This window comes from Bartonella capreoli, from assembly GCF_902813205.1.
GTDB classification, from domain to species: Bacteria; Pseudomonadota; Alphaproteobacteria; order Rhizobiales; family Rhizobiaceae; genus Bartonella; species Bartonella schoenbuchensis.
Genome location: NZ_CADDZX010000004.1, coordinates 1 through 57,671, shown reverse-complemented (window position 1 = coordinate 57,671; position 57,671 = coordinate 1). Strand labels below are relative to the sequence as shown.

The following is a 57,671-nucleotide window of genomic DNA, read 5'->3' as shown; positions in this document are numbered from 1 at the left end:
TTACGCCTTTTTGTTTCTGATCTTGAAGGCAAAAAACTCCAAGGAATAGCTTTTCATGCAGTGGGAACATCCCTTGGCAATTTTCTTTCTGAAAATGTTGGAGAAACAATTCATGTAGCAGGTAATCTTAGTTTAAATTATTGGAACGGAACTATCAAACCACAATTGCGTGTTATTGACGCAGCAGCAGTGGCTTGATAGATATTTTTTCGATTAGATATCGAGATTATGAGCAAAAGTTGAGTTTTCTTGTATAAATCGAAACCGTGCTTCTGGTTTTGACCCCATTAAACTTTCCACTGTATCTTTAGTTTTTTGCATTTCAAGTGCATCGACAGAAATGCGCAAAAGTGTGCGTTTTTGGGGATGCATAGTTGTTTCTTTAAGCTGCTCAGCGCGCATTTCTCCCAAGCCCTTGAAACGTCCAATTTCGATTTTAGCTTTTCCAGTAAATTCAGTTTTTAATAACTCATCCTTATGGGCATCATTGCGCGCGTAGGCAATTTTTCCCCCTTGTGATATTCTGTAGAGAGGAGGTACAGCAAGATATAAATGCCCCCCACGGATGAGGTCGGGCATTTCTTGAAAGAAAAAGGTTATTAAAAGTGAAGCAATGTGTGCACCGTCAACATCAGCGTCAGTCATAATAATAACACGCTCATATCTAAGATCATCTTCACGATATTTAGAACGTGTTCCACATCCAAGCACGAGGATAAGATCACTAATTGTCTGGCTTGTAATCATCTTCTCGCGTGCAGCACTGGCTACGTTTAAAATTTTCCCCCGAAGAGGTAAAATTGCTTGGTTTGCTCTATTGCGGGCTTGTTTAGCAGAACCACCAGCCGAATCTCCTTCAACAATGAATAATTCAGCACCAGCAGCAGAATTTTGGCTACAATCTGCTAATTTACCGGGTAGGCGTAATTTACGTACAGCTGTTTTTCGATTTATTTCTCTATCTTGGCGTCGTTTTACACGTTCTTCTGCTCGTTCAATAACCCAATCAAGAAGCTTTGTCGCTTCTTGTGGAGAATTAGCAAGCCAATGGTCAAAAGGATCACGTATTGCATTTTCAACGATACGTTGTGCTTCAATTGTAGCTAATCGATCTTTAGTTTGCCCAACAAATTCAGGCTCTCTAATAAAGACTGAAAGCACTGCAACGGCTGATGCCATAACATCATCAGAAGTAATAATAGCAGCGCGTTTGTTTCCTATTAATTCAGCGTAAGCTTTCAGTCCACGTAAAAGAGCTTGCCGTAGCCCTATTTCATGGCTTCCACCTTCTCGTGTAGGAATAGTATTGCAGTAGGATTGTACACCAGCATCACCACTATGCCAAGCTACTGCCCATTCAACTGAGCCATGATTGGCACGTTGTTTCGTTTTACCAGAAAAGATTTCAGTTGTTATACAATATTTACTATTCAATGATGATGATAAATAGTCTTTAAGCCCATCTGGAAAATGAAAAGTAGCTTTTTCAGGAACATTATTGATACCTTCAAGTACTATAGGGTCACAACTCCAGCGAATTTTAACTCCACTAAAAAGATAGGCTTTAGAACGCGCCATTTTATAAATTTTTTCTGGTTCAAAAGCTGTTTTTTCACCAAAAATTTTACTATCAGGGTGAAAACGAACTCGTGTACCGCGACGGTTGTAGACATCACCTAAATCTTCTAACCCAGATTGAGGAATGCCACGTGAGAAACGCTGACGGTAAAGTTTTCGTTCTCGTGCTACTTCGACTTCCATATCATCAGAAAGAGCGTTAACAACGGAAATACCAACTCCATGTAAACCACCAGAGGTTTGATAAGCTTTCCCATCAAATTTTCCTCCTGAGTGAAGCTGTGTCATAATGACTTCAAGAGTAGATTTGTCTGGCATTTGAGGATGATTTTCAATAGGAATTCCACGTCCATTATCTGTAACCGTTAGATAACCATCTTTATCTAGTAATACATCAATTAAATCAGCGTAACCAGCAACAGCTTCATCCATTGCATTATCAATGATTTCAGAAAATAAATGATGAAGCGCTTTGCTATCTGTTCCACCAATATACATTCCAGGTCGCAAACGCACAGGCTCCAACCCTTCAAGTACTCGGATAGATGATGCATTGTAGTCATTCGTTTCTGCATTATCTTTAGAGGCAGATACAGGCGCCTTTGAAGGTATTGCTTTTGAATTTACTGAAGTTTGCTGACTATTTGCTTTCGTTTCCATACGAAGCTGAGCTTTGTTTAAAATACTAAAAAGATCTTTATTATTATCGCTCATAGCATTCAATTATCTATCTAAATTTTAAGTTATTTAAAATAAACGTTTAATCGAAATAAGTTTTATGCCCGTTTTTCATTTAAAAATCAACGTACTTAAGAAACATCAATTGTTGGGCCAAAAATTTGTTCAAATGCCTGTTTTAGAGCAATGTCAACATCATGTATTGTTATAGGTAAACCTAAATCAATTAAACTTGTTACACCATAATCTGCAATTCCACATGGAACAATTCCTGAGTAGTGATCTAAGTTAGGATCAACATTGATAGCAATTCCATGAAAACTTACCCATTTACGTACACGAATACCAATAGCAGCGATTTTATCTTCACAAGAAGTGTCTTTTATTGTTTGCGGACGATCTGGTCGTGTAACCCAGACACCAATTCTATCTTCACGACGTTCACCTTTAATATTAAATTGTGCAAGCGTCTGAATAATCCACTGTTCTAATGCACCAATAAAAGCGCGTATGTCTTGCTTTCGGCGTTTCAGATCAAGCATAACATAAGCAATACGTTGTCCTGGGCCATGATATGTAAATTCACCACCACGACCAGCTTCATAAACAGGAAATAAATTAGGTGCTAGAAGATCCTTTTTGTTGGCACTTGTGCCAGCCGTATAAAGGGGAGGATGTTCAAGAAGCCAAACTTGTTCATGTGCGGTTTTTGCAGAAATATTTTCTACGCGCTTTTGCATATAACAGAGCGCTTCAGGATATTCGACTAAATCATCACTTATTTTCCATTCAATTGGTGAGGCGGGAGAATCTGTTTTAAAATCATACGATAAATAATCACGATCAGTGCGTTTCAATTTAGATGTCATCAGAAATATTTATATTAAGGGTTATATTTTTTTGCTATTAGTAACATTGCGTAGCAAGATATGGGGGTGTTCATTAAAATCAAAATAGAAAATGAAAAACATTGATATTTTTTCTATACTTTGTTTATCATCAAATGTGTTGGATACATAATCTTTAACGCTACTATTTGCAAACTCTCAATAGATAACAATGTATCTCATCAATTGTAAAAGAGCACAAAATTTTTAAAGTGTGAACATAATAGAATTTGATATAAAGCCAAGGAAATATCTCAATTAATTAAATGATGAGTGTATTATGTTGCTTAGTTTTAACAAATTCTTTCAACAAAAATCATATTATTAATTGCCGTTATTCTTCAAGAATGAATACATTTTAAAACAACGTAACATTGAAGTTATAGTTTGAAAAGATTTTATTCTGTCTGAGCAGATCGAGCATGAGTTGAAATATAAGGTATTTTGTGACAAAAGTTAATGAGCATCTTACCATTTCCATGACGCTCTACTATTTCCTGATGAACCTCTACAACCTTTAACCTCACTACTACCTGAATATTTTCCGAATCTCTCATTATAGTGTTTTCGTTTAGTATTTACGTTGGTAAACAAAAGTTTAAAACGATACTCATCCAACGATATCTTTGTGGGCCTCCTTTTTTAACAAAAATCATTGCAAGAATCGGTAAACCAATCATTATAAAAAGATTAGAAAGAAAATAGCGTTTGTTATCATTTCTTCTTTTTAGCTTGTTGTACGCTATGTTTCAATAATTTTAGTTTTTACTTTGATTCTAGATATAACATCAGAATTAATTTCTGTAATAATATCGATAATGGCATTAACTGCTTCAATGATCCCTTTTTGATATTTTTCTTCACGAAAATTAGGGAGAATAAAATTATTAATAATGATTGCAGAAATCGCATCTGTTAGTTTTTTAAATTATAACTCACTTCAAATATGCACTTGACGTTCGTTTAGTGCAACAACTGGTAATACACCATTATTGATTTCTTTTGCCCCTAAGTTCCATGTGCAAAACAGAGAATTGCTATAAGTCTCGATATCGATTTCCGAAAGGGTAGGAACAGTCACAATGACAATTTGATCTCCTGTTTTTTCTAGTGCAGACAGCTTTTCTGTCAAATTTTTTATCATTGTGTTGTGTCGAGCAAATGAGCTACATCATTAACATGATCTGTTAAAAGGGGAAATTAGGTTTGCGAATAAGCAATATTATTCAATGTAACTTCTAAAAATAGAAAGCTTATGAAAGACCATAAAGATAAAGAAGCATTATGTTGAATAAAACGTTGAAACGATAGCATTATTGAGATTAACCTTCGTTTTTGTTGAATATCAATAGTAAATGTTTGCATAGGTTTAGCATCATGAAACTATAATTTTTCCAAAATCATTGTTGGCATTGTTTTTAGTGCAGTATTGTATATACACGTACTGCTTCGATATAATCATTAGCGAACAACAGAAATACGATTTTTAGTTCCTTCTAATTGCGATTGAAGAGCAAGAAAATTTTGATTTGTTTTTTTAATCAAGATAGTTCTCAGCAACAACTATAAAACAATGAAAATATATTCGACAAATTAGCTTAGCTATTGAGGTATCGTTATATAATCTGTGGGTTATTCAATATATCAGCGTTAATGGTTATTTGCGTTGCTTTTGCACGTACTTGAATAACGCCAGTAAGAACAGTTTGCTCATGGGATGCATAAGCTTTGACAATTTTTACAAAATTAGGGATGAGATCCGCACAGTATGGCTTATGAAAAAAAATAAAACAATCTTTGTATATTGCTTTGGAATAACACATTGTTTGAAAAGCTTAGAAAGTTACTATCATATTTGAAATTTATTAATGTATAAAAAGGTTTGAGAAGAGGGAGTTAAAGTAGAAATACTAGGATGATATAGATTGCATAATTTTTGATCGAAAAATCTTGTTGATACTTTCCTAATAGAAAAAGCTATACTCGTAATATTAAGTTTAGGGTTGCTTTATTAATAGAGAGTTTAGTGTTGATTATAGGTTCTTTCTTGAGAATGAGTAAGTTGTTAGCAAGTAATGATCCAATTCAATAGATTACGGCAAAAATTATGGTTTAGTTTTTGGTATAAGCATCGTTTTGTTGTTAGCATTTTTGGAAACTGTGATAGAATTTCCCCTTACTCACAAGTTACTGACTTATAAGCAAACTCATTATTTAAAGTTCTGTAGAATTTATTTTTGATGATTGTGTCATTTTTATTATAGCTCTTTTTGAAAAGATTCTGTAATGGGGATAATGTATCATTATGTGGTTCTCAACATTATCTTCGGAGTAACTCATGAACACAAAATGTTTAATCAGTACATCCATTATCACTCTATTTACAGCTTCCGTAGCACAAGCAGCAGATATTATGGTACCTCGAGAATCAAGGCCCGTTGTTTCACCTCCTCAAGCATCAAAGCAAATTTCACCACCTGTTGAAATGAGTCCTAATTCTGATATTCCACCAGTTATTTCTGCACCTACTTTTTCTTGGAATGGTTTTTATCTTGGAGGGCAGATTGGTGGCTTTTCAGGTAAAACAGGGATCAGTTTATACGCTAAAAAAGGTCCCAGTACGAGAGAATGGACACCGGTTGAGAAAGATACAGTGCCTCAACTTTCCGGTTTCATGGGAGGTCTTTATGCAGGAGCCAATGTTGATTTAGGGAGTAGTCTTATTCTAGGCGTTGATACGGATATAGTTTGGTCTAATAAACAGGATACAAAAGTTGTTGCTAAAAGAAAATTTGAAGGACTAGAACTAGAAGAAATAGAAGAGGTAGAGGGGATAGAAGAAGAAAGTGAAAGCCGTTCATATGAATATGCATCTACGCCGCGGTTGGAAGCTGTAAATTACCCAGAAATTCTAAGACATCAAGTATCTAGTGCAAGGAGTACAGAGTCAGAGCGTGAAGCCTCATCTTCAAGAGAGAAGAGGAATATTAGAACAAAACGGACACACCAGACACAAAGTAGTAGTCAATCATCTCAACAGAATGGGCAGACTCAAGCTCAAAATTCTGAAACAACACAACAACGAGCAGCACAACAGCAAAGATTAGAAGCCAGACCTTCAGTTTCAGAATATTCATACGAGAGGTCAGCTTTGCCTGTAAGGCATATAAGAGAAACAGAGCAAGTAAATGAAACAGTGGGAGCTACTAAAGTTTATAGTAGTACTTTAAAACAAAAATGGTCTGGTGCTACACGAGTACGTATAGGTTTTGCATTTGATCGTATTGTGCCTTATATCGCTGGCGGTGTTGCTTATACGCAGCTTCAAAATACCTTTTCACGATCAATTGAAATGGAAAGTCACGAAATAACTTCTTCTAGCTTATCGGATACAAAAATGATGGTGGGTTATACTCTTGGTGGTGGTGTTGATTTTGCGATGGCTGACAATGTTATTTTACGTGCGGAATATCGCTATTCAGATTTTGGTAAACAGAAATTTGCTAAGGACAAATTAGAACTTGATTACCAGACCAATGATTTTCGGGTTGGTGTTGCTTATAAATTCTAATTTATTTAGGACTTTAATCACTTTAAAAGCTCTACCTACGGTAGAGCTTTTATTTTTTCCGCTGTTGTGTTTTCTCAGATTAGGGAATGAAGTATATTGTAGTCATATCTAATAACGAAAGGAAAGCTGGAAATTTAGGATCCTGACTTTATCACCTTGTTTCTAAACTTGTAGAATAAAAGAAACATAAGAAGGTAAAAATATATGGTGGGCAATGAGAGACTCGAACTCCCGACATCCTCGGTGTAAACGAGGCGCTCTACCAGCTGAGCTAATCGCCCAATCAATGATTTGTCATTGAATGAGAGCTTTTTAAGGAAAATTTTATTTAAACGCAAGAATAAAAGATATTTTTATTTGATATTTTTTAAAGGATGTTAAATTTTTATTTTTTTTGAAAAAAACACATTAAGAATGCTTGACAGAAACGAATGAACCTCTTACACCAGCTAAACAATTGGTTCGAAAGAAGTGCGCGGGTGTAGCTCAGTTGGTTAGAGTGCTGGCCTGTCACGCCGGAGGTCGCGGGTTCGAGCCCCGTCACTCGCGCCATTTTATAGTGTCTTTCCTAGTTTGCTTTTGTAGTGTACACATTTCGTTCGCAAAGTACTAAATTTAGTGTTGGCTATAAAACTCTTTTTAACATTTCAATTTTTTTCCTTTATTTGTATAGTTTCTGAGAATAGGGGCTTGCGTCTTTTTTCGCACTGCTGTACCTATATTGATAAGAAAAAATTGCACGGCATGCCTTTTGAAGCTGTACGAGCGGGAGTAGCGGGAAAATTGTGATAATTTATGTGTTTATCTAGACAACATCAAATAATTACGTTACCTCAGGCACTTTATTAAGCGGAAGAAGATGATGACTCATTTGTTGAGTTCTTACTTACCAGTGTTGATTTTTATTATTGTTTCAGCAGTTATTGCGGGGGCTCTTTTAATTACGCCTTATATTGTGGCTTATCGTGCCCCCGATCCGGAAAAATTATCAGCTTATGAATGCGGATTTAATTCTTTTGATGACGCTCGCATGAAATTTGATATTCGGTTTTATTTGGTTTCAATTTTGTTTATTATTTTTGATCTTGAAATTGCTTTTCTTTTTCCTTGGGCTGTTTCATTTGGCTCAATAGGTATGTTGGGTTTTTGGTCAATGATGATGTTTTTAGCAATTTTGACGATTGGATTTATATATGAGTGGAAAAAGGGGGCTCTTGAATGGGATTAATATTAAATAATCCAACAGTTATAACTCCGAAATCGAAAGAAGTGGCGGGGCTGAGTGCTGATGAGTTGATAGGTTCTCATGATAAATTTTTTCATGATATAAATGCTGAATTGTCTGATAAGGGTTTTTTAGTAACCTCAGCAGATGCTTTGATAACTTGGGCGCGTACTGGCTCATTGATGTGGATGAGTTTTGGTTTGGCTTGTTGTGCTGTTGAGATGATGCAGTGCTCAATGCCTCATTATGATAATGAGCGTTTTGGATATGCACCGCGCGCTTCACCTCGTCAATCAGATGTGATGGTGGTTGCTGGTACTTTAACCAATAAAATGGCGCCTGCTTTACGTAAAGTTTATGATCAAATGCCTGAGCCGCGTTATGTGATCTCTATGGGATCGTGTGCAAATGGTGGTGGCTATTATCACTATTCTTATTCAGTTGTGCGTGGATGTGATCGTATAGTACCGGTAGATATTTATGTTCCAGGGTGTCCTCCTACAGCAGAGGCGTTGCTTTACGGTATATTGTTGTTGCAGAAGAAAATCCGTCGTACTGGATCTATAGAGCGATAGAGGCTTTAGAGTGATGTTTGAATCATTAAATGAGCTTTCTGCCTATTTGAAGAATCAATTAGGGGATAAATTAGAAGAAAGTGTTCTTGCGTTTGGCGAATTGACGATTGTGTCACGTCTTGATGCAATTACTGATGTCTTAATGTTTGTGCGTGATGATTCTCGATGTCAGTTTGTTAATATTACAGATATTAGCGGCGTTGATTATCCTTCTCGAGACAAACGCTTTGATGTCTCTTATCAATTATTGTCTCCTCGTTATAATTTACGGTTACGTGTTAAGGTGCGAACTGATGAAAATGTGCCAATTCCCTCTGCGTGCTCAGTTTATCCCGGGGCAGAGTGGTATGAGCGTGAAACGTACGATATGTACGGTATTTTATTTTCTAGTCATCCAGATTTGAGGCGCATTCTGACTGATTACGGGTTTGAAGGGCATCCTTTACGTAAAGATTTTCCAGTAACGGGGTTCGTGGAATGTCGTTATGACAATGAAGTTAAGCGAGTAATCTATGAACCTGTTGTTTTGCGGCAGGAAATGCGTAATTTTGATTTTCTTTCGCCCTGGGAAGGTGTTGAATATATTTTGCCGGGTGATGAAAAGATAAACGGCGAAAAATGATATTAAAACTGACAAGAATAACACTGAAACAGGCAGATTTTTAGATGATTGAATACTTTTTAAGTAGGGAGGATGTAAATGTTTGCATGTAGTAGGTCGTTATCTTGTGTTTTGCGATATGGTAAGCAAAATTTTATTGACGTTCAATTAAGAACGTATTTTGAAAAAGCAAGGAGTTGATTGTGGCTGAAGTCAATGTCCGAAACTTTAATATTAATTTTGGTCCTCAACATCCTGCGGCGCATGGTGTTTTGCGTATGGTTCTTGAATTAGACGGTGAAGTTATTGAGCGTGTAGATCCGCATATTGGATTATTGCACCGTGGTACTGAGAAGTTGATGGAAACAAAAACGTACCTTCAGGCGTGTCCTTATTTGGATCGTTTGGATTATGTTGCTCCTATGAATCAAGAGCATGCTTTTGTGCTTGCTATTGAAAAATTGTTGGGTATTGAGGTTCCTAAACGAGGGCAGTTAATCCGTGTTCTGTTTTCTGAAATTGGACGTATTCTTAATCATTTACTTAATGTGACAACGCAAGCAATGGATGTTGGTGCTTTAACACCACCACTTTGGGGGTTTGAGCAGCGTGAACGTTTGATGATTTTTTATGAACGTGCATGTGGTGCGCGGCTTCATGCTAATTATTTTCGTCCTGGTGGTGTGCATAGAGATTTACCGGAATCTTTAATTGAAGATATTGGTAATTTTATTGATCTATTTCTTATTGCTCTTGGTAAGCTTGATGCGCTTATAACGCCAAATCGAATTTTTAAACAGCGAAATGTAGATATTGGAGTGGTAAGTAGTGATGAGGCTTGGGCTCGTGGTTTTTCTGGGGTAATGATTCGCGGTGCCGGTGTGCCGTGGGATTTACGTAAAAGCCAACCTTATGAATGTTATAATGAAATGGAATTTGATATTCCTGTCGGTAAAAATAGTGATTGTTATGATCGTTATCTCATTCGTATGGAAGAAATGCGTCAGTCAGCAAGAATTATGCGCCAATGTGTGAATCGCTTGCTTAGTACTGAAAGAAAAGGACCGGTTTCAAATTTAGATCATAAAATCGTTCCTCCAAAACGTAATGAAATGAAAAATTCAATGGAGGCACTTATTCACCATTTTAAACTTTACACGGAAGGGTTTCATACTCCTCCTGGTGAAGTTTATGTTGCTGTAGAAGCTCCAAAAGGTGAATTTGGTGTTTATCTTGTTTCTGATGGAACAAATAAGCCTTATCGGGTTAAATTGCGTGCTCCTGGTTTTGCTCATCTTCAAGCTATGGATTTTTTGACTCGAGGTCATATGCTTGCAGATGCAACAGCTATTTTAGGTTCAATTGATATTGTTTTTGGGGAGGTTGATCGCTAATGTCTGTACGTCGTCTTGCAGATGATGCTCACCAACCATTAGAATTTTCTTTTACAAAAGAAAATCAAGTGTGGGCGCAAAATACTATAGCAAAATATCCTATAGGGCGTGAGCAGTCAGCTGTAATTCCCCTCTTAATGCGTGCTCAAGAGCAAGAAGGTTGGGTGACACGTGCTGCAATCGAGTATGTTGCTCAAATGCTTTCAATGGCTTATATCCGCGTTTTAGAAATTGCTACTTTCTATACTCAGTTTCAACTTAAGCCGGTTGGAACAAAAGCGCATATTCAAGTTTGTGGTACTACTCCTTGTATGTTACGTGGTTCTGGTGAGTTAATTAAAGTTTGCCAAAAGAAAATTCATTCTGAACCTTTTATTACTAACAAAGATGGAACTTTGTCATGGGAAGAGGTGGAGTGTCTTGGTGCTTGTGTTAATGCTCCAATGGTTATGATTTTTAAAGATACTTATGAAGATCTTACAGCAGAACGTCTTGAAGAAATTATAGATGCATTTGAGGCGGGAAAAAATTCTGATATAGCTGTAGGGCCTCAAAATGGTCGTAAATCATCGGAACCTATAAATGGTTTAACTTCTTTAATTGATGAGAATGAGGGGAAGAAGAAATCATCAAAACTTTCAAGAAAAAAATAAAAACAGAGTAAATAACGCTTCATTAATAGAGTGTTTATTGTTTGTTTATTTGGAAATATTTTAGTAGAAGTAACAAATCTTTTAAAAATACTGAAAAATTATTGGATTTAGGAAAATGTTGAGAACATATTCGATGTTAGGGAAAAAGGTGGGGTATGCTAACTGATAAAGATCGCATTTTCACTAATATTTATGGTTTAAAGGATAAATCATTAAAAGGCGCTATGCTGCGTGGGCATTGGGATGGTACCAAGGCGATTGTCGAAAAAGGCCGTGACTGGATTGTTGATGAGGTAAAAAAGTCAGGTTTGCGTGGTCGTGGTGGTGCTGGTTTTCCTACTGGTATGAAGTGGTCTTTTATGCCAAAGCAAAGTGATGGTCGACCACATTATTTAGTCGTGAATGCAGATGAATCGGAACCTGGAACGTGTAAAGATCGTGACATTTTGCGCCATGATCCTCATACTTTAATTGAAGGATGTGTTATTGCTACTTTTGCAATAGGTGCAAATGTTGCTTTTATTTATATCCGTGGTGAATATATTCGTGAGCGTGAAGCGCTTCAAGCTGCGATTGATGAATGTTATGATGCTGGTTTGCTTGGTAAGAAGACCAAATGTGGGCATGTTTGCGATATTATTATTCATCATGGTGCTGGAGCGTACATTTGTGGTGAGGAAACAGCTCTTTTAGAAAGTCTTGAAGGAAAAAAAGGGCAGCCTCGGCTTAAACCGCCGTTTCCTGCTAATATGGGGGTTTATGGTTGTCCGACAATAGTTAATAATGTGGAATCCATTGCAGTTATTCCAACAATTTTGCGTCGGGGTGCTTCATGGTTTTCATCAATCGGTCGTTCAAACAATGTTGGAACAAAATTGTTTATGATTTCTGGTCACGTCAATGCCCCTTGTACATTTGAAGAGGCTCTAGGTGTTTCTTTTCGTGAATTAATTGAAAAGCACACAGGGGGTATTCGTGGTGGGTGGAATAATCTTTTAGCGGTTATTCCAGGTGGAGCTTCTTGTCCAGTCGTTCGGGGTGAAGATATGATAGACGCAGTCATGGATTTTGATGGGATGCGTGATGTAGGGTCCTCTTTTGGCACAGGTGGTGTGATTGTTATGGATAAATCAACGGATATTATCAAGGCAATTTGGCGTATAGCGGCTTTTTTCAAGCATGAAAGTTGTGGGCAGTGTACACCGTGTCGTGAAGGTACTGGTTGGATGATGCGTCTTTTAGAGCGCATGGTTGAAGGAAGAGCTCAAAAACGTGAGATTGACCTTTTGTTTGAAGTTTCTAAACAGGTTGAAGGGCACACTATTTGTGCGCTTGGTGATGCTGCAGCGTGGCCTGTTCAAGGATTAATACGCAATTTTCGCTCAGAGATTGAGCAAAGAATTGATAATTATACGCGAAACGTGGTTCAAAGCAGAAATGTTGCTTTGGAAGTAGTAGAGTAAAAATTTTATTCTGATGAATAATAAAATGTGAGTTTAGGTAAATTATCTGCGGACTGGATTAATGATGATAAGTATCAAAGTTGATGGTAAAGAGATTGAAGTTCCTGACTACTATACATTGCTTCAAGCCGCTGAAGCTGCTGGTGCTGAAGTGCCACGTTTTTGTTTTCATGAAAGTTTGTCAATTGCTGGAAATTGTCGCATGTGCTTGGTTGAGGTCAAAGGTGCTCCTCCAAAACCTCAAGCTTCTTGTGCGATGGGGGTTCGCGATTTACGGTTGGGCCCCAATGGTGAAATACCTGAGATATTTACCAATACAGAGATGGTTAAAAAAGCACGTGAAGGTGTTATGGAGTTTCTCCTTATTAATCATCCGCTAGATTGTCCTGTATGTGATCAAGGTGGTGAATGTGATCTTCAAGATCAAGCAATGTTTTATGGTCGTGATTGTTCTCGTTATACGGAAAACAAGCGTGCTGTAGAAGATAAATATATCGGTCCGCTTGTGAAAACTGTTATGACACGGTGTATTCATTGTACCCGTTGTGTTCGTTTTACGACAGAAGTCGCAGGTGTTTCAGAGCTTGGTTTAATTGGTCGTGGTGAAGATGCTGAAATTACAACCTATCTTGAAAAAGCAATGACATCTGAATTACAGGGGAATGTTATTGATCTTTGTCCGGTAGGTGCTTTAACCTCAAAACCTTATGCATTTCATGCGCGTCCATGGGAATTAACTAAGACGGAATCAATTGATGTGATGGATGCACTTGGTAGTGCCATTCGTATTGACAGTCGGGGGCGTGAGGTTATGCGAATAATACCACGTACGAATCAAGACGTAAATGAGGAGTGGATTTCTGATAAGACGCGTTTTATTTGGGATGGGCTGCGCACTCAGCGACTTGATAGGCCATATGTTCGTAAAAATGGAAAACTTCAGCCTGCAAGTTGGTCAGAAGCTTTTGCGAGTATTAAGACGGCAGTATCTAAAACATCAGCAGAAAAAATTGGTGCAATTGCAGGAGATCTAGCATCTGTTGAAGAAATGTATGCGCTTAAAGTATTGCTCACTTCACTAGGGTCAAAGGTATTTGATTGTCGTCAAAGAGGTATGGCTTTGTCACCTGAGTTAGGGCGCTCAAGTTATATTTTTAATCCAACTATTGTAGGTATTGAGCAAGCTGATGCATTGCTCATTGTGGGGTCTAATCCACGTACTGAAGCTGCTGTTTTAAATGCACGTATTTTAAAACGTCAACGGATGGGGCAATTTCCAATTGCATTAATTGGAGAACAAGTTGATTTGCGTTATCCATATTCTTATCTTGGGGCTGGTACTGAAGCGCTGAATGCGCTCATTAGTAGAAAGAATGCGTTTTTTGATGTTCTGAAAAAAGCTAAACGTCCACTTATTCTTATTGGTGAAGCTGCTGTTTCAGGTAAAGAGGGGTTGTCTGTTTTAAAAAATCTCGCAAAATTATCTGATGTTGTTGGTGCTCTTAATAAAGAGTGGAATGGGTTTGGTGTGCTTCATAATGCTGCCTCGACTGTTGGGGGATTAGATATTGGTTTTGTTTCTAAGATTGGAACTGAAAATATTGTTAAGACCTGTGAAGTTTTATTTTTACTTGGTGCAGATGAAGTGGAATTAACCCATAAAAAGGCTTTTACAATTTATATTGGTAGTCATGGTGATAATGGTGCGCATGCTGCTGATGTAATTTTGCCAGCATCAGCTTATACTGAAAAATCAGGGCTTTACGTTAATACAGAAGGTCGTGTTCAAATGACGAATCGAGCCGGTTTTGCTCCGGGTGAAGCAAAGGAAGATTGGGCAATTTTGCGCGCTTTATCTGATGTTTTAGGAAAAAAGCTTCCTTTTGATTCTTTATCTCAATTAAGGCAGAATTTATTCAGTGATTTCCCACATCTTTGCGCAATTGATGATATAGCGCCTGCATGTATAAATGATCTCAAAGCACTCGGTTCACAATTAATTGTTCTAAGTAAGCAAACATTCGCTTCTATAATTAAGGACTTCTATTTAACAAATCCAATAGCGCGTGCTTCTGCAGTTATGGCTGAATGTTCAGCTCTTGCAAAAAGTCATGCTGCTGGATCTGTAGAGTAAGAACAGAAGGGAAAAGGAATATTATGTATGATTTCTTTATGACCGGGCTATTACCAGTGCTGATTATAGTGGGTAAGACACTTCTCCTTTTGGTTGTTCTTTTAGTTTTAATTGCTTATCTTCTTTATGCAGATAGAAAAATTTGGGCCGCTGTGCAATTGCGGCGGGGACCGAATGTTGTTGGTCCATGGGGGTTGTTTCAATCTTTTGCAGATTTAATTAAATTTGCGGTTAAAGAACCTATTATCCCTGCTGGTGCCAATAAAGGTGTTTTTCTTTTGGCTCCTTTTGTTTCTGCTATGCTTGCGTTATCAACTTGGGCTGTTGTGCCTGTTAATGAGAATTGGGAAATTGCTAGTATTAATGTTGGTTTGCTTTATATTTTAGCTATTTCATCTCTTGAGGTTTATGGTGTTATCATGGGGGGGTGGGCATCAAATTCAAAATATCCTTTCTTGGGAGCTCTTCGTTCAGCAGCGCAAATGGTTTCTTATGAAGTTTCAATTGGATTTGTTCTTGTAACTGTTATCTTAGTAAGTGGTTCATTAGATCTCGCAACAATTGTTCGTGAACAAAGTAGGGGACTTGGAATGAATCTTGGTCTACCTTTTAATAGTTTTCTGGATTGGAATTGGTTAGTTCTTTTTCCAATGTTTGTTATATTTTTTATTTCTGCACTTGCTGAAACAAATCGTCCTCCTTTTGATTTAGTTGAAGCAGAATCTGAGCTTGTTGCTGGTCACATGGTTGAGTATTCCTCAACTCCTTATATGCTTTTTTTTCTTGGTGAATATGTTGCTATTGTTTTAATGTGTGCATTAACAACCATCTTGTTTTTAGGTGGTTGGTTGCCTCCTTTGGATGTTTGGTGGCTTAATTGGGTTCCAGGCGTCATTTGGTTTGTTTTGAAGGTTTGTTTTGTATTTTTTGGTTTTGCTATGGTTAAAGCATTTGTACCGCGTTATCGTTATGACCAGTTAATGCGGCTTGGTTGGAAAGTATTCCTTCCTATTTCATTGGCAATGGTTGTGATAACTGCTGCAGTCTTAAAATGTATTAGTTTTGTTTAAAAGGGGGGGTGTATGTCAGGTCTTATTCAAGCGGCAAAATCACTGCTTTTATTAGAATTTATAAGTGCCTTTTTTCTGGCGATGCGTCAGTTTTTTTCGCCAAAACCTACAATCAATTACCCTTATGAAAAGGGTTTTGTTTCTCCACGTTTTCGTGGTGAACATGCTTTGCGTCGTTATCCGAATGGTGAAGAACGGTGTATTGCATGTAAATTATGTGAGGCAATCTGTCCTGCTCAAGCTATTACAATTGAGGCGGAACCACGATGCAATGATGGTACACGTAGAACTATTCGTTACGATATTGATATGGTTAAGTGTATTTACTGTGGTTTTTGTCAGGAAGCTTGTCCAGTTGATGCTATTGTAGAGGGGCCAAATTTTGAGTTTGCAACAGAAATGCGTGAAGAACTTTATTATGATAAAGAAAAGCTTTTAAGTAATGGTGATCGTTGGGAGAGAGAAATTGCTCGTAATATATTGATGGATGCACCTTATCGTTAGGTGTATCGTCAACAAGTAGTCGGATGATTCTATCTGGCAAATTATAGCTGGGTATGAATTTTATGCTAATTAGTAGTTATTAAATCGAAGGAAATCCTATGCTAACAGGTTCGGCAGCGGTATTTTTCTATATATTTTCTTTTATCATGCTCGTGAGTGCAGTTACTGTTGTTGCTGCACGTAATCCTGTGCATTCGGTGTTGTTTTTAATCTTGGCATTTTTTAATGCAACGGCTTTGTTTGTGCTTTTGGGGGCTGAATTTTTAGGGCTTATTTTACTTGTCGTTTATGTTGGTGCTGTAGCAGTTTTGTTTTTATTTGTGGTTATGATGCTTGATGTGGACTTTGCTGAATTGAAAAGTGGAGTGCTTCGATATATTCCTGTCGGTGCCTTTATTGGTGTTGTTATTGTTGTAGAATTGATTTCTGTTTTTATTAGCAGCCACTTTTCTCCTGTTTTAAGATCTTATGTTACGCAACCGATGCCAGATTTAGCACAGCGAACCAATACGCAAGCACTAGGGGATATTCTTTATACAGATTATATTTTCTATTTCCAAATTGCTGGAATGATTTTATTAGTTGCAATGATTGGTGCTATTGTTTTAACGCTCCGTTATAAGTCTGGTGTCAAACGACAATCAATTGCAGTGCAGGTTGCTAGAACAGCAAAAAGTGCAATTGAAATCAAACAAGTTGAATCAGGTAAGGGTATTTAGCGGGGAAACGACTATGCATATTGACATTTCTCATTATCTCACTGTTTCTGCGATAATGTTTACAATTGGCATTTTTGGTATTTTTCTAAATAGGAAGAATGTGATTATTATTCTTATGTCAATTGAGCTTATATTACTTTCAGTCAACCTTAATTTTATTGCGTTTTCAGCATTTCTTCATGATCTAGTTGGTCAAATATTTGCTTTATTTATCTTGACAGTCGCAGCCGCTGAAGCAGCAATTGGTCTAGCAATTCTTGTTGTTTTTTTCCGTAACCGCGGTTCTATCGCAGTTGAAGATGTTAATGTGATGAAAGGCTGATAAGTAATGTATTATGCAATTGTCTTTCTGCCGCTTTTGGGCTTTTTAATTGCTGCTGTCGGCGGAAAAACTATGGGGGCTCGTGCAAGTGAAATTGTGACGTCTAGTTTCATGATAATTGTTGCTGCATTATCATGGATAGCTTTTTTTAATATTGCTATTGGTCATGCTTCAACGGTTAGTGTTCCGGTTTTGCACTGGGTAACTGTTGGTAACTTAGTTTTTGATTGGGCCTTGTATATTGATACATTGACAGCCGTCATGCTTGTTGTAGTTAACAGTATTTCAGTATTAGTACATATTTATTCAATTGGTTATATGCATCACGATCCTTCAAGGTCTCGGTTTTTTGCTTATCTTTCTTTATTCACATTTATGATGCTTATGCTGGTGACAGCTGATAACTTAATCCAAATGTTTTTTGGCTGGGAAGGTGTTGGGCTTGCATCTTATTTACTCATTGGCTTTTGGTTTCAGCGAGCTTCTGCTAATAAAGCGGCAATGAAAGCTTTTGTAATTAACCGTGTTGGTGATTTTGGTTTTCTTCTAGGTATTTTTAGCATTTTTGTTTTGTTTCAGTCAGTTAATTTTGCATATATTTTTGCAAAGACTGCAGACAATAGTTTTGTAGAAAATATAACATTTTTAGGTTGGCAACTTGATGGACAAACAGCAATTACTGTAACGTGTCTTCTTTTATTTATCGGTGCCATGGGTAAGTCAGCACAATTTCTGCTACACACATGGCTTCCTGATGCAATGGAAGGGCCAACGCCTGTATCTGCTCTCATTCACGCAGCAACAATGGTGACCGCTGGCGTTTTTATGGTTGCGCGTATGTCACCAATTTTTGAACTTTCTTCAACGGCTTCCACTGTGATTATTATTGTTGGAACAATGACTGCATTTTTTGCGGCAACTGTAGGGCTTGTACAAAATGATATTAAGCGCGTTATTGCTTATTCAACATGTTCACAGCTTGGTTATATGTTTGTTGCTTTAGGTGTTGGGGCTTACGGAGCAGCTGTTTTCCATCTCTTTACACATGCTTTTTTTAAAGCTTTACTGTTTCTCGGTGCAGGTTCTGTAATTCACGCAGTATCTGATGAGCAAGATATGCGAAAGATGGGGGGGTTGCGTAAACATATAAAAGCAACTTATTGGATGATGATTATAGGAACTATCTCATTAACAGGTGTTGGAATACCTGGTACACTTTTTGGTACAGCTGGTTTTTTCTCAAAGGATGCAATTATAGAATCCGCTTTTGCATCACATAGTGTTGTCTCAGAATATGCTTTTTGGCTTCTTGTTTTATCTGCTTTACTAACGAGTTTTTATTCGTGGCGGCTTATATTTATGACATTTCATGGTAAGCCACGTGCAACTGTTGATGTTATGCATCATGTTCATGAATCGCCTCCGGTTATGTTGATTCCTCTGCTTGTTTTGTCTGTTGGGGCATTATTTGCAGGTATTGTTTTTCAGCCTTATTTTTTTGGTGATTTGTATGATACTTTTTGGAAAGGTGCATTGTTTACACGCAACCACAACCATATTCTTCATGAAGCACACAATGTGCTAAATTGGGTAAAATGGTCACCATTTACAGCAATGGTTCTTGGATTTGTTTTGGCTTGCCTGTTCTATATTTTTGTTCCGTCACTTCCTAAAAAGCTTTCCGAATTTATGCCTGCATTCTACCGTTTTCTTTACAATAAGTGGTATTTTGATGAGCTTTATGACCTTTTGTTTGTCCGTCCTGCTTTAAGACTTGGTTGCTTTTTTTGGAAGATAGGTGATGGTAAAATTATTGATGGCTTAGGACCGAATGGTATTGCTGCACGTATTGTTGATATTACAAACAAAATCATTCGACTGCAGACAGGTTATCTTTATCACTATGCGTTTGCGATGCTTATTGGTGTCACAGCGCTGATCACGTGGATAATGATCGGGAGTTTAAATTGATGACCGACTGGCCTATTCTTTCTACAGTTACATTTTTACCGCTTGTTGGTGTATTTTTGATTTTATTAATCAAAGATAATACTGAAGCTGAAAAACATAATATACGCAATGTAGCGTTTTTTACATCTATATTTGTTTTTATTATTTCTTTAATTATTTGGGTGAAGTTTGATAACACAAATTCTGACTTCCAAATGGTCGAGAAATTCGATTGGTTAGGTGGTGGCATTAGCTATCATATGGGTGTTGACGGCATTTCTATTCTTTTTGTCGTCCTCTCAGCTTTTTTATTGCCATTCTGCATTTTGGCAAGTTGGGAGAATATTAAAGACAGATTAAAAGCTTATATGATTGCTTTTCTTCTCCTTGAAGTTGCAATCATTGGAGTTTTCTGTGCCCTTGACGCAATGCTGTTTTATGTTTTTTTTGAAGGTAGTCTCATTCCAATGTTTATTATTATTGGTGTTTGGGGTGGGGCGCGCCGTGTTTATGCAAGTATGAAGTTTTTCCTATATACTTTGCTTGGTTCAGTACTCATGTTAGTTGCTATTATGGCTATGTATTGGGAAGCGGGAACACTTGATATACCAACTTTATTGACCTATCAATTTTCTACACATATGCAAATGTGGTTATGGCTTGCGTTTTTTGCTTCTTTTGCAGTTAAAATGCCAATGTGGCCAGTCCACACATGGTTACCTGATGCACACGTAGAAGCACCAACAGCAGGCTCTGTTATTTTGGCTGGAGTGCTACTCAAGTTGGGTGGTTATGGTTTTCTTCGTTTTTCTTTACCAATGTTTCCCATCGCTTCAGCTGATTTTGCTCCTTTAGTTTTTGTATTATCGCTTATTGCAATTATTTATACATCGTTAGTTGCGCTTGTTCAAAATGATATAAAAAAGCTTATTGCCTATTCGTCAATAGCTCATATGGGTTACGTAACAATGGGTATTTTTGCTATTAACGAGCAAGGTATTCAAGGTGCTATTTATCAGATGTTATCACATGGGATTGTTTCTGCCGCTTTGTTTCTTTGTGTTGGAGTTATATATGATCGCTTGCACACGCGTGAAATTTCGGCTTTTGGTGGTTTAGTAAATAACATGCCAAAATATGCGGTTGTATTCTTAATCTTTACTATGGCGAATGTCGGTTTACCTGGAAGCTCAGGGTTTTTGGGTGAATTTTTAACTTTAATAGGTGTCTTTCAAATTAATAAATTAGTTGCAGTTTTTGCTACAACTGGTGTTGTATTATCTGCCGCTTATGCACTTTATCTTTATCGACGTATGATTTTTGGCCCCTTAGATAAGGAGGGTCTGAAAGTGCTCCATGATCTCTCTCTAAGAGAGAAGATTATCCTTTATCCAATGGTTGTTCTTACAATATTTTTTGGTGTCTATCCAATGCCGATTCTTAAAACCACGGCGTTTACAGTAGAAACCATTATTAACCAGCTGCACTAAATAAGAAATAAATACTCATGCAAACTGATATAATAGCTCAATTAATATTAATTTTTCCAGAAATCTTGATGGCACTGGGGGGCATGGTGCTCCTTTTAATCGGTGTTTATTCCGGTGCACGTTCATATTTAACTATCACTGGTTTAGCAATTGCTCTACTTGTTGCAACTATTATTATTATGGTCGTTTTTCCGCAAAATGGCGTTTTCTATACAAACACGCTCATTGTTGATTCCTTTAGCCGTTATATGAAAGTTTTGACTCTTGTCGGTGCGCTCTTTGCTCTTATTATGTCTGTTGGTTTTGCTTGTGCTCAGAAATTTGATATATTTGAGTTTCCCGTATTAGTCCTTTTTGCGACTTTGGGTATGATGTTAATGATTTCAGCTGGGAATACGCTGTCTCTTTACATGGGATTAGAATTACAATCTTTAGCTCTATATGTTCTTGCTGCAATCAATCGCGACAATATAAAATCTTCTGAAGCGGGTATAAAATATTTTGTTTTAGGTGCATTGTCTTCAGGATTTTTACTTTATGGTATTTCATTGCTTTATGGTTTTACTGCTCAAATTGGTTTTCGCGAAATTGCTTTTGCTTTAAATAATGAAGCTTTACAGCTAGGTATTATTTTAGGCATTGTTTTTATTTTAGCTGGTTTAGCTTTCAAAATTTCTGCAGTTCCATTTCATATGTGGACACCTGATGTTTATGAAGGAGCACCAACACCTATTACAGCATTTTTTGCTTCTGCTCCTAAAATTGCAGCAATGGCATTAATTATCCGTATCATTGTTGTTACCTTTATTCCATTGGGTGGTTCTGATGGTTCTATGCCTGCATGGCAGCAGATATTAATTTTCATGGCAATTGCGTCAATGATACTGGGTGCATTTGCTGCAATTGGCCAAAGTAACATTAAGCGTTTAATGGCTTACTCATCCATCAGTCATATGGGATATGCACTTGTTGGTTTAGCTGCTGGAAGTATGCTTGGGGTAAAAGGTGTTATTCTTTACATGACCATTTATCTTGGCATGACTCTTGGTTCATTTGCATTTATTCTTGGAATGCGATCTAGTGACGAAAATGTTGAAAATATTTATGACCTTACAGGATTGGTAAAAACTAATCCATTTATGGCTATTACGATGACGATACAGCTTTTTTCTTTAGCAAGTATACCTCCTATGGCTGGTTTTTTTGGTAAATGGTATACATTTTCTGCAGCTGTTCATGCAGGTCTTACTCCACTTGCTGTCATCGGCATGGTTGCTTCTGTTATTGGTGCTTTTTACTATTTACGGATTATTAAAATTATGTGGTTTGACGCTGCAAAAGATAGTTTTATTGTTTTATCAAGCGAACTTAAGCTTTGTCTTGGGCTTTCTACATTATTTATTTTATTTTATGTATTTTTTGGAATTTGGTTTGCTGAATTTGCAGAAAAAGCAGCAATATCATTATTTTAATAAGCATGGTTTATGCGTTATCAGATTTTGCTTTAAAACAAGGGTATGTTCTTGAATCGTATGAAAGTGTAGATTCAACAAATCTTATTGCACAACAAAAAGCAAATGCTGGTCATCGTGGTTATCTTTGGATTGTTGCGGAAAAACAAACGCAAGGAAGAGCTAGAAGAGGTAGGACATGGTATAGCCCGAAAGGGAATTTGTACTCTAGCCTTTTATTAATTGATGATATTGTTTGCCAAACTGCTTCTCAACTTAGTTTTGTTGCTGGAGTAAGTATAGTAGAAGCTATAAGGCACTTTATAAAAGATAAAGAAGATAGCATTGTTAGTTTAAAATGGCCAAATGATATTCTACTTAAAGGGATTAAAAGCTCTGGAATCTTACTTGAGCTGTTTACATTAACCCCACAAAAATATGCATTGGTTATTGGTATCGGTGTGAATGTAAAACATCATTTTAAAGATGCACCATATTTAACGTCAAGTATAAAGAATATTGGATTAGATATTGATAAAGAAGAATTATTTATGGTTTTAACAAAATGTTTTGCTGAAAATTATCTTCTTTGGAAGCAGTCGGAGGGGAGCAGTATAATCCATAAGAAATGGCTTTTATATTCAGCTCATCTTGGACAACCTATCAAAATAATCAATGGTGAAAAACTTACTGAAGGTATTTTTGATGGTCTTGATCATGATTTCAACTGCATTGTCAAACAAAAAGACGGTCAGAAAGCAATTATAACCGCTGGAGATGTTTATTTTGGTTTAGCTGCTTCTGTTAATACAAATCATTATTAACGTATAAATTTTATTTCACCATGAGATTATCTTAATAGTTTAGGAGATATTTATGGTTTCTACCAATGAAAATGAATTGGTTTTTCTGCCTTTGGGAGGGGTAGGGGAAATAGGAATGAATTTGGCTGCTTATGGATTTGGTCCAAAGGATTGCCGGGAATGGCTGCTTGTCGATATGGGGGTTAGTTTTGCCGGTCCTGAATTACCAGGAGCAAATCTTATTTTACCAGATATTCATTTTCTGGAAAATGAAAAACATAATGTGCGTGGTCTTGTTTTGACACATGCTCATGAAGACCACTATGGTGCTGTCCTTGATTTATGGCCAAAACTTCAGGTTCCGCTTTATTGCTGTCCTTTTACAGCGGGGTTATTGGAAAGTAAAAAGAGATCAAATTTTAAATTTCATAAAATTCCATTAAATATTTTTCAAGCTGGTGATTGCTTTCAAATTGGTCCATTTACAATTGAAGCTATTGCTGTCAATCATTCAATTCCAGAAGCTGTTTCTTTGGCAATTACAACATCTTTAGGAAATGTGATCCATACTGGAGATTGGAAAATTGATCATACACCTTCACTTGGACCCGTGACAGATGAAAAAAGATTACGGATTTTAGGAAACAAAGGTATTTTAGCATTAGTATGTGATTCCACTAATGCCCTTCAAGATGGTATATCGCCATCAGAACAACAAGTTCGGGATAGTCTTTCTGAAATCATTTTAAAAGCTGAAGGCCGCGTTGTTATTGCAACTTTTTCATCGAATATTGGTAGAATACGTTCAATTGCTCTTGCAGCAGAATCTGCTGGGCGCCAAGTTCTTTTGGTGGGGCGTTCTATAAAACGTAGTGTTACTGTAGCACAAGAACTTGGTTATTTGAATAATTTAGCACCGTTTATAACGGAAGATGATTATAGTCACACTCCACGAAAAAACGTGGTTTTGGTAGTAACAGGAAGCCAAGGTGAGCCGTGTTCTGCTTTAGCAAAGCTTTCACGAAATGAAATGAGAAATATTGCGCTTTCTCCTGGTGATACAATTATTTATTCATCACGTAGTATTCCGGGAAATGAAAAAGCTATTTTTGAGATACAAAATCGTTTCATTAATCAGGGAATTAAAGTAATTACAAACAATGATGCTCTTGTTCATGTTTCAGGCCATCCCCGCCGTTTAGAACTTCTACAAATGTATGATTGGGTAAAACCGCAAATACTTGTTCCTGTGCATGGTGAGGCTGCACACCTTGTGGCTCAAGCAGCTTTAGCGCGTGAGGCTAATATCAAAACTATTGCTGAAATTAGAAATGGCGATATGCTGCGTCTTGCTCCCAAACCAATAGAGATCGTTGAGAAAGTACCTGTTGGTCAAATCTATAAAGATGGTTACTTGATTGGTAGTGAAGATGAAGTAGGGATTAATGAACGTCGCAAATTAAGTTATGTTGGTTATGTTGCAATTTCTCTCCACATGAACAGTAAGCATGATTTACTTGATGATATTGGTTTTACGGCATTTGGATTGCCTAAAAACGATGGAAAAGGGAAATCATTAAAGGATATTCTTCTAACTGTTGTAGAAAATAATATTAATAATATTCCACAGATTAAAAGAAAAGATAATGAACTTATTCAAGAAACAACACGTCGGGCTGTCAGAGCGACTGTTAATGAAATTTGGGGAAAAAAACCTGTCTGTACAATTTTCTTACATCGCTCAAAATAAAAAGTGTTCTTATAATTATTTCTTTTAGTTAAATTAAGAAAAAAGAATTACTAGGTTAGCTTTATTACTAATATGTATCTGCACTTTACTGAGGATAAGTAAACTAAAAAATATATCAAATAAAACTTTTATAACATACTGGTTTGTTATATTTGTAAGCTTTCAGAATACAGCTATGATTAATGCATAACATTATTTGAACTTGCTCCAATTTGATGAGCTTAATTAGGAGTTAATGATTTCAATGCGTCTTTCTAAATATTTCATCCCTATTTTAAAAGAAAATCCTAAAGAAGCAGAAATTGTTTCACATCGACTTATGTTGCGTGCAGGCATGATTCGTCAACAAACAGCAGGGATTTATTCTTGGTTGCCATTAGGTAAAAAAGTACTTGATAAAATTTGTACGATTATTCGTGAAGAACAAAAACAAGCTGGTGCTTTAGAAATATTAATGCCTACGATTCAATCTGTTGATCTTTGGCATGAAAGTGGTCGCTATGACGATTACGGTTTTGAAATGTTACGTATTAAAGATCGCCAAGAACGTGATTTGCTTTATGGCCCAACTAATGAAGAAATAGTAACAGATATTTTTCGTTCATATGTTCGTTCTTATAAGGATCTTCCTCTCAATCTTTATCAAATTCAATGGAAATTTCGTGATGAGATCCGTCCGCGTTTTGGTGTGATGCGTTCACGAGAATTTTTAATGAAAGACGCATATTCTTTCGATCTTGATTATGAAAGTGCAAAAATATCCTATAATCGTATGTTTGTTGCTTATTTACGTACTTTTTCTCGCATGGGGTTGAAAGTAATCCCGACGCGCGCTGATACAGGTCCGATTGGTGGCGAACGTAGTCATGAATTTACTATTCTGGCTGAAACAGGTGAAAGTGCTATATTCTGCGATAAACAATTTCTTGATATTGATGCTCCACTTTTTTCAATTGATTTTACTAATAAAACTGTTTTAGCTGATATCGTTAAACAGTGGACAACTTTTTATGCTGCAGCGGAGGAAATGCATAATGAGGAAGAGTGGAATAAAATTTCTGAAACCAATCAGCTTTCAGCACGTGGCATTGAAGTAGGGCATATTTTTTACTTTGGTACTAAATATTCTGCACCAATGGAAGCAAAAGTGATGGGAAAAGACGGAAAAGAACACCCGGTTTTTATGGGATCCTATGGGATTGGTCCTTCACGTCTTGTCGCAGCAGCAATTGAAGCTTCTCATGATGAAAATGGTATCATTTGGCCAAAGCCAATAGCACCATTTGATTTTGGTATCATCAACATGAAACCAGACGATAAAAAATGTAACCATATGTGTGAAACTCTTTATCAAGGACTTATACGTGCTGGCTTTGACCCATTATTAGATGACAGAAATGAGCGCCCTGGTGTGAAATTTGCAATAATGGATTTGATCGGCTTACCAACACAAATAATCGTTGGGCCCAAAAGTGCTGCGCAAAATGAGGTTGAAATTAAAGACAGAAAAACAGGTGCTAAAGAATCTCTAACAATTGAATCAGTACTTAACCGACTTTCTACAACTTAGATGAGCAATGTTATGAATGGTTTGAGAAGAAAATGGTTTTCATCTTATGAATGGATGATTTCATTTCGTTACATGATTCCTAATAAAAAACATATATTTACATCTGTTGTTTCAATCATTTCTTTAATTGGGATTATGCTAGGGGTTTTTGCTTTAGTTGTTGTTATGGCAGTAATGAATGGTTTTCGCACAGAACTTCTTAATCGCATTCTCGGCATGAATGGACATCTTATCGTTCAAACGACTGATTCTAGTTTTTCTGATTATAATACCTTTATTTCTTATTTAGAATCCATAGACGGTGTAAATTCTGCTTTGCCTGTTGTTGAGGGGCAAGCACTTGTTCAAGGTAATATTGGTGGGGGAACTGGTGCTTTGATTCGTGGCATGCGTCAAGAAGATTTGGAGAAGCTTAAAATAGTATCTCAAAATATTAAATCAGGTACACTTGCTCATTTTGAAGAAGAAGAAGGCATTGCAATTGGAAGTGGTCTGGCAGAAAAGTTAGGGTTAACAATTGGAAGTGATCTGCGTATTATTACACCAGATGGTGACGTAACACCCTTTGGCGTTATGCCACGTATTAAAGCTTATAAAATAATTGCTATTTTTGAAGTGGGTATGTCTGAATATGACTCAATATTTGTTTTTATGCCTCTTTTTGAGGCGCAAGCATTTTTCAATCTAGGGCAGAAAATTCAATCAATAGAATTATTTCTTAATGATCCCGATACTATTGACCAAATAAAGCGGGTAATAGAAAAAGAGATGGATCAACAAGTTTACTTAATTGATTGGCGTATGCGCAATCAGGCTTTCTTTTCAGCTTTACAGATTGAGCGTAACGTCATGTTTTTTATTCTTTCTCTTATTATCCTTGTTGCTGCTTTAAATATTATTTCTGGATTAATTATGCTTGTGAAAGATAAAAACCACGATATTGCAATTTTGCGAACTATGGGAGCACACCAGAGTGCAATTATGCGTATATTCATCTCTACCGGCATGATGATTGGGTGTATTGGAACAATATTGGGGTTAATTTTAGGTGTCATAGCTGCTACAAATATCAATTATATTCAGGATTTTGTATCTTGGCTTTTCAATGTTGATGTTTTTAATCCTCAACTTTATTTTTTAACAAAATTGCCAGCACGCATTGAATGGGGACAAACTGCTATAGTAGCTGTGATGGCTTTGCTTTTATCGTTTTTTGCAACACTTATTCCAGCGTGGCAAGCTTCTAAGTTAGATCCTGTACAAGCTTTGAGGTATGAGTAATGTCTGTTGTTTTAGAACTTGTCGAGATTGAGCGGCGTTTTTTTGATAACGACAAACCTTTAACTATTTTAGACAAAGCCAATTTTATTCTTAATCGCGGAGAGCTTGTAGCACTTGTTGCACCATCTGGTGCTGGAAAATCAACACTTCTTCATATTGCTGGGTTACTGGAAAAACCAACAGCTGGTGATATTTTGTTGCATGGTGTTTCTTGTGCAAAATGCTCTGATAGTGAACGAACAGCTATGAGACGAAAAAATATCGGTTTTGTTTATCAATTTCATCATTTGTTACCAGAGTTCACAGCTTTAGAAAATGTAATGATACCCCAAATGATAGCAGGATTAAAAAAATCGACTGCAGAAAATCGCGCACTTAAATTATTAACATACCTTCGGGTTTCTCATCGTGCCAGACATCGTCCATCAGAATTATCAGGCGGCGAACAACAGCGTGTCGCTATTGCCCGTGCTATAGCAAATGCTCCTTGTGTACTGTTAGCTGATGAGCCTACAGGAAATCTTGATCCTGTAACTTCAGTTTATGTATTTCAGGCTTTATCAGCCCTTGTTCGTCAATCTGGGCTTGCTGCTCTTATTGCAACACATAATTACAGTTTGGCTAAGTTGATGCATCGTCGAATTACACTAAAAGAGAGAAAAATTATTGAACTTCCTTAAAAATACAGTACACCGTTTATTATAGAAAATTAATACTATAGCTGTATGTCTATATTCACCTATTGAAGAGTTTTTATGACAAATTTTGCAATTGATAAAAATCAATTAAATGCACGACGTCGGCGATTGATTTTTCGGGCGTGGCATAGAGGCATTCGTGAAATGGATTTAATTTTAGGGCAATATGTTGATTCGCATATCATTGAAATGAGCGATGAAACAATCTCTGAACTTGAATATATTATGTCTTTTGAAGATCGCGATTTACTTATGTGGATTACCGGGGAAATTCCTACACCATCTGAAGTAGATAGCCCGCTTTTTCGTGACATTGCAAATTATCGTGTTTGCACAAATTTTAATTGATCAAAATGTCCATATTTCAAAAAATTATTCTTCCTAAAGATGTGCAAGATTTAATGATTCTTGATGGCATTATTGATGGGTTTGAATCTTTCGCACTTGCTCAATTAAGCTCAGAAATTGCTCAAGATAAGCCACTTGTTTACATTGTTCGTGATGGAACAAAGATTTCCCATGTACAACAAGTTTTAAATTTTATTGAACCCAATTTACCTGTTCTTCAGTTTCCTGCATGGGATTGTTTGCCTTATGATCGTGTGTCGCCTGGAATAGCCATTACTGCGCGACGTCTTTCAAGTTTGGCACATATATCACATTTACATAAAAATCCACGTTCCGCGATTATATTGACAACAGCAAATGCAATTATTCAGAAATTACCGCCTCGCGCCATAATTGATGATCAAATTATCCATACGAAGATTGGTCAGTGTGTTAATATGGATAATCTAATCCATTATTTAGAGCGTAGTGGTTTTGAACGCGTTGCGATTGTGCACGATGTTGGTGAATTTGCTATCAGAGGAGGAATTATTGATATTTTTTCTCCTAGTGATAGTGAACCTTTGCGTCTTGATTTTTTTGGTGATACTCTAGAGACTATTCGCGTATTTGATCCAATTACGCAACGTACAACAGGCAACAAAACTGAATTTTTCTTACAACCAATGAGTGAGGTTATCCTCACGCCTGAGCGGATCAATCTATTTAAAAATAATTATATTCGTACACTTAGTGTATCACAAAGAAATGATATGCTGTATGAAGCCATTTCTCAAGGGCGGCGTTTTGCTGGTATGGAACATTGGTTGCCGCTTTTTTATGAGAATCTCGATAATTTCTTTGATTATTGTGGTGACGTACCTATTGTTTTTGAGCACCTTATAGAAGAAGTGCTAACTGAACGCTATCGTCTTATTGAAGATTTTTATAATGTTCGTAAAGAGCAAGAAAACAATGAAGAAAGTAATGCTTCCTATCATCCAATAGAGCCTAACCTACTTTATCTGACACCAGAACAAGTTTTAACACGTGCACAACAATCGGGGCAACGTATTGATTTTATACCCTTCAATGTTCCACAAACCTCTGGACAGACAGTTATTCATACAAATGTTGCACCGGGATATGATTTTGTAAAAGAACGTAATGCGCAGGAAAAAAATGTTTTCGCAAATGTGGTTGATTATATTCTTTCACTACAATCAGCTGGCAAGAAGGTACTCTTAGCCTGCTGGAGTGAAGGATCTATGAATCGCTTGTTGCAGATTCTTGATGAATACGGATTAAAAAAAATAGAAATTGCAAAGTCATTACAAGCTGTAAAAGCAACATCACATGATCAGGTATCGGCAGCTATTGTAGCAATCGAGCATGGTTTTGAATTTGACGATTTTGTTATTATAGCCGAACAGGATATCCTTGGTGATCGATTAATAAGATCATCAAAACGGCGCAAGCATAATACGCATTTTATCTCTGAAATTGCTACACTAAATTCTGGTGATATTGTTGTGCATGTTGATCATGGTATTGGACAGTTTATTGGTCTCAAAACCATCATGACAGCTGGAATTTTACGCGATTGTCTTGAAATCAATTATGCTGAAGGTGATCGATTATTTTTACCTGTTGAAAATATCGAACTTTTATCACGTTATGGATCAGAAGATACAGATGTAACGTTAGACAAGTTAGGTGGTGTTGCTTGGCAAACACGTAAAGCGCGACTAAAAAAACATTTATTGAAAATTGCTGGCCAATTGATCCGTATAGCTGCAGAACGCGCCACACGCTCTGCACCTGCGTTAAGTCCACCAATTGGATTGTTTGACGAATTTGTTGCATGCTTTCCTTATGAAGAAACAGAAGATCAGATAGATGCAATTGATGCAGTTTTAGGTGATTTAGCAGCAGGAAAACCTATGGATCGCCTAATATGTGGTGATGTTGGTTTTGGAAAAACAGAAGTTGCCATTCGAAGTGCTTTTGTTGCTGCATTAAATGGGTATCAAGTTGCTGTTGTTGTGCCTACAACTTTGCTTTCACGGCAACATTACAAGACCTTTATCTCACGTTTTCAAGGGGTACCTGTTAAAATTGGTCATGTTTCAAGGCTTGTAAAAGCTAAAGAATTAGCGCAAGTCAAAAAAGATATTTCAAATGGTACAATTGATATTGCCATTGGGACGCATGCCTTACTTAGTGAATCAATTAATTTTTCACGGTTGGGGCTTCTTATCATTGATGAAGAGCAACATTTTGGTGTTAAGCACAAAGAACGCTTAAAAGAAATTAAAAGTGATATTCATGTTCTCACACTTTCAGCCACTCCCATACCACGAACTTTAGGACTTGCTTTATCAGGATTACGTGAACTTTCATTAATAGCAACTCCACCCATTGGTAGAACACCGGTTCGGACTTTTATTTCACCTTTTGATGCAGTTGTTATACGCGAGGTATTGCTTCGTGAATATTATCGGGGCGGACAGAGTTTTTATGTTTGCCCTCGTATTTCTGATCTTCCCTATGTAGAAGAATATCTCAAAACACACGTACCTGAACTTAAATTTGCCGTGGCTCATGGTCAAATGCCAGTTACACAATTTGATGATATTATGAATGCATTTTATGATAGGCAATATGACGTGCTGCTTTCAACAACCATCATTGAATCAGGTCTCGATATTCCAACAGCAAATACATTAATTGTGCACCGTGCTGACATGTTCGGTCTTTCTTCGCTTTACCAGTTGCGTGGCAGAGTAGGGCGTTCAAAACAACGCGCTTATGCACTTTTTACTTTCCCTTCTGGCAAAGTTTTAACACCTACTGCTGATCGCCGCTTTAAAGTCTTGCAATCTCTCGACACATTGGGTGCAGGTTTCCAATTAGCTAGTTATGATATGGACATTCGTGGTTCAGGTAATTTTTTAGGAGAAGAGCAATCAGGGCACGTTAAAGAAGTTGGATTCGAGCTCTATCAAAAAATGCTTGAAGAAGCAGTTGCTGAATTAAAGGATGGCAAACACAATGAAGATAGTCAATGGTCACCCCAAATTTCACTTGGTATAACAGCAATAATACCAGAAAATTTTGTACCTGATTTATCACTACGTATGAGTCTTTACCGCCGTTTAGTAGAACTTGATGATTTGCAACAAATCAATCAATTAGGCGCTGAATTGGTGGATCGTTTTGGTTCTCTTCCAACTGAAGTTCAACATCTTCTTAAGATTGTTTATATTAAAGCATTATGTAAAAAAGCGCATGTAGAAAAACTGGATGCTGGCCCAAAGGGTATTGTTGTACAGTTTCGTAATAATTATTTTGAAAACAGTGCTGGCCTTATTAAATGGATTGGAGAACAAGGCTCTCTGGCAAAAATCCGACCAGATCAAAGTATTATTTTTATTCGTGATTGGCCAACAGCTGATGAAAGACTCTCAGGTGCAGAAACGATTATGACACAACTTGCAACAATGACAGAACAACGTCCTGCTTAGTAATTTTGGCATTTGCTAGCTTTTTTAAAAAAAACATGACCATGATTAATTTGTGGCGCAAATTCTATAAAAATTCGCTTTTTACTCTTTCATACAAACATTTTTGATTCACGATAAAGGCACAAAGTCCTTTCCAATATCTTATAGTGTGTTTGCATAATAATATTATCTTTAAGTTTATAAAATCGTTATGATTATATTTATTGCGTATACTTCTCTTTATATGGCCGTTCCTAGACACTACAAGCAAATACCAATTGTGTGAGGCACTATTTTATAAACTAGCAACTAAATCTGATATTCTCCTTTTAAAGAGATTATATGCATTAGGATTTATACAAAGATTTTTATTTTCTATAACTTGTCTTACTATGTACCCGATAAGGTATATTATTATATTGAAATTGTAATTAAAACAGCAGACAGCCCAAAATACTCTGAACAATAAAATCTTTTTTATAAGCCTTGTAATTTAAACGAAATTTAAAAAACGATTATAAAATTGTTTTCATTTGTTTTTCTTTTATTCACGCCACCAAGTTGGAAGATAATACCCATATAAGGATGTATAAATAGGATGTTTAATATATGACCAACGTGCCACTCGTTGTTCAGGCAAATGGTATAACGGTATATAATAGTTACCAGAAATAAGAACTCTATCTAAAGCACGCACTGCTGCAATGAAATCAGTATCTGAGCGTGCATTAAGCATTGCGGTTATCATCGCATCTATAGCAGGATCAGCTGTTCCCACAAAATTAAAACTTCCTTTCAAATTTCTAGAAGCAGAACCCCAGCGGTTTATTTGTTCATTGCCTGGTGATAGAGAATTTTTTAATTTTGCAATAATCATATCATAATCAAATATACTTAAACGATTTTGATATTGGGTATCATCGACGGTTCTTATCTCAATATTAATACCAAAACGTGATAGTGTACTTTGAAATGCAAGGGCAATTTTTTCTTCATCAAGTGTTTGAGTCATGATCTCAAATTGAAAAGGCAAACCATTCGGAGCAATAACCTTGTTATTTTTTTTGGTAAAACCTGATTCTTGCAAAAGTTTCCAAGCCGTTTGCATGATAAGTCGATCCATACCAGAACCATCTGTTTTAAGAAGACGCCAACTTCCATCCATCACTTCGGAAAGAACTGCATTAAAATAAGGAGCTAAAAGCTTTTTTTCTTCTTCGCTTGCTGGCTTTCCTACAGATGAAAGTATAGATCCTGCCCAATAACCTTCTGTTCTGGTATAGATATTACTAAAAAGATGGCGATTGGCCCATTCAAAATCGAAAAGCATTGATAATGCTTGTCGTACCTTTTTATCTTTAAAAATAGTGCGACGGGTATTAAAAACAAAACCAATAGTATCAGCAGGTGTTCCTTTTGAAAAAGATTCTTTAATAACGCGTCCCTCGCGAACAGCAGGAAAATTATAAGCAAGCTGCCAACGATTTGGATTAGAAGATCCTTCAATAAAGATATCAACAATACCTTTTTTAAAAGCTTCAAAGTGCGCTGTCTCATTTCGAAAATATTCGATTTGAATAATCTCAAAGTTATGCAACCCTTTATTAACAGGAAGATCTTTTCCCCAATAATTGGGATCACGTTTATAGATAATGCGTTCACCAGGATCAGCATGTTCAATAACATAAGGACCACTTCCTGGAATTTTAATTAAACCGTTTTTTTCAAAATCATCAACATTAATAGCATGTTTGGGTAATATTGGCATTACACTTGCTAAAATAAGCGGAAACTCACGATCCTGTGATTGTGGAAAGCGCATCTTTATACAATGATTATTAACTACCTCTATAGATTCTATACGCTTCATGTACCGATCAAACGGAGGTCTTCCCTTATCTTTAAGAAGACTAACCGTAAATAAGACATCTTCAACTGTTATGAGCTTCCCATCTGAAAAATGTGCTTGTGGATTGATAAAAAAAGTAATCTCTGTGCGTTCGTCATTTAATTCAATTTTTTCTGCCAGAAGAGGATAAAGTGTAAAAGATTCATCACGAGAACGTACCATCATTGTTTCGTAAACAAGGCCAGAAAATTGCTCATCAGCAAAAAGCCCTCGTGCAGTTGTTCGAAAACTACGAATAACAAAGGGATTTAAACCATCAAATGTTCCAACAACACCATAGGTGATTTTGCCTTTACTGTTTGCATTAGGAGAAGCATAAGGAAAATATTCAAATTTATCTGGTAATTTTGGTGTTCCACGCATTGCAATACCATTTGCAATCACATCATGGCACAGAAGAAAAATTATAAAAGCAAGAAAAAATTTTAAACGATACAAACTGTAGAATAACATTTAATAATAGTGCAATAGTAATTCGTTTATACAAATTTAGTTTTATTCATTATGCGAAACATTTTATGAATAAATTTTATCAAAAATAAAGCAATTGAAAAGAAAATAAACCATATAAGTTGTACAAAAATTCAATTAATTATTTAATTGTTTTCTCTCTCTAGATTTTATTTTTCTCTTTGTATATAATGAAAAACACAAAGAAGTGTTATTTTTTTGATTAATTTTAATACAGTTGATTAAAAATCAACTTAATATCCTTCTATTGGGATTATCATACAAGCACATTGAAAGGATTCATTTAATTATGTCGCATAAAAATACCTATACTGCTATTTCAGTATTAGCTGGAGCCGCTACTTTTTTTCTTATGGCTTATACTCCAGCAGGTGCAGAGAATTTATCTCAAGGTTGGTACAAAGTTTGCAGTAAGCAGAATGACATTAATGTTTGTAACACAATGAACAATGTTATATCAGAGACTGGTCAATCTTTGACTGCTGTTAATTTAGTTGAAGTAAAAGGAAAAAAGGAAGAAAAACGTATAGGTATTCAAGTACCTACGAATCGTCTTCTACCAGAAGGTGTTCATATCCAAATTGGAAATGACTTCTCTATGAAAATTCCTTACGTTGTTTGCAATGGGATAAGTTGTATTGCCAATGATGTTTTAAGTGACAAGTTAGTTTCTGCCATGAAAACTGGTTCGAAAATGGTTATAACTACAACTAATATTCGAGGTGGTGCTAATCCTATCGAATTTTCTCTTAGTGGATTTAAAGCTGCATACACAGGTCCTGGTATAGACGAAAAAACTTTTCAACAAAAACAAATGAAGTTACAGCAAACTATCCAAGAAAAGCAAAAAGAAATCGAAGATCGTATGCGGGCTGAGCAAGAAAAGGCTCAGAAAAAATAATAACAAGTAATATAAAAGGTTTTTTATATTTTGTTTATATCTAAAAACGCTATAGAATATTCTATAGCGTTTTTTAATTTTTAGCTCTTAGAGAAAACTTTGCGCTTCCACCATCCAATGCGTCCAGTTTTATTCTCCCCCTCAGGCACTGAAGATGTAACAACAGGTTCAGTAGAAACTTGTTCAACAGCTCTCTTTGTTATAGATTCCTTTTCTAATACTTCAGTTATTTGATCTGTTCTTTTCGTAATAGCCTTTTTTCGCGTTTGACGTGTTGATTTTTTTGTATCTGTCGAGATTTCTTCAGTTATTTCACGAGTTGGTTTATTCTCTTTTTTCGTTTTAGATTCATGAATAGAGTTGGTAGTATTTTTTTCTTCAACAGGTGTTGATGTTGTTACACTTTTATCATTTTCGGGCATTTTTTTGCCTTGAGATGCCTTTCGGGGACGTGCATTACGATTTTTCTTAGCTTTAAAAACAGCATTTTGTTGCACATTGAAATGATGTTTTGCATCACTATTTTGTTCATTAAATCCTACAGGTTCAGCAGCTGAAATAGAATATCGGCGATGCGCTGCTTTAATTTCTTCTAAAGCCTGTTTAGCAAATTCTCCGACTGGTTCAGCATAAGGAACACGAGACTGATAAAAACCGTTATTTTGATTACGCCGACTCCTACGATGCCCACGACGACGTCCACGGCGGCGGATATCCTCACTATTTTGAATATCATCTTTATGAGAGGATGTAGAAAAGTTGTCATGTAATTCACTTTGGCGATTTTTACGCCGACGCCGTTGATTATTTTCAACAGGAAACTCGTCATGAGTCAATTCGCTTTCCATCAAGATTGCATCTTCGTCTTCCTCTTTATCATCATCTTCAATAGCTAATGGAGCTAAATGATCTTTTTCCGCCATTGTCCCTTTGGAAATAACTAAATGCTGTGCTCCAACACTATCATCTGCTTCAATACTAATATTAAGTTTAAAGCGCGTTTCTAAATCAACAAGAATACTGCGTTTATGGTTGAGCACATAAAGTGCTATTACCGCAGATGTCCGCACAATGATATTATATTGCGAATTACTGAGAAGATATTTTTCAATTGAGCGCATAACATGCAAGGCAATTGATGATTCTGAGCGTACATTTCCAGTCCCAGCACAATGAGGACAAGGCTGCATTGTACTTTCTAAAACTGATACACGAATGCGTTGACGGCTCATTTCCATAAGGCCAAAATGTGAGATACGACCAACTTGAATACGGGCACGATCATTTTTTAAACAATCTTTCAGCCTTTTTTCAACAAGCTTAATGTTACGATTTTCAAGCATATCAATAAAATCAATCACTATTAGGCCTGCTAGATCACGTAAACGCAATTGACGAGCTATTTCTTCAGCAGCTTCAAGATTGGTTTGTAGCGCTGTTTTTTCAACAGAATGTTCTTTGGTAGAACGGCCAGAGTTTACATCAATAGCGACAAGTGCTTCCGTCTGATTGATAACAAGATAACCACCAGATTTTAAAGCAACTTGTGGCTGTAACATTTTATCTAGCTGCGCTTCAATATTGTTACGCGTAAAAATCGGTATATGATCACGATAAGGCTGAACAACTTTTGCGTGACTTGGCATCAACATGCGCATAAAATCTTTAGCTTCACGATATCCTTTATCACCAGATACGAGAATTTCATTAATGTCTTTATTATAAAGATCGCGAATAGAACGTTTTATGAGATTACCTTCTTCATAAACTAAATATGGTGCTGTTGATTTAAGTGTTAAAGTACGAACAGTTTCCCATAACCGCATGAGATATTCATAATCACGTTTAATTTCGACTTTTGTTCTATTAGCTCCAGCAGTTCGTAGAATAACCCCCATACCTTTTGGAACTGCTAATTCTTTTACAATTTCTTTGAGTCGTTTGCGATCTTGTATATTGGTAATTTTCCGAGAAATACCACCACCCCGTGCCGTGTTCGGCATTAAAACTGAATAGCGTCCTGCCAATGATAAATAAGTTGTGAGTGCCGCACCTTTATTGCCACGCTCTTCTTTGATCACTTGTACTAATAAAATTTGACGTCGTTTAATAACTTCTTGAATTTTATATTGGCGCACCGGTTTGCGTTGATAAGTAGGGAGCTCTTCAAGAGCATCTTCCGCACCAACCATTTCAATATCATCATCACAAATATTTCCATCAAGTGCTTCTTCTCCATCATCACTTGCTATTGACTCGGATATGATATTGTTTTCACTATCTATAGAAAGAGTGCTATGGTTCTTACTTTTTTTTGTTTTTCTTGAACCTTTTTTATTCTGTTTTATTTCCTCAACAAGATCATCTGCTTGATTTTCATCAATAGCAGCTTTCTCTTCTTCTTCAAGAAGAGCAAGACGATCAGCAATAGGAATTTGATAATAATCAGGGTGAATTTCTGAAAATGTTAAAAAACCATGGCGATTGCCACCATATTCTACAAAAGCTGCTTGAAGTGATGGCTCAACACGCGTGATACGTGCGAGATAAATATTTCCCTTAAGCTGTTTTTTATGTTCTGACTCAAAGTCAAGTTCTTCAATTTTGTTGCCATGAACAACAACAACACGCGTTTCCTCCGGATGGGAGGCATCGATAAGCATTTTGTTTGACATAAGTTAAAATCCTAAAGGCGACACGCACAACTTTGTCTAAACAAGCATTATCACTACTTGCAAATAAAAAAGGCTGTCTGCCATAAAAGGGGGGTGCCGACATAACATAATGGATTTTCGCTCGCAAACACATTACAGCGTTTACGATATTTACAATCATCAGTTCCATCTGTTTTGTATGACTCACGTTTTTACAAGTCTCCGGCAAAACAATTTTGAAAATAGTTCGGATATCCGAACCAGCGAATTTAAAATAACATAATCCTGCTTTTTAAGGTATGAAGACTTATCACCTATAAAAAGCCTAAACGCATAATATACGATAAACCTTCAAAGATAACTTAACAAAATTATTGATAATTTAATCAATAATAGATGGTTATATCGCTTAAAGAGCGTAAATATTCTTTTATGTTGATATCATGCTTTTGGCAAGTAACAAGTATAAATACGCACCATTATAATGCATCCATCCTCTTAGTTTGATTTTTTTTTGATATTCGTGGTTAAAAGACTCAACATTTATGAAGAAGGCCAAGATCGATTATTGAAATAATATAACCTATATTTACAGTGTAATTTTACACAATAAAACTAATTTATTAATACAAAAAAAGTGTTTTGTTTAAATGATTAAACGATTCTCCGTCAGAATTCTGAAAGCAGTCTATTGGAATATTATTTGGTATCTTATATGTTGTTTATCCTTTTTTTTGATATTTCAAACATATGTTCAAGGTGCAGATGCGTTAAAACTTATTAACCTGCGGACAATTGGTGATAATACATCTACACGTATTATTGCAGTTTTTAATGCTGAACCAAATTTTCATTTAGAAATTTCTGACAACCCCTCACGTTTGGTTATCAATCTACCTCCAGTTGATTTTTCAACACAAAATATGCCTTCAAATAAACAAAATATACTATCAAGTATGCTATCTGATGTACATTATAGTTTTTCCGATACACAAACCTCATATATCACTCTGACAAGCAAAATCTCCTTTATTATTGAAAACAATACAGTGCAAAAATTAGAGAATGGTTTATGGCAGCTATTGATTGATATCACCCAAAATACACAGAAAAAATTGAATGAAATTTCGACAAAACAACAAAAAGTCGACCAAAATATAAAAAAACAGTCCAATCCAAAGCATCATTTTCATGTTGTGCTTGATCCTGGTCACGGTGGAATTGACAGTGGTGCACAAGGTATTACTGGAATTTTAGAAAAAAATATAACATTAGCTTTTGCACGTGCATTGCAAAACGAGTTAGAAAAAGATTCTAATATTAATGTGACTTTAACACGCGATTGCGATGTGTTTTTAAGGTTAAGTGAAAGAGTTAAAAAAGCACAAAATTTTAATGCCGATCTTTTTATATCTATCCATGCAGATAGTATTAATATTCCTTCTCTTCGTGGCGCTACGGTCTACACCTTATCTGATAAAGCATCCGATGCAATTGCAAAAACTTTAGCGGAAGTTGAAAATAATGCAGATCTTCTTGATGGATTGCCTGCAGAAGAATCGCATGAAGTTACAGATATTTTGATTGATCTGGCTAGACGTGAAACTCATATACTTTCACTTAATTTTGCTGATCTTATTATTTTAAATTTATCAAATAATAAGATTAATCTGATCAAAAATCCTCATAGATACGCTGATTTTCAAGTTTTAAAAGCTCCAGATGTACCTTCCGTGTTGATAGAAATAGGCTATTTATCTAATAAAGAAGATGAGAAATTATTAAATAATTCTCAATGGCGGCATCAAATAGTTGTTTCTCTTGCCCATTCTATTCGTCAATTTGCCCAGTATCGGAAGGAAATTATGCAGTTTCCTTAAATATTTGAAAAAGTAAAGTATTGATATTAAATTTTGATAACAAAATAATATAGATTAATCTTGCATTTATTTCAATTTAATAACACCTATTAATGATAAAATTAAAATATGTTTCCTTTGATCAATTTTAAAGAAAGCGATATTCGTTTCAATGATGACTTTTTTTAGATATCTGCTTAGTTTTCTCACAGCTCTTGGATTTTGTGGAGTTATGGCGTGGGTGGTAATGACGAGTAGCCAAGCTGACGAACTTCCTGATTACGAGGTCCTCTCATTGTATGAACCACCTGTGATGACGCGTGTTCATGCAGCCGATGGTCGTCTTATGGCAGAATTTGCGACGAAACATCGTCTTTATTTACCAATCGAATCAATTCCAAATCTTCTTAAAGAAGCTTTTATTTCAGCTGAAGATAAAAATTTTTATCACCATTTTGGTTTAGATCCCGAAGGTCTTTCTAGAGCTTTAATTAATAATATCATTAATATTGGTTCTGGCCGACGTCCAGAAGGAGCATCAACCATTACACAACAAGTTGCTAAAAATTTCCTTTTAAATTCGGAAGCAACGCTTGAACGTAAATTAAAAGAAGCTATTCTTGCTATACGTATTGAGAAGACTTACTCTAAAGATCATATTCTTGAACTTTATCTTAATGAAATTTATCTGGGGCGTAGTACCTATGGTGTCGCAGCAGCTTCATTGACTTACTTTAATAAATCTGTCCACGAACTTACTTTAGAAGAATGCGCTTATCTGGCAGCTCTTCCTAAGGGACCTGGAAATTATGATCCATTTAAAAATACACAACGCGCTATTGAGCGACGTAATTGGGTTATAGATCGGATGGTGGCAAATGGATATGTAACACCAGAGCAAGGTAAACAGGCTAAAGTAAAACCCTTGGGAGTAAAAGTACGTGGTAGAGATAGTTATGTTTTTGCTGCTGACTATTTTACTGAAGAAGTACGTCGTCATTTAATGCATCACTACGGGGCTACAACACTTTATGAAGGTGGTCTTTCAGTTCGTACAACACTTGATCCGCATTTACAACTTATTGCGCGGCGTGCTTTGCAAGATGGTTTAATCAAATTTGACCATTCACGAGGGTGGCGTGGAACTTATAAACATATCGATACTACAGATGATTGGGGTATAGCACTTGCAGATATCACTGGACTAAGTGATGTGCCTGAATGGAATTTAGCAGTTGTTCTGTCTTCTATCGCTGATAAAATAGAGATAGGTTTGCAACCAAAGCGTGAAAATTCAGGTTTATTATCAAAAGAACGAGTAATTGCTGCATTATCTATAGAGCAATCAAAATGGGCATTGAATGTTATTGGCGAAAATGATCGTCGAACAACTGCTAAAAAATTATCAGATGTTCTACATGTTGGTGATGTCATTTTTGTTGAAAAAATATCAAATACAGACAATGTCTATCGTTTGCAACAAATACCAAAGATTGAGGGGGCCATTGTCGCTATGGACCCTCATACAGGACGCGTTCTTGCAATGGTTGGTGGTTTTTCTTTCTCTGAATCCGAATTTAATCGTGCAACACAAGCTTATCGCCAACCTGGTTCTGCATTTAAGCCTTTTGTTTATGCAGCAGCACTGGATAATGGATATACACCAGCATCAGTAGTCTTGGATGGTCCTGTTGAAATTCTTCAAGGCAATGGTCAAATTTGGCAACCCAAAAACTATGGTGGTACTTTTGCGGGGCCTTCAACATTGCGTTATGGTATTGAACATTCTCGTAACCTTATGACCGTACGTCTTGCTCATCATATGGGAATGCCATTGGTTGCTGAATATGCAGAGCGTTTTGGAGTTACAGATAAATTACCACCTTATCTTTCTATGGCTTTAGGAGCTAGTGAAACAACAGTTTTACGGATGGTAACGGCTTATTCAGTTATTGCAAATGGAGGGCATTCAATTAAACCTTCTTTTATAGATCGAATTCAAGATCGTTATGGAAGGACTATTTACCATCATGATGATCGTCTTTGTGAAAATTGTAATGTTCAATCATGGAATAATCAAAGCGAACCAACATTAATTGATGAACGAGAACAAGTTCTTGATCCTATGACAGCTTATCAGATTACATCAATGATGGAAGGAGTTATTCAGCGTGGAACTGCTGCACGTTTGCGTTATCTTAATCGGCATATTGCTGGCAAAACAGGTACGACTAACGAATCAAAAGATGCTTGGTTTATAGGATTTACACCTGATCTTGTGGTTGGTGTTTTCATTGGCTATGATCAACCAGCTTCATTAGGACGTACTGGAACGGGAAGTTCATTGGGAGCGCCTATTTTTGGAGAATTTATGCAAGCCGCTCTAAAAGACAAACCAAATGTACCATTTAAGATACCAAAAGGTATGATTTTAATGAAAATTAACCGTAAAACCGGTATGCTCGCTACAGCTGACGATAATGATGTTATTTTGGAAGCATTCAAACCAGGAACTGGCCCTGCTGATGTATATCAGGTCATCGGTGAAACTAACTCCTTCCAAGAAGGTGTTCCAACAGTAACCACTTCTCCACAGGTTAATAAAGCCCTTCAGAATGGTTCTGGTGGATTATATTAATTAAAAAGTAATTTTTTGATATGGTAGATAACTATGAATAATGTTCAATTATTTCTATGCTGTAGCTATAATCAGATAAGTTTATGAGAGCATAATATCCATTCTTATTGCTATAAAATAAAAGAATTTGTAACAAAAAAATTAAAACTAAGGGGTTAAATTGTGCGCGCAGAAATAGAAACATTGGTTGATGAAATACAGCAGGCTATTAAATTGCTAAGGAGGCATCTTTGACTGGGATCAGTCATTAAAACGTCTTGAATATCTCAATCAAAAAGCTGAAGATCCGTCACTTTGGAATGATACACAACAAGCGCAAGATATGATGCGTGAGCGTCAATGTCTCGAAGATTCAATAAATGGTATTCGATTATTTACGCAAACACTCGAAGAATGTATTGAATTAATTGCAATGGGCGAAGAAGAAAGTGATGAGGAAATTATCACCGATGCAGAAAATACAATACGTAAACTTAAAAGTGAGATAGATAAACGGCAAATTGATTTACTTCTTTCAGGAGAAGCAGATTCAAACGATACTTATTTAGAGATTCACGCTGGGGCAGGGGGGACAGAAAGCCAAGATTGGGCTTCTATGCTTTTACGCATGTACATCCGCTGGGCTGAACAGCATAAAATGAAAGTTGAGGTATTAGAAATTCATGACGGAGAAGAAGCTGGTATAAAATCAGCTACGATTCTCGTAAAAGGGCATAATGCTTATGGTATGCTAAAAACAGAATCAGGTGTTCACCGCTTAGTACGCATTTCACCTTTTGATTCGAATGCAAGGCGTCATACTTCTTTTGCAAGTGTTTGGGTTTACTCCGTTGTTGATGATAATATTGAAATTGATATTTCAGAATCAGATATCCGTATTGATACCTACCGTGCATCAGGAGCTGGAGGGCAACATGTCAACACGACAGATTCTGCAGTTCGTATTACCCATATAAAAACGGGCATTGTTGTTCAATGCCAAGTAGAGCGTTCTCAGCATAAAAACAGAGCAACAGCTTGGTCCATGTTGCGCGCACGCCTTTATGAAGAAGAGCTTAAAAAGCGTGAAGCAGAAACCAATGCTATTGAGGCTTCTAAAACGGAAATTGGGTGGGGGCATCAAATTAGATCTTATGTTCTTCAACCCTATCAACTTGTTAAAGATTTGCGCACAGGTGTTGAAAATACTGATCCACAAACTGTCCTTAATGGTAATTTAGATGCGTTTATAGAAGCAGCGCTCGCTCAACGTGTTTACAAACAAGACCTCATAATTGAAGAAAACACTGAGTGATGATACCAATCTATTATATTAAAATCTTCACTGATATTATTACTCGATCTATTAATTTTTAATCTATATATCAAATCATTAATTGGTAAAATTGAATTAAATCCAGGATAGTAAACATTGGACTCTTATCAAGGATGTTAACTGAATTCGTAACCATTAATGAGATAATGCATGCGCAGCGGTTAAAACATTTTCGGCATGTCCAGATACATTAACTTTGCGCCACTCTTTTGCTATTTTTCCTGTTGCATCAATGAGAAAAGTGCTCCGCTCAACCCCCATATACTTACGCCCATACATGCTTTTTTCAACCCAAACACCGTAAGCTTCAAGTGTAGCTTTTTCCTCATCTGAAACAAGGATGATGTCAAGTTCATGTTTTGCTTTAAATTTATCATGTTTGCTAACATTATCTGGAGATATACCAATAATGATAACTCCTATTTTATCAAACTCTATTTTTAATCGTGTAAAATCAATTGCTTCACTTGTGCATCCGCTCGTATCATCTTTTGGATAAAAATATAAAACAACTGGCTTACCTCGAAGATTAGAAAGACGTAATTGCCCTCCACCATCACGTGGCAAATCAAAATCAGGGGCGATATCACCTTTCGTTGGTCTTGTCATTGCACTTTCTTTCTTTTTTATACAAGTATCAAATTTTTAGATTACATAACACAATAACGCTTTATTATATACGATAGTATTATTATGTATAATTGAAATGATAAAAATGAATTATGAGAACCTGATTATTATAAGAAGTTAAAACTTTTATGATTTAACAAAATATAAGAAATTATAAAAAGAGATCAAGAATAGAGATAGCTTATAACGGCTTAACCAAGACATGCTTCTTCTTACCAAAGGAAAGCTTAATTACTCCTATTTCACTGACATCATCTTCCACAATAAGGCGCGTTTCGTCTTCAACAATTTTATCATTCACACGTACACCACCACCTTGAACATGTCGGCGTGCTTCACTATTAGACTTGGCTAATCCTGCTTGTACTAAAAGAGAAAGCAATCCAGTGCCTATTTTTAATTCTGTAGCGTTAACTTCAATAGTTGGGAGATTATCTGCAAGTGTTTTTTCTTCAAAAGTCTTACGTGCAGTTTCTGCAGCTGCATTAGCAAGAACTTTTCCGTGTAACATGGCTGTAATTTCTGTTGCAAGAATCTTTTTTGCTTCATTAATTTCAGTGCCTTGTAAAGTGGAAAGTCTGGCAATTTCATTCATTGGTAACGTCGTATACAGTTTTAAAAATCGTATAACATCAGCATCTTCCGTGTTACGCCAATATTGCCAAAACTGATAAGGTGAAAGCATATCTGAATTAAGCCATATTGCACCATTCAATGATTTGCCCATCTTTGCACCAGAGGAAGTTGTAAGCAGTGGTGAGGTTAATGCATATAACTGCGGTGCTCCCAAGCGATGTCCCAATTCAATGCCGTTGATAATATTACCCCATTGATCTGAACCACCCATTTGCACACGTAATCCATAGCGCTTATTAAGTTCAACAAAATCATAAGCCTGCAAAATCATATAGTTAAATTCAAGGAATGATAAAAAATTCTCACGTTCAAGCCTGAGTTTAACAGAATCAAATGATAACATACGATTGACTGAAAAATGTCTTCCTATATCGCGCAAAAATTCTAGATATTTTAAATCGCACAACCATTCAGCATTATTGACAATGCGTGCATCAGTTTTTCCATCACCAAATGTTAAATAATTAGCAAAAACTTTTTCAATGCCAACAATGTTTTTAGCAATATCATCTTGTGTTAAAAGACGCCGCGCTTCATCTTTAAAAGAGGGATCACCGATTATACCTGTTCCACCCCCCATTAAAACAATGGGGCGATGACCTGTCTTTTGTAGCCAATGGAGCATCATAATTTGAAGAAGACTTCCAGCATGAAGACTTAAAGCAGTGGGATCAAATCCAATATAAGCGGTTACAATCTCTTTTGAAAAAAGATCATCTAGGCCTTTTTCATTTGAAATTTGATGGATAAAACCACGCTCGCTCATAATGTGTAAAAACTCAGATTTAAAGGCAAACATGGATTTCTTTCCTCATAAATATTACTATCCGTTTTTATAGCTGAAAGCTCATCACTATTTTTTACACATGGTACATACGTAATTTACAAAGAAACTAAAAATGTTAAGCCAATAAAGAACACATGAAAGAAACTTCAAGAAATGACATTGATATATTTTGCTTAAACTATTTTCTGTTCATATCATTAATTGCACAACATACCTTTGTATTTATAAAAAAGTACACTACAAATTCAAAATACTTCTTATGAAACGCCGCTTAGCCACTAGTATGATCTTTTTTTTTAATACTTTCAAGAAAGCGCCAATATTTCACGTGGACAACCTAACAACTCGCTCGCAAGATGATTGTCTAAATATTGTGAACATCGTTCAATAAGTTCCTTATGACATCCACTAAAAAAGTGGTTAGCACCTTCCAGTGTTTCTTGTGTAATAGTAATGCTTTTTTGCGTCTTTAATTTATCTACAAGAGCTTGAACATCTTTTGGGGGAGCAACCTTATCGATATCCCCATGAATTATAAGGCCTGAAGAAGGGCAAGGGGCAAGAAATGAAAAATCGTAAATATTAGGTTGAGGAGCAACAGATATAAAGCTCTCAATTTCTGGTCGACGCATTAAAAGTTGCATACCAATCCACGCACCAAACGAATATCCTGCTACCCAACAATTTTTAGAGTCAGGATGCTGTGTTTGCACCCAATCAAGCGCAGCAGCAGCATCTGAAAGCTCTCCCGTTCCATAATCAAATTCGCCTTGACTGCGACCAATACCACGAAAATTAAAACGTAAAGTAATAAATCCACGCTGTTGAAACATATAAAATAAATCATAAACGATTTTATTATTCATTGTTCCACCAAACTGAGGATGAGGATGCAGAATAATTGCAATTGGTGCATTTTTTTGTTGTGAAGGCTGATAACGCCCTTCAAGGCGGCCTGCAGGACCGTTAAAAATGATTTCTGGCATTCACTGTTCCTTAAGTTATAAAGAGGCTCTCATTGACCTTGATTAACTTTCATATAAAATTTATTTATATGATTTTACTTTATTAATCGTTAGATATTCTGTTTTAGATGCATTTTTCAAGAAAATTGCATTATTTTTCTTAAAATCAATTAATAAAATTACTAGTTGGGATTTAAAATGGCTGTAAAACGCCGATATTTTGATCATAATGCAACAACACCGCTCACAAAAAAAGCAAAAATAGCATTATTCAAATCTTTAGAAACATTTGGTAACCCATCATCCGTTCATGCAGAAGGCCGCGCTGCTAAAGCTTTATTGCAAAAAGCACGCCGGCAAATTGCCGACAGACTTAACGCAAACCCAAATCACGTTGTATTTACATCTGGCGCGAGTGAAGCAGCAATGACATTATTGACCCCTTTTTATAACATGGGTTATTCTAAAGTTCAATTTTCCCACCTTTATATTGGTGCAAGTGAGCATCCATCTATTGCACAAGGGGGGCGTTTTTCTAAAGAATTGATCAGCACAGTTCCAGTTGATCACAATGGTTTAATCCAACAAGATAATCTAAAACTCTTACTGGCTTCTCACGATAATAAAAAAGGCTTACCCCTTGTTGCCATTCAAGCTGCTAACGGTGAAACTGGTGTTGTTCAGAAAATGAAAGAGATAGCTGCTATTGTCCGAAACGCTGGAGGTATTCTTATTGTTGATTTGGTACAATATGTAGATAAAAATCCTATTGAAATCAATCAATTCGGTGGTGATTTTTTTATATTATCAGCCCATAAAATTGGCGGACCTAAAGGGATTGGGGCTTTTGTTTCATGCGGAAACCTTCTCATGCCGCAACCCCTTATTATTGCTGGTGGACAAGAAAAAGGAATGCGTGGTGGAACAGAAGCGTTACCACTTATTGCTTCTTTTGGAGCCGCGATGAGTGATCCTTTTACGCAAGAAGAGGTAGAAAAATTACTTTATTTACGCGATAAATTAGAAAATGGCCTCCAACAAATTAGCAATGACGTTGAAATTTTTGGTAAAAACGTTCAGCGTTTGCCTAATACCACTTATTTTTCTGTACAAAATATAAAAGCCGAAACAATGCAAATTAGTTTTGATTTGGCAGGATTTGCTGTATCGGCAGGTTCTGCTTGCTCTTCAGGAAGAGTAAAACAAAGTAAAATCTTAGAAGCAATGGGGTACCACATTCCAAACGGTGCAATCCGTGTTTCAACAGGGCGCTGTACAACTTCTGAAGATATCGATGATTTTTTATTGGTTTTTTCTCAAATAATAAGTAATAGTAAAAAATAAAATTTGTCATTAAAAAAAATTAAAGCTAATTTTAAAACTTGATTGAAATTGTCCTCTTTTGCATATAATTTAAAGACTGAAGTACTCGCTTTGGTCTTGTAAATAAGATCTTTAATCACCGGTCCTTAACACCGGCAAGAATGGAGAAAACTGATGCCGGCAGTACAAGAGACGATACGCCAGGTACGTGAGATAGACGTTGATCAATATAAATACGGCTTTAAAACCGATATTAAAACGGATAAAGCACCAAAAGGCTTAAATGAAGATATTATCCGATTCATTTCTGCAAAAAAAAATGAACCTGAATGGATGTTAGCTTGGCGTTTACAAGCTTTTCATCGTTGGACTACAATGGAAGAGCCTCAGTGGGCGCGTGTTGAATATCCTAAAATTAATTTTCAAGAATTTTATTATTATGCTGCTCCTAAAAATCATACGGGACCAAAATCTTTAGATGAAGTGGACCCTGAGTTATTAGCAACGTATGAAAAGCTTGGTATTCCTCTTAAAGAGCAGGAAATCTTGGCAGGAGTAAGAAAACAAGCTGATCGCTCTCCTCTTAATGATAATATTTATGGATCAGGACAAGTAGCCGTTGATGCAGTCTTTGACTCTGTTTCTATTGTGACGACATTTAAAAAAGAATTAGCACGTGCCGGTGTCATTTTTTGTTCTATTTCAGAAGCAATTATTGAACATCCTGCCTTTATTAAAGAATATCTAGGAACAGTTGTACCAGCTGGTGATAATTATTATGCTGCTTTAAATTCTGCTGTCTTCACAGATGGTTCATTTGTTTATATTCCTAAAGGGGTTCGTTGCCCTATGGAGCTTTCAACCTATTTTAGGATTAATGAACGCAATACAGGTCAATTTGAACGAACATTGATTATTGCAGATGAAGATTCCTATGTTTCTTATCTTGAAGGATGTACAGCACCTCAACGTGATGAAAATCAGCTTCACGCTGCTGTTGTTGAACTTGTTGCACTTAAAAATGCAGAAATTAAATATTCTACAGTACAAAATTGGTACCCTGGTGATAAAGAAGGGAAGGGGGGTATTTATAATTTTGTAACTAAACGTGGAGATTGTCGGGGAGACAATTCCAAAATTTCATGGACACAGGTTGAAACTGGTTCCGCAATTACCTGGAAGTATCCGTCTTGTTTGTTACGTGGTGACAATTCACGTGGAGAGTTTTATTCTATTGCTGTTGCAAATGGTCATCAACAAATCGATTCTGGTACTAAAATGATCCATTTAGGCCAAAACACATCAAGTCGTATTATTTCTAAAGGTATTTCTGCCGGTTTTTCAAACAATACTTACCGAGGGCAAGTCACGGCACATAAAAAAGCGCAAAATGCACGTAATTTTACTCAATGCGATAGTTTGTTAATTGGGAACAATTGCGGTGCTCATACAGTTCCTTATATTGAAGCAAAAAATGCAACGGCTCACTTTGAACATGAAGCAACAACATCAAAAATCTCTGATGATCAGCTTTTTTATGTGATGCAGAGGGGAATTCCTGAAGAAGAAGCTATCGCATTAATTGTTAATGGTTTTGTAAAAGAAGTCATTCAGAAGCTTCCTATGGAATTTGCTGTTGAAGCGCAAAAGCTCATCGCTATCAGCCTTGAAGGTAGTGTAGGCTAATTCGTGTATTTGGTAAATTTGATGAAAGTTAGATTATAAAACAGCAAGACCAGGATTAAATTATGTTAGAAATAAAAAATTTGCATGCTCGTATTGTTGGAGCCAATACAGAAATTATTCGCGGTTTAAACTTAACTGTTCAAAACGGTGAAGTTGCAGCCATTATGGGACAAAATGGAGCAGGAAAATCTACTTTATCATATGTACTTGCTGGTCATAATGATTATGAAGTGACAGAAGGCAATATTCTTTATAATGGACAATCTATTTTAGAAATGGATCCAGCAGAGCGTGCAGTGTATGGTATTTTTTTAGCATTTCAATATCCAATGGAAATACCTGGTGTTGCAACAATGGAATTTTTAAAAGTTGCAATAAACTCTCAGCGTAAAGCTCGTGGTAATGAAGAGCTTAAAATTCCTGAATTTATTAAACGTATAAAAGAAATTGCTTCTAAGCTTGAAATAGATATGTCCATGCTTAAACGCCCATTGAATGTTGGCTTTTCTGGTGGAGAAAAAAAACGAGCTGAAATTCTTCAAATGGCTCTCCTTGAACCCACTCTTTGTATTCTAGATGAAACGGATTCTGGTTTAGACATTGATGCACTAAAAATTGTTGCCAATGGCGTTAATAAACTTCGCAATTTAGAGCGCTCATTTTTGGTCATTACTCACTATCAGCGTTTGCTCGATTATATTGTTCCAGATACAGTACATGTCCTTTATCAAGGCCGTATTATTAAAAGTGGAGATAAAACACTAGCACTTTATCTAGAACAAAATGGATATGCTGACATTATCAGTAAAACAGCCTGAGGCCATTGAATATGAGTATAGACTCACAACAAGAATTGATAGCTATTGAAAAGGATATTATTAATAAATTTATCCAACGTATGGATCATTTGCCTGGCAATAGGGAAGTGCAAACAATACGTAAGCAGGCCATTGAATTATTTCAAAAAACGGGGCTTCCTTCCCGTAAAATTGAAAACTGGCATTATACTAATCTACGTACTTTATTAAAATCTATTAGTGACTTTTCAGAAATAAATAATGAGCAACTGATCGATGCATTACTTGCAGAAAATATTGTCTTTTCTATCGAAAACGGCAAAATACGTACATCATCACAAATAGCAGGTGTCATAGTAGAAAGTCTTGCAGATGCATTGAAAGAAAATCATGCAAAAATAAATCAAGTCACGACAGATAAAGATTTTATTGCACAATTAAATACAGCTTTTGTTACAGATGGTTGGCTTTTTCAGATTCCTGAAAATACAAAATTAGATAATCCAATTGAATTGCAAAACATTCAAATGGGTGGGCAATCACATATTCTTTCAGAAATTAAAATTGGCAAAAACAGTCAAGCTATGATCATCGAGCGCCAAATTGGTGGCAATAAAGATACTTTTGCCAGCTCGATATTTTCATTACATGCTGCAGAATATAGTAATGTTACGTGGATTATTATCCGAGATAGGGGATTCGATTCTACACAATTTAGTCGATTTCACGCAGTGCTTGATAAAAATGCTCAATTATCGCTTTACGTGGTTAATATAGGTAGCCAGCTTAACCGCCAAGAAATTGATATTGAATTGCAAGGGCAAGAATCTAATTTTCAGCTACGTGCAATAAATTTATTATCTGGGCAAACGCACAGCGATCTTACAATGACCGTTCGTCATATTGAAGAAAAATCAACTTCTACTGAAATTATACGTAATGTTGTTACAGATAAGGCGTATGGTGCTTTCCAAGGAATGATACACGTTGCACAAAAAGCCCAAAATACAGATGCACGCATGGCTTGTAATAGCCTCATTCTTTCTGATGATGCACAATTTAATGCAAAGCCTGAACTAGAAATTTTTGCTGATAATGTTGCATGTGGTCATGGTGCGACAGTTGCTAAAATCAATCATGAATATCTTTTTTATCTGATGGCACGTGGTATCCCTCTTAAAATTGCTCGTGAGCTTTTAGTTAAAGGATTTATTTCTGAATTAATTGATGACATCGAGCAAGATAACATTCAAGCTATTTTGGGTGATATCATTGGTGAGTGGTTAAAAAAGAATATTTAAGGCATAAAAATGGAAAATTACGGACAAACATTGAATTATAATGTAGAAGAAATTCGATGTGATTTTCCTATTTTACAATGTGATGTTTACGGTAAACGATTGGCTTATTTGGATAGTGGAGCATCTGCTCAAAAGCCTCAATCAGTTCTTAATGCAATGAATAATCTCTATCAGTGCCATTACGCTAATGTGCATCGAGGAATGCATTTTTTATCAAATACGGCAACACAAGCTTATGAAAATGCTCGTGAAACAGTTCGCGCTTTTTTAAATGCTCAATCAGCTCAAGAAATTGTTTTTACGAAAAGTGCGACAGAGGCTATTAATACTGTAGCCTACGGTTGGGGTATGCCTAAACTGAGTGAAGGTGATGAAATTGTTCTTACAATTATGGAGCATCATTCAAATATTATTCCTTGGCATTTTATCCGTGAACAGAAAGGTGTTAAACTTATTTTTGTGCCAGTTGATGAAAATGGTATTTTACATATTGAAGAGTTCCAAAAAGCTTTAAGTGATAAAACACGGCTTGTTGCGATTACCCATATGTCCAACATATTAGGGACTGTTCCTCCCATCAAAGAAATGATTAAGCTAGCACACCAAAATGCTATTCCTGTACTTATTGATGGTTCTCAGGGAGCTGTACATTTAACGGTTGATATGCAAGATCTTGATTGTGATTGGTATGTTTTTACTGGTCATAAGATCTATGGCCCCACAGGTATTGGTGTTCTTTATGGCAAAAAATGTCGGCTAGAAGAAATGCGCCCTTTTCAGGGAGGAGGAGAAATGATTAACGAAGTGACAACTGATAAAGTTTCTTATAATAGTCCTCCATATCGCTTTGAAGCCGGCACTCCTCCTATAGTGGAAGCTATTGGGTTAGCAGCTGCTATTGATTATATACAAGAGAAGGATAGAAACGCGATTTACGCGCATGAAATGGCGCTTTCAACCTATGCACATGAAGGGCTTAAAACCGTTAAATCATTACACATTTATGGCCGTTCTCCAAATAAAGGTGCTATTATATCTTTTCAAATTGAAGGTATTCACGCACATGATATCGCGATGTTTATCGATCGGCAGGGGGTTGCCATACGTGCAGGAACACATTGCGCGCAACCTTTATTGCAGCATTTTGGTTTAACATCTACTTGTCGTGCGTCATTAGCTATGTATAATAATCACGAGGATATTGATCAATTAGTTGAAGCATTGGAAAAAGCAAGGAAATTTTTTAATGGTTAAACCAATTGAAGCATGTCACTCTAGTGAATCTGTTGACATAAAAAATGAAGAAGAAAAAACTTGTATATCAACAATTCCAAAAGCTGAAATTGAGCGTATGACAGATGATATCATCTCTGCTCTTAAAACGATTTACGATCCAGAAATACCTGCTAATATCTATGACCTAGGGCTAATTTATCGCGTTGATATTGAAGACGATCGTTCAGTAAAAATCGAAATGACACTCACCGCACCTGGTTGCCCTGTAGCAGGTGAAATGCCAGGGTGGGTAGAGAATGCTGTAAATGCAGTTGAAGGTGTTTCATATGTTGAAGTGATTATGACATTTGATCCACCATGGACACCCGATTGTATGTCAGAAGAAGCACAAGTCGCTACTGGATGGTACTAAAAACGCCACCTTCTTAAAGTATAAAAAAGATGGCATTTTCTTCCTTAATTTACCATGAAAGAAATGCCACCTTTATAATTTTATCCATATTTCTTTTAAAAGAAAATATGACAGAAAGCTAAAATGAGAACATTGTAATTATTTTATAACACCACACGCTAAACGCGCACCACCAGCACCTACTGATGAAAAAGTGTCTTCTCCTATGTGTATCATCAACGAACGGTTTCTAATTTCAGTAAGTTTTTTAATACGTGGAGCAAGAACACTCATGCTTGCTCGACCTTGCGCGTCAACATAAAGCATGGGCAAATCACCAAGATGGCCATTTATATTGTAAGGTCCAAGATGTTTATTGGTATTTTGTGGATCATAGTGCCCTCCTGCAGCGCCGCCAATTACACCATCTTTCGGATCACATGAAGGATACATATGTACGTGAAAACCATGAAAACCTTCTGGTAATGAAGACAGATCTGGTATAAAAATCAAACCATATTCATTTTCTTGAATTGTAACCTTACCAATAGACTTCTTTAGATCGTTTTCTTCCAGCCTATAAATTGTTACTTGAGTTGATTCTGCTAAAGCAAAAATGCTAGAATATAAAAGCATGAGTAATGTTAATAAGGGAAAGACTTTATTCATAGAGCACCTTTCATATCTAATTTAAATTAAACAAAAAAGTTTTCTTTTTAATAATCTAACGTATTAATTTCCCCGCTCATGTTCTACCTGTTTACAATATTTTTATAATTTTGTAAATTTTGTGACAAAAATTTTTTCTGATGTAAAATCAATATGTTATTATGTATTTTTCTTAGCCCTTAATTTTAAGTACCTTCTGACATACTACAAAATATCTTCATATACTTCTAAGCTGATCTGTATCAGTAATTGAAATCTGCTAAAAGCTAATAGTCAATCTTAATTTCCTGATTTATAAACGAAATTCATTATTTAAAGTTCTGTAGAATTTATTTTTTATGATTGTGTCATTTTTATTATAGCTCTTTTTGAAAAGATTCTGTAATGGGGATAATGTATCATTATGTGGTTCTCAACATTATCTTCGGAGTAACTCATGAACACAAAATGTTTAATCAGCACATCCATTATTACTCTATTTACAGCTTCTGTAGCACAGGCTGCAGATATTATGGTACCTCGAGAGTCGAGGCCTGTTGTTTCACCCCCTCAAGCATCAAAGCAAATTTCACCACCTGTTGAAATGAGTCCTAATTCTGATATTCCACCAGTCATTTCTGCACCTACTTTTTCTTGGAATGGTTTCTATCTTGGAGGGCAGATTGGTGGTTTTTCAGGTAAAACAGGTATCAGTTTATACGCTAAAAAAGGTCTTGGTACAAGAGAATGGACACCGGTTGAGAAAGATACATTGCCTCAACTTTCCGGTTTCATGGGAGGTCTTTATGCAGGAGCCAATGTTGATTTAGGGAGTAGTCTTATTCTAGGCGTTGATACGGATATAGTTTGGTCTAATAAACAGGATACAAAAGTTGTTGCTAAAAGAAAATTTGAAGGACTAGAACTAGAAGAAATAGAAGAGGTAGAGGGGATAGAAGAAGAAAGTGAAAGCCGTTCATATGAATATGCATCTACGCCGCGGTTGGAAGCTGTAAATTACCCAGAAATTCTAAGACATCAAGTATCTAGTGCAAGGAGTACAGAGTCAGAGCGTGAAGCCTCATCTTCAAGAGAGAAGAGGAATATTAGAACAAAACGGACACACCAGACACAAAGTAGTAGTCAATCATCTCAACAGAATGGGCAGACTCAAGCTCAAAATTCTGAAACAACACAACAACGAGCAGCACAACAGCAAAGATTAGAAGCCAGACCTTCAGTTTCAGAATATTCATACGAGAGGTCAGCTTTGCCTGTAAGGCATATAAGAGAAACAGAGCAAGTAAATGAAACAGTGGGAGCTACTAAAGTTTATAGTAGTACTTTAAAACAAAAATGGTCTGGTGCTACACGAGTACGTATAGGTTTTGCATTTGATCGTATTGTGCCTTATATCGCTGGCGGTGTTGCTTATACGCAGCTTCAAAATACCTTTTCACGATCAATTGAAATGGAAAGTCACGAAATAACTTCTTCTAGCTTATCGGATACAAAAATGATGGTGGGTTATACTCTTGGTGGTGGTGTTGATTTTGCGATGGCTGACAATGTTATTTTACGTGCGGAATATCGCTATTCAGATTTTGGTAAACAGAAATTTGCTAAGGACAAATTAGAACTTGATTACCAGACCAATGATTTTCGGGTTGGTGTTGCTTATAAATTCTAATTTATTTAGGACTTTAATCACTTTAAAAGCTCTACCTACGGTAGAGCTTTTATTTTTTCCGCTGTTGTGTTTTCTCAGATTAGGGGAGAAGAATCATTATAGTCTCATACTTATACCTAATAACGAAAAAAATTGCTTAGATTCTAACCTTAGTTATATTACTCACATAACCAAAAAATAAATACATTATAGTTTCTGCAAACCTTAGTGGCGGAGGGGGTGGGTGCGCTAAATATCAATAAAATCAATAGATTATATAGAAGTTAGGGATTTTTGATTCTATTGATTTTATTAAGTTTTTTGTGCACTATCCCACACCTTTTTGAAGTTTTTTAATTGCTTCTATAGCAAGTCGTTTTCTGTCAGCTGTTTTTGTATAGAGTGATGCCATACGGTCTTCAGTCCACCCAAAAATTGCTTTAAGTTGTGCAACGGTAGCGCCTGCATTGGCAGCTCTTGTAGCAGCTAATTTTCTCAAACCATGAGCAGATTTCTTAACACCAGCTTCATTACACGCTTTCCTAAACAGATTGCCAAAACTTTCTTTGATTAGTTTTTTGCCTTCTTTTCCGCAAATAAATGTCTCATTTCCAAGGGGACCCATTTCAAGTGTTTTTGCTAACTCAGGTAAAATGGGAAGAAAAACATCTGTCTGAAATTTGCTTTTTTCTGTCTTTAAATGAATAATATTATCTTTAACATCCTTCCAACCGATGCGTACAGCATCTCCCCTTCGTAAGCCTGTGTAGAGAAGAACATCAATCCATACCCGTTCATGAGTACCAAGAGGCCATCGTTGATGATATTTATCGATATCTTCTTCTAACCATGGAGAAAAACCCTCTGTGTTAAAAGATTTTGGTGGTTTGATATTAAAAGCAGGATTTCTGTACAAAAGAGAATTATCAACTGCCCAATTGAAAAGGCCATTTAAGGTTGTCAAAAAATGCCTTGCAGCAGCAGGAGTCTCACGTCTTCTCTCTACTGCATCAAGAATATGCTGTTTTCCTATACTTTTATAAGAACAAGTACCAATATGTTGAGAAATATTGTTTAGGATTCTTTGTTTAACTTTTTTGGTTGATTCAGCTTGATTATGCCATTGCATACTTTGCAAATATTGGTGCATTAGCCAATCAAAAGAACCTTCCATAAGTCTAGTACGTTTTATTTGTCTTGGAAGGCCGTTTTGCGCTTCTTTGAGAGCCAGTGTATAATTGTCAACAAATTCTTGTGTACCATAGGTTCCACGCACTCTACGTCTTGGACCATGGCCAATACGCACATACCATATAATCTTGCCATGACGCGTGATTTCCTTAACAAGGTGAGGCGGCCGTGGTTTAGGCATGACTAGAACTTAATACCGTCAACAGAACGGCAAGTGTTTTGAGTATTATATTCTTCTTGCTCGTCTTCCAATGGAGGAAAATCATCAATGTTAAAGAGATTACAGTCTTTAGTTGATGGTGTTGTTATTGCTTTAAGATAAATTAACAGTTCACCGGTTGGTTTGATTTCAATTAACTCACAACCTTGCTTTTTAGCCTCTCGTAAAGCCCGAGCAATGGCTGGCTGTGTTATAGTAGGGTGGCGATGAGCCATGTTGAATTTCCTTAATTTTGAGTGCACTT

General features: G+C 36.3%; 45 protein-coding genes, 2 tRNA genes and 2 pseudogenes (1 of these 49 running past the window's edge). 35 read left to right on the top strand and 14 right to left on the bottom strand.

What is annotated here, in order from left to right; translation table 11 throughout:
• On the top strand, positions 1-198 hold the end of the coding sequence (recJ, locus tag J7R05_RS04620; protein WP_208541378.1) for a single-stranded-DNA-specific exonuclease RecJ. 1,587 nt of this gene lie to the left of the window's left edge; the window shows 198 of its 1,785 coding nt (coding positions 1,588-1,785); its start codon lies off the left edge, out of view; the stop codon is at positions 196-198.
• Positions 199-213: 15 nt separating this feature from the next.
• On the opposite strand, the gene parE is transcribed toward recJ, so the two are convergent.
• The 5 genes and pseudogenes from parE to J7R05_RS04600 form a co-directional block, all read right to left on the bottom strand.
• On the bottom strand, positions 214-2,292 hold the full coding sequence (gene parE / locus J7R05_RS04615; RefSeq protein ID WP_208541377.1) for a DNA topoisomerase IV subunit B: 2,079 nt from the start codon (positions 2,290-2,292) through the stop codon (positions 214-216).
• Between the two features lie 95 nt (positions 2,293-2,387).
• On the bottom strand, positions 2,388-3,113 hold the full coding sequence (gene lipB / locus J7R05_RS04610; protein ID WP_208541449.1) for a lipoyl(octanoyl) transferase LipB: 726 nt from the start codon (positions 3,111-3,113) through the stop codon (positions 2,388-2,390).
• Positions 3,114-3,541: 428 nt separating this feature from the next.
• On the bottom strand, positions 3,542-3,700 hold the full coding sequence (locus tag J7R05_RS09635) for a hypothetical protein (RefSeq protein WP_425490157.1): 159 nt from the start codon (positions 3,698-3,700) through the stop codon (positions 3,542-3,544).
• Positions 3,701-3,885: 185 nt separating this feature from the next.
• Positions 3,886-4,224 (bottom strand): annotated as a pseudogene (locus J7R05_RS09630) (TPM domain-containing protein).
• 305 nt (positions 4,225-4,529) lie between these two features.
• A pseudogene (locus J7R05_RS04600) lies at positions 4,530-4,906 on the bottom strand (LemA family protein); the annotation flags it as partial.
• Between the two features lie 575 nt (positions 4,907-5,481).
• Between J7R05_RS04600 and J7R05_RS04595 the strand changes: the two are divergent.
• Positions 5,482-6,714 carry an outer membrane protein gene (locus tag J7R05_RS04595; protein WP_208541376.1) on the top strand — a complete coding sequence of 411 codons (1,233 nt, stop codon included), beginning with the start codon at positions 5,482-5,484 and terminating at the stop codon, positions 6,712-6,714.
• A gap of 205 nt (positions 6,715-6,919) precedes the next feature.
• Here J7R05_RS04595 and J7R05_RS04590 read toward each other — a convergent pair.
• Positions 6,920-6,995 (bottom strand) — tRNA-Val (locus J7R05_RS04590).
• Positions 6,996-7,189: 194 nt separating this feature from the next.
• On the opposite strand from J7R05_RS04590, the gene J7R05_RS04585 reads away from it, so the two are divergent.
• From J7R05_RS04585 to mfd, 22 genes are all read left to right on the top strand, one after another.
• Positions 7,190-7,266: transfer RNA gene (locus tag J7R05_RS04585), tRNA-Asp, on the top strand.
• A gap of 310 nt (positions 7,267-7,576) precedes the next feature.
• The gene (locus J7R05_RS04580; RefSeq protein ID WP_078664058.1) at positions 7,577-7,942 is read left to right on the top strand and encodes an NADH-quinone oxidoreductase subunit A; all 366 of its coding nucleotides are present in this window, start codon (positions 7,577-7,579) and stop codon (positions 7,940-7,942) included.
• Positions 7,933-8,514, top strand: coding sequence for a NuoB/complex I 20 kDa subunit family protein (locus J7R05_RS04575; protein WP_208541375.1), 582 nt, complete (start codon positions 7,933-7,935; stop codon positions 8,512-8,514). The genes J7R05_RS04580 and J7R05_RS04575 overlap by 10 nt, the downstream gene beginning before the upstream one ends.
• A gap of 13 nt (positions 8,515-8,527) precedes the next feature.
• Positions 8,528-9,136: an NADH-quinone oxidoreductase subunit C gene (locus J7R05_RS04570; protein WP_208541448.1), complete on the top strand. Its 609-nt coding sequence runs from the start codon at positions 8,528-8,530 to the stop codon at positions 9,134-9,136.
• 182 nt (positions 9,137-9,318) lie between these two features.
• The gene (locus tag J7R05_RS04565; RefSeq protein ID WP_208541374.1) at positions 9,319-10,509 is read left to right on the top strand and encodes an NADH-quinone oxidoreductase subunit D; all 1,191 of its coding nucleotides are present in this window, start codon (positions 9,319-9,321) and stop codon (positions 10,507-10,509) included.
• Positions 10,509-11,162, top strand: a complete 654-nt coding sequence (nuoE, locus tag J7R05_RS04560) for an NADH-quinone oxidoreductase subunit NuoE (protein ID WP_208541373.1) — start codon at positions 10,509-10,511, stop codon at positions 11,160-11,162. The genes J7R05_RS04565 and nuoE overlap by 1 nt, the downstream gene beginning before the upstream one ends.
• 155 nt (positions 11,163-11,317) lie before the next feature.
• Positions 11,318-12,625, top strand: coding sequence for an NADH-quinone oxidoreductase subunit NuoF (gene nuoF / locus J7R05_RS04555; RefSeq protein ID WP_208541372.1), 1,308 nt, complete (start codon positions 11,318-11,320; stop codon positions 12,623-12,625).
• A 64-nt stretch (positions 12,626-12,689) separates the two neighbouring features.
• Positions 12,690-14,759 carry an NADH-quinone oxidoreductase subunit NuoG gene (nuoG, locus tag J7R05_RS04550; RefSeq protein WP_208541447.1) on the top strand — a complete coding sequence of 690 codons (2,070 nt, stop codon included), beginning with the start codon at positions 12,690-12,692 and terminating at the stop codon, positions 14,757-14,759.
• A gap of 23 nt (positions 14,760-14,782) precedes the next feature.
• The gene (gene nuoH / locus J7R05_RS04545) at positions 14,783-15,829 is read left to right on the top strand and encodes an NADH-quinone oxidoreductase subunit NuoH (RefSeq protein ID WP_208541371.1); all 1,047 of its coding nucleotides are present in this window, start codon (positions 14,783-14,785) and stop codon (positions 15,827-15,829) included.
• 12 nt (positions 15,830-15,841) lie between these two features.
• Positions 15,842-16,333, top strand: coding sequence for an NADH-quinone oxidoreductase subunit NuoI (gene nuoI, locus J7R05_RS04540; protein WP_208541370.1), 492 nt, complete (start codon positions 15,842-15,844; stop codon positions 16,331-16,333).
• A 98-nt stretch (positions 16,334-16,431) separates the two neighbouring features.
• A complete protein-coding gene (locus J7R05_RS04535) occupies positions 16,432-17,052 on the top strand; it encodes an NADH-quinone oxidoreductase subunit J (protein ID WP_208541369.1) in 621 nt (206 codons plus the stop codon).
• Between the two features lie 13 nt (positions 17,053-17,065).
• Positions 17,066-17,374, top strand: coding sequence for an NADH-quinone oxidoreductase subunit NuoK (nuoK, locus tag J7R05_RS04530; RefSeq protein WP_010703771.1), 309 nt, complete (start codon positions 17,066-17,068; stop codon positions 17,372-17,374).
• Between the two features lie 6 nt (positions 17,375-17,380).
• Entirely contained in the window at positions 17,381-19,345 is a 1,965-nt protein-coding gene (gene nuoL / locus J7R05_RS04525) for an NADH-quinone oxidoreductase subunit L (RefSeq protein ID WP_208541368.1), read from the top strand.
• The gene (locus tag J7R05_RS04520; protein ID WP_208541367.1) at positions 19,345-20,814 is read left to right on the top strand and encodes an NADH-quinone oxidoreductase subunit M; all 1,470 of its coding nucleotides are present in this window, start codon (positions 19,345-19,347) and stop codon (positions 20,812-20,814) included. Before nuoL ends, J7R05_RS04520 begins: the two co-directional genes overlap by 1 nt.
• Positions 20,815-20,831: 17 nt before the next feature.
• On the top strand, positions 20,832-22,286 hold the full coding sequence (gene nuoN / locus J7R05_RS04515; protein WP_208541366.1) for an NADH-quinone oxidoreductase subunit NuoN: 1,455 nt from the start codon (positions 20,832-20,834) through the stop codon (positions 22,284-22,286).
• A complete protein-coding gene (locus J7R05_RS04510) occupies positions 22,286-23,089 on the top strand; it encodes a biotin--[acetyl-CoA-carboxylase] ligase (RefSeq protein ID WP_208541446.1) in 804 nt (267 codons plus the stop codon). Before nuoN ends, J7R05_RS04510 begins: the two co-directional genes overlap by 1 nt.
• Before the next feature lie 52 nt (positions 23,090-23,141).
• Positions 23,142-24,818 carry a ribonuclease J gene (locus tag J7R05_RS04505; protein WP_208541365.1) on the top strand — a complete coding sequence of 559 codons (1,677 nt, stop codon included), beginning with the start codon at positions 23,142-23,144 and terminating at the stop codon, positions 24,816-24,818.
• A gap of 244 nt (positions 24,819-25,062) precedes the next feature.
• Positions 25,063-26,388 (top strand): proline--tRNA ligase, encoded by a 1,326-nt coding sequence (gene proS / locus J7R05_RS04500; RefSeq protein WP_208541364.1) that lies wholly within the window; start codon positions 25,063-25,065, stop codon positions 26,386-26,388.
• Positions 26,389-26,400: 12 nt separating this feature from the next.
• Positions 26,401-27,669, top strand: coding sequence for a lipoprotein-releasing ABC transporter permease subunit (locus J7R05_RS04495; RefSeq protein ID WP_208541363.1), 1,269 nt, complete (start codon positions 26,401-26,403; stop codon positions 27,667-27,669).
• Positions 27,669-28,349, top strand: a complete 681-nt coding sequence (locus J7R05_RS04490) for an ABC transporter ATP-binding protein (RefSeq protein WP_208541362.1) — start codon at positions 27,669-27,671, stop codon at positions 28,347-28,349. The genes J7R05_RS04495 and J7R05_RS04490 overlap by 1 nt, the downstream gene beginning before the upstream one ends.
• 75 nt (positions 28,350-28,424) lie before the next feature.
• Positions 28,425-28,715: an FAD assembly factor SdhE gene (locus J7R05_RS04485; protein WP_208541361.1), complete on the top strand. Its 291-nt coding sequence runs from the start codon at positions 28,425-28,427 to the stop codon at positions 28,713-28,715.
• A 5-nt stretch (positions 28,716-28,720) separates the two neighbouring features.
• A complete protein-coding gene (mfd, locus tag J7R05_RS04480) occupies positions 28,721-32,221 on the top strand; it encodes a transcription-repair coupling factor (protein ID WP_208541360.1) in 3,501 nt (1,166 codons plus the stop codon).
• 523 nt (positions 32,222-32,744) lie between these two features.
• Here mfd and J7R05_RS04475 read toward each other — a convergent pair.
• A complete protein-coding gene (locus J7R05_RS04475; protein ID WP_208541359.1) occupies positions 32,745-34,562 on the bottom strand; it encodes an extracellular solute-binding protein in 1,818 nt (605 codons plus the stop codon).
• A 307-nt stretch (positions 34,563-34,869) separates the two neighbouring features.
• Between J7R05_RS04475 and J7R05_RS04470 the strand changes: the two genes are divergently transcribed.
• The gene (locus tag J7R05_RS04470; protein ID WP_208541358.1) at positions 34,870-35,481 is read left to right on the top strand and encodes an invasion associated locus B family protein; all 612 of its coding nucleotides are present in this window, start codon (positions 34,870-34,872) and stop codon (positions 35,479-35,481) included.
• Positions 35,482-35,561: 80 nt separating this feature from the next.
• Here the strand turns inward: J7R05_RS04470 and J7R05_RS04465 are convergent, their stop codons facing one another.
• The gene (locus J7R05_RS04465) at positions 35,562-38,156 is read right to left on the bottom strand and encodes an Rne/Rng family ribonuclease (protein WP_208541357.1); all 2,595 of its coding nucleotides are present in this window, start codon (positions 38,154-38,156) and stop codon (positions 35,562-35,564) included.
• Positions 38,157-38,785: 629 nt separating this feature from the next.
• On the opposite strand from J7R05_RS04465, the gene J7R05_RS04460 reads away from it, so the two are divergent.
• The 3 genes from J7R05_RS04460 (at position 38,786) to prfB (ending at position 43,926) form a co-directional block, all read left to right on the top strand.
• Positions 38,786-40,015, top strand: a complete 1,230-nt coding sequence (locus J7R05_RS04460) for an N-acetylmuramoyl-L-alanine amidase family protein (RefSeq protein ID WP_208541356.1) — start codon at positions 38,786-38,788, stop codon at positions 40,013-40,015.
• A gap of 151 nt (positions 40,016-40,166) precedes the next feature.
• Complete coding sequence (locus tag J7R05_RS04455) at positions 40,167-42,632, top strand: penicillin-binding protein 1A (protein WP_208541355.1); 2,466 nt, start codon at positions 40,167-40,169, stop codon at positions 42,630-42,632.
• A gap of 162 nt (positions 42,633-42,794) precedes the next feature.
• Positions 42,795-43,926 (top strand): peptide chain release factor 2 gene (gene prfB, locus J7R05_RS04450; RefSeq protein ID WP_208541354.1). Its coding sequence is split into 2 segments (ribosomal slippage): positions 42,795-42,863 and positions 42,865-43,926, totalling 1,131 coding nucleotides; the frame shifts between segments, so codons are not numbered across the junction.
• A 156-nt stretch (positions 43,927-44,082) separates the two neighbouring features.
• Here prfB and J7R05_RS04445 read toward each other — a convergent pair.
• The 3 genes from J7R05_RS04445 to J7R05_RS04435 form a co-directional block, all read right to left on the bottom strand.
• Positions 44,083-44,556, bottom strand: a complete 474-nt coding sequence (locus J7R05_RS04445) for a peroxiredoxin (RefSeq protein WP_208541353.1) — start codon at positions 44,554-44,556, stop codon at positions 44,083-44,085.
• A gap of 202 nt (positions 44,557-44,758) precedes the next feature.
• A complete protein-coding gene (gene tyrS, locus J7R05_RS04440) occupies positions 44,759-46,012 on the bottom strand; it encodes a tyrosine--tRNA ligase (RefSeq protein ID WP_208541352.1) in 1,254 nt (417 codons plus the stop codon).
• Positions 46,013-46,305: 293 nt separating this feature from the next.
• Complete coding sequence (locus J7R05_RS04435) at positions 46,306-46,986, bottom strand: alpha/beta hydrolase (RefSeq protein ID WP_208541351.1); 681 nt, start codon at positions 46,984-46,986, stop codon at positions 46,306-46,308.
• Positions 46,987-47,163: 177 nt separating this feature from the next.
• Between J7R05_RS04435 and J7R05_RS04430 the strand changes: the two genes are divergently transcribed.
• The 6 genes from J7R05_RS04430 to J7R05_RS04405 all read left to right on the top strand — a co-directional run bounded on the left by J7R05_RS04430 (position 47,164) and on the right by J7R05_RS04405 (position 53,720).
• Positions 47,164-48,309 carry a cysteine desulfurase family protein gene (locus J7R05_RS04430; RefSeq protein ID WP_208541350.1) on the top strand — a complete coding sequence of 382 codons (1,146 nt, stop codon included), beginning with the start codon at positions 47,164-47,166 and terminating at the stop codon, positions 48,307-48,309.
• Between the two features lie 153 nt (positions 48,310-48,462).
• A complete protein-coding gene (gene sufB, locus J7R05_RS04425; RefSeq protein WP_208541349.1) occupies positions 48,463-49,974 on the top strand; it encodes a Fe-S cluster assembly protein SufB in 1,512 nt (503 codons plus the stop codon).
• Positions 49,975-50,036: 62 nt separating this feature from the next.
• Entirely contained in the window at positions 50,037-50,792 is a 756-nt protein-coding gene (gene sufC, locus J7R05_RS04420; RefSeq protein ID WP_208541348.1) for a Fe-S cluster assembly ATPase SufC, read from the top strand.
• Positions 50,793-50,803: 11 nt separating this feature from the next.
• The gene (sufD, locus tag J7R05_RS04415; RefSeq protein WP_208541347.1) at positions 50,804-52,072 is read left to right on the top strand and encodes a Fe-S cluster assembly protein SufD; all 1,269 of its coding nucleotides are present in this window, start codon (positions 50,804-50,806) and stop codon (positions 52,070-52,072) included.
• Positions 52,073-52,081: 9 nt separating this feature from the next.
• The gene (locus tag J7R05_RS04410) at positions 52,082-53,326 is read left to right on the top strand and encodes a cysteine desulfurase (protein ID WP_208541346.1); all 1,245 of its coding nucleotides are present in this window, start codon (positions 52,082-52,084) and stop codon (positions 53,324-53,326) included.
• Positions 53,319-53,720 carry an SUF system Fe-S cluster assembly protein gene (locus tag J7R05_RS04405; RefSeq protein ID WP_010703796.1) on the top strand — a complete coding sequence of 134 codons (402 nt, stop codon included), beginning with the start codon at positions 53,319-53,321 and terminating at the stop codon, positions 53,718-53,720. The genes J7R05_RS04410 and J7R05_RS04405 overlap by 8 nt, the downstream gene beginning before the upstream one ends.
• A 138-nt stretch (positions 53,721-53,858) precedes the next feature.
• On the opposite strand, the gene J7R05_RS04400 is transcribed toward J7R05_RS04405, so the two are convergent.
• A complete protein-coding gene (locus tag J7R05_RS04400) occupies positions 53,859-54,368 on the bottom strand; it encodes a superoxide dismutase family protein (protein ID WP_208541345.1) in 510 nt (169 codons plus the stop codon).
• Positions 54,369-54,804: 436 nt separating this feature from the next.
• Between J7R05_RS04400 and J7R05_RS04395 the strand changes: the two genes are divergently transcribed.
• Positions 54,805-56,037, top strand: coding sequence for an outer membrane protein (locus tag J7R05_RS04395; protein WP_208541344.1), 1,233 nt, complete (start codon positions 54,805-54,807; stop codon positions 56,035-56,037).
• A 307-nt stretch (positions 56,038-56,344) separates the two neighbouring features.
• On the opposite strand, the gene J7R05_RS04390 is transcribed toward J7R05_RS04395, so the two are convergent.
• Positions 56,345-57,388, bottom strand: coding sequence for a tyrosine-type recombinase/integrase (locus J7R05_RS04390; protein WP_208541343.1), 1,044 nt, complete (start codon positions 57,386-57,388; stop codon positions 56,345-56,347).
• 2 nt (positions 57,389-57,390) lie between these two features.
• Positions 57,391-57,642 carry a hypothetical protein gene (locus J7R05_RS04385; protein WP_208541445.1) on the bottom strand — a complete coding sequence of 84 codons (252 nt, stop codon included), beginning with the start codon at positions 57,640-57,642 and terminating at the stop codon, positions 57,391-57,393.
• Positions 57,643-57,671 lie beyond the last annotated feature (29 nt).

Excerpts from the sequence above, each read along its gene's own strand:
- parE (WP_208541377.1), bottom strand. The coding sequence starts at position 2,292 with ATGAGCGATAATAATAAAGATCTTTTTAGTATTTTAAACAAAGCTCAG.
- J7R05_RS09635 (WP_425490157.1), bottom strand. The coding sequence starts at position 3,700 with ATGAGAGATTCGGAAAATATTCAGGTAGTAGTGAGGTTAAAGGTTGTA.
- J7R05_RS04595 (WP_208541376.1), top strand. The coding sequence starts at position 5,482 with ATGAACACAAAATGTTTAATCAGTACATCCATTATCACTCTATTTACA.
- J7R05_RS04580 (WP_078664058.1), top strand. The coding sequence starts at position 7,577 with ATGACTCATTTGTTGAGTTCTTACTTACCAGTGTTGATTTTTATTATT.
- J7R05_RS04575 (WP_208541375.1), top strand. The coding sequence starts at position 7,933 with ATGGGATTAATATTAAATAATCCAACAGTTATAACTCCGAAATCGAAA.
- J7R05_RS04570 (WP_208541448.1), top strand. The coding sequence starts at position 8,528 with ATGTTTGAATCATTAAATGAGCTTTCTGCCTATTTGAAGAATCAATTA.
- nuoE (WP_208541373.1), top strand. The coding sequence starts at position 10,509 with ATGTCTGTACGTCGTCTTGCAGATGATGCTCACCAACCATTAGAATTT.
- nuoF (WP_208541372.1), top strand. The coding sequence starts at position 11,318 with ATGCTAACTGATAAAGATCGCATTTTCACTAATATTTATGGTTTAAAG.
- nuoG (WP_208541447.1), top strand. The coding sequence starts at position 12,690 with ATGATAAGTATCAAAGTTGATGGTAAAGAGATTGAAGTTCCTGACTAC.
- nuoH (WP_208541371.1), top strand. The coding sequence starts at position 14,783 with ATGTATGATTTCTTTATGACCGGGCTATTACCAGTGCTGATTATAGTG.
- nuoI (WP_208541370.1), top strand. The coding sequence starts at position 15,842 with ATGTCAGGTCTTATTCAAGCGGCAAAATCACTGCTTTTATTAGAATTT.
- J7R05_RS04535 (WP_208541369.1), top strand. The coding sequence starts at position 16,432 with ATGCTAACAGGTTCGGCAGCGGTATTTTTCTATATATTTTCTTTTATC.
- nuoK (WP_010703771.1), top strand. The coding sequence starts at position 17,066 with ATGCATATTGACATTTCTCATTATCTCACTGTTTCTGCGATAATGTTT.
- nuoL (WP_208541368.1), top strand. The coding sequence starts at position 17,381 with ATGTATTATGCAATTGTCTTTCTGCCGCTTTTGGGCTTTTTAATTGCT.
- J7R05_RS04520 (WP_208541367.1), top strand. The coding sequence starts at position 19,345 with ATGACCGACTGGCCTATTCTTTCTACAGTTACATTTTTACCGCTTGTT.
- nuoN (WP_208541366.1), top strand. The coding sequence starts at position 20,832 with ATGCAAACTGATATAATAGCTCAATTAATATTAATTTTTCCAGAAATC.
- J7R05_RS04505 (WP_208541365.1), top strand. The coding sequence starts at position 23,142 with ATGGTTTCTACCAATGAAAATGAATTGGTTTTTCTGCCTTTGGGAGGG.
- proS (WP_208541364.1), top strand. The coding sequence starts at position 25,063 with ATGCGTCTTTCTAAATATTTCATCCCTATTTTAAAAGAAAATCCTAAA.
- J7R05_RS04495 (WP_208541363.1), top strand. The coding sequence starts at position 26,401 with ATGAATGGTTTGAGAAGAAAATGGTTTTCATCTTATGAATGGATGATT.
- J7R05_RS04490 (WP_208541362.1), top strand. The coding sequence starts at position 27,669 with ATGTCTGTTGTTTTAGAACTTGTCGAGATTGAGCGGCGTTTTTTTGAT.
- J7R05_RS04485 (WP_208541361.1), top strand. The coding sequence starts at position 28,425 with ATGACAAATTTTGCAATTGATAAAAATCAATTAAATGCACGACGTCGG.
- mfd (WP_208541360.1), top strand. The coding sequence starts at position 28,721 with ATGTCCATATTTCAAAAAATTATTCTTCCTAAAGATGTGCAAGATTTA.
- J7R05_RS04475 (WP_208541359.1), bottom strand. The coding sequence starts at position 34,562 with ATGTTATTCTACAGTTTGTATCGTTTAAAATTTTTTCTTGCTTTTATA.
- J7R05_RS04470 (WP_208541358.1), top strand. The coding sequence starts at position 34,870 with ATGTCGCATAAAAATACCTATACTGCTATTTCAGTATTAGCTGGAGCC.
- J7R05_RS04465 (WP_208541357.1), bottom strand. The coding sequence starts at position 38,156 with ATGTCAAACAAAATGCTTATCGATGCCTCCCATCCGGAGGAAACGCGT.
- J7R05_RS04460 (WP_208541356.1), top strand. The coding sequence starts at position 38,786 with ATGATTAAACGATTCTCCGTCAGAATTCTGAAAGCAGTCTATTGGAAT.
- J7R05_RS04455 (WP_208541355.1), top strand. The coding sequence starts at position 40,167 with ATGATGACTTTTTTTAGATATCTGCTTAGTTTTCTCACAGCTCTTGGA.
- J7R05_RS04445 (WP_208541353.1), bottom strand. The coding sequence starts at position 44,556 with ATGACAAGACCAACGAAAGGTGATATCGCCCCTGATTTTGATTTGCCA.
- tyrS (WP_208541352.1), bottom strand. The coding sequence starts at position 46,012 with ATGTTTGCCTTTAAATCTGAGTTTTTACACATTATGAGCGAGCGTGGT.
- J7R05_RS04435 (WP_208541351.1), bottom strand. The coding sequence starts at position 46,986 with ATGCCAGAAATCATTTTTAACGGTCCTGCAGGCCGCCTTGAAGGGCGT.
- J7R05_RS04430 (WP_208541350.1), top strand. The coding sequence starts at position 47,164 with ATGGCTGTAAAACGCCGATATTTTGATCATAATGCAACAACACCGCTC.
- sufB (WP_208541349.1), top strand. The coding sequence starts at position 48,463 with ATGCCGGCAGTACAAGAGACGATACGCCAGGTACGTGAGATAGACGTT.
- sufC (WP_208541348.1), top strand. The coding sequence starts at position 50,037 with ATGTTAGAAATAAAAAATTTGCATGCTCGTATTGTTGGAGCCAATACA.
- sufD (WP_208541347.1), top strand. The coding sequence starts at position 50,804 with ATGAGTATAGACTCACAACAAGAATTGATAGCTATTGAAAAGGATATT.
- J7R05_RS04410 (WP_208541346.1), top strand. The coding sequence starts at position 52,082 with ATGGAAAATTACGGACAAACATTGAATTATAATGTAGAAGAAATTCGA.
- J7R05_RS04405 (WP_010703796.1), top strand. The coding sequence starts at position 53,319 with ATGGTTAAACCAATTGAAGCATGTCACTCTAGTGAATCTGTTGACATA.
- J7R05_RS04400 (WP_208541345.1), bottom strand. The coding sequence starts at position 54,368 with ATGAATAAAGTCTTTCCCTTATTAACATTACTCATGCTTTTATATTCT.
- J7R05_RS04395 (WP_208541344.1), top strand. The coding sequence starts at position 54,805 with ATGAACACAAAATGTTTAATCAGCACATCCATTATTACTCTATTTACA.
- J7R05_RS04390 (WP_208541343.1), bottom strand. The coding sequence starts at position 57,388 with ATGCCTAAACCACGGCCGCCTCACCTTGTTAAGGAAATCACGCGTCAT.
- J7R05_RS04385 (WP_208541445.1), bottom strand. The coding sequence starts at position 57,642 with ATGGCTCATCGCCACCCTACTATAACACAGCCAGCCATTGCTCGGGCT.